Source organism: Magnetococcus sp. PR-3, assembly GCF_036689865.1.
Lineage (GTDB): Bacteria > Pseudomonadota > Magnetococcia > Magnetococcales > Magnetococcaceae > Magnetococcus.
Genome location: NZ_JBAHUQ010000039.1, coordinates 1 through 54,526, shown reverse-complemented (window position 1 = coordinate 54,526; position 54,526 = coordinate 1). Strand labels below are relative to the sequence as shown.

54 protein-coding genes are annotated in these 54,526 nt (G+C 51.0%); 15 read left to right on the top strand and 39 right to left on the bottom strand.

Annotated features, from left to right (window positions below; translation table 11 throughout):
• Positions 1–235: 235 nt before the first annotated feature.
• The 11 genes from V5T57_RS18220 to fliJ all read right to left on the bottom strand — a co-directional run bounded on the left by V5T57_RS18220 (position 236) and on the right by fliJ (position 11,312).
• Positions 236–1,054 carry a flagellin N-terminal helical domain-containing protein gene (locus V5T57_RS18220; protein ID WP_332892688.1) on the bottom strand — a complete coding sequence of 273 codons (819 nt, stop codon included), beginning with the start codon at positions 1,052–1,054 and terminating at the stop codon, positions 236–238.
• Positions 1,055–1,259: 205 nt separating this feature from the next.
• Positions 1,260–2,075, bottom strand: a complete 816-nt coding sequence (locus V5T57_RS18215; protein ID WP_332892687.1) for a flagellin N-terminal helical domain-containing protein — start codon at positions 2,073–2,075, stop codon at positions 1,260–1,262.
• Between the two features lie 202 nt (positions 2,076–2,277).
• The gene (locus V5T57_RS18210) at positions 2,278–3,096 is read right to left on the bottom strand and encodes a flagellin N-terminal helical domain-containing protein (protein ID WP_332892686.1); all 819 of its coding nucleotides are present in this window, start codon (positions 3,094–3,096) and stop codon (positions 2,278–2,280) included.
• Positions 3,097–3,301: 205 nt separating this feature from the next.
• Positions 3,302–4,117 carry a flagellin N-terminal helical domain-containing protein gene (locus V5T57_RS18205; protein WP_332892685.1) on the bottom strand — a complete coding sequence of 272 codons (816 nt, stop codon included), beginning with the start codon at positions 4,115–4,117 and terminating at the stop codon, positions 3,302–3,304.
• A gap of 1,641 nt (positions 4,118–5,758) precedes the next feature.
• Positions 5,759–6,574: a flagellin gene (locus tag V5T57_RS18200; RefSeq protein ID WP_332892684.1), complete on the bottom strand. Its 816-nt coding sequence runs from the start codon at positions 6,572–6,574 to the stop codon at positions 5,759–5,761.
• Between the two features lie 127 nt (positions 6,575–6,701).
• Positions 6,702–7,520: a flagellin N-terminal helical domain-containing protein gene (locus tag V5T57_RS18195; RefSeq protein WP_332892683.1), complete on the bottom strand. Its 819-nt coding sequence runs from the start codon at positions 7,518–7,520 to the stop codon at positions 6,702–6,704.
• 95 nt (positions 7,521–7,615) lie between these two features.
• Entirely contained in the window at positions 7,616–8,353 is a 738-nt protein-coding gene (locus tag V5T57_RS18190; protein ID WP_332892682.1) for a hypothetical protein, read from the bottom strand.
• Positions 8,340–8,945 carry a hypothetical protein gene (locus V5T57_RS18185; protein ID WP_332892681.1) on the bottom strand — a complete coding sequence of 202 codons (606 nt, stop codon included), beginning with the start codon at positions 8,943–8,945 and terminating at the stop codon, positions 8,340–8,342. The genes V5T57_RS18190 and V5T57_RS18185 overlap by 14 nt, the downstream gene beginning before the upstream one ends.
• Positions 8,946–9,088: 143 nt before the next feature.
• Positions 9,089–9,907, bottom strand: coding sequence for a flagellin N-terminal helical domain-containing protein (locus V5T57_RS18180; protein WP_332892680.1), 819 nt, complete (start codon positions 9,905–9,907; stop codon positions 9,089–9,091).
• A 437-nt stretch (positions 9,908–10,344) separates the two neighbouring features.
• Complete coding sequence (locus V5T57_RS18175) at positions 10,345–10,857, bottom strand: MotE family protein (protein ID WP_332892679.1); 513 nt, start codon at positions 10,855–10,857, stop codon at positions 10,345–10,347.
• Positions 10,857–11,312 carry a flagellar export protein FliJ gene (fliJ, locus tag V5T57_RS18170; RefSeq protein WP_332892678.1) on the bottom strand — a complete coding sequence of 152 codons (456 nt, stop codon included), beginning with the start codon at positions 11,310–11,312 and terminating at the stop codon, positions 10,857–10,859. The genes V5T57_RS18175 and fliJ overlap by 1 nt, the downstream gene beginning before the upstream one ends.
• 158 nt (positions 11,313–11,470) lie before the next feature.
• On the opposite strand from fliJ, the gene V5T57_RS18165 reads away from it, so the two are divergent.
• Positions 11,471–12,859: a M48 family metalloprotease gene (locus tag V5T57_RS18165; protein WP_332892677.1), complete on the top strand. Its 1,389-nt coding sequence runs from the start codon at positions 11,471–11,473 to the stop codon at positions 12,857–12,859.
• Positions 12,860–12,864: 5 nt separating this feature from the next.
• Here the strand turns inward: V5T57_RS18165 and ald are convergent, their stop codons facing one another.
• The 7 genes from ald to V5T57_RS18130 form a co-directional block, all read right to left on the bottom strand.
• On the bottom strand, positions 12,865–13,977 hold the full coding sequence (gene ald / locus V5T57_RS18160; protein WP_332892676.1) for an alanine dehydrogenase: 1,113 nt from the start codon (positions 13,975–13,977) through the stop codon (positions 12,865–12,867).
• A 260-nt stretch (positions 13,978–14,237) separates the two neighbouring features.
• Positions 14,238–15,866, bottom strand: coding sequence for a methyl-accepting chemotaxis protein (locus tag V5T57_RS18155; protein ID WP_332892675.1), 1,629 nt, complete (start codon positions 15,864–15,866; stop codon positions 14,238–14,240).
• 56 nt (positions 15,867–15,922) lie between these two features.
• The gene (gene hemW / locus V5T57_RS18150) at positions 15,923–17,092 is read right to left on the bottom strand and encodes a radical SAM family heme chaperone HemW (protein ID WP_332892674.1); all 1,170 of its coding nucleotides are present in this window, start codon (positions 17,090–17,092) and stop codon (positions 15,923–15,925) included.
• A gap of 131 nt (positions 17,093–17,223) precedes the next feature.
• Entirely contained in the window at positions 17,224–17,952 is a 729-nt protein-coding gene (gene rph / locus V5T57_RS18145; protein ID WP_332892673.1) for a ribonuclease PH, read from the bottom strand.
• Positions 17,953–19,455 carry a sulfate reduction electron transfer complex DsrMKJOP subunit DsrK gene (dsrK, locus tag V5T57_RS18140; protein WP_332892672.1) on the bottom strand — a complete coding sequence of 501 codons (1,503 nt, stop codon included), beginning with the start codon at positions 19,453–19,455 and terminating at the stop codon, positions 17,953–17,955.
• 108 nt (positions 19,456–19,563) lie between these two features.
• Positions 19,564–20,271, bottom strand: a complete 708-nt coding sequence (locus tag V5T57_RS18135; protein WP_332892671.1) for a respiratory nitrate reductase subunit gamma — start codon at positions 20,269–20,271, stop codon at positions 19,564–19,566.
• Between the two features lie 284 nt (positions 20,272–20,555).
• Positions 20,556–20,891 carry a TusE/DsrC/DsvC family sulfur relay protein gene (locus V5T57_RS18130; protein WP_332892670.1) on the bottom strand — a complete coding sequence of 112 codons (336 nt, stop codon included), beginning with the start codon at positions 20,889–20,891 and terminating at the stop codon, positions 20,556–20,558.
• 381 nt (positions 20,892–21,272) lie between these two features.
• On the opposite strand from V5T57_RS18130, the gene V5T57_RS18125 reads away from it, so the two are divergent.
• Positions 21,273–21,656, top strand: a complete 384-nt coding sequence (locus V5T57_RS18125; RefSeq protein WP_332892669.1) for a (2Fe-2S) ferredoxin domain-containing protein — start codon at positions 21,273–21,275, stop codon at positions 21,654–21,656.
• A 154-nt stretch (positions 21,657–21,810) separates the two neighbouring features.
• On the opposite strand, the gene dapE is transcribed toward V5T57_RS18125, so the two are convergent.
• The 4 genes from dapE to V5T57_RS18105 form a co-directional block, all read right to left on the bottom strand.
• Positions 21,811–22,974 (bottom strand): succinyl-diaminopimelate desuccinylase, encoded by a 1,164-nt coding sequence (gene dapE, locus V5T57_RS18120; protein WP_332892668.1) that lies wholly within the window; start codon positions 22,972–22,974, stop codon positions 21,811–21,813.
• Positions 22,974–23,825, bottom strand: a complete 852-nt coding sequence (gene dapD, locus V5T57_RS18115) for a 2,3,4,5-tetrahydropyridine-2,6-dicarboxylate N-succinyltransferase (protein ID WP_332892667.1) — start codon at positions 23,823–23,825, stop codon at positions 22,974–22,976. The genes dapE and dapD overlap by 1 nt, the downstream gene beginning before the upstream one ends.
• A gap of 240 nt (positions 23,826–24,065) precedes the next feature.
• The gene (gene dapC, locus V5T57_RS18110; protein ID WP_332892666.1) at positions 24,066–25,265 is read right to left on the bottom strand and encodes a succinyldiaminopimelate transaminase; all 1,200 of its coding nucleotides are present in this window, start codon (positions 25,263–25,265) and stop codon (positions 24,066–24,068) included.
• Entirely contained in the window at positions 25,262–26,215 is a 954-nt protein-coding gene (locus V5T57_RS18105) for a M14 family murein peptide amidase A (protein ID WP_332892665.1), read from the bottom strand. Before V5T57_RS18105 ends, dapC begins: the two co-directional genes overlap by 4 nt.
• Positions 26,216–26,535: 320 nt before the next feature.
• Between V5T57_RS18105 and V5T57_RS18100 the strand changes: the two genes are divergently transcribed.
• The 6 genes from V5T57_RS18100 to V5T57_RS18075 are packed head-to-tail and all read left to right on the top strand — an operon-like array spanning position 26,536 to position 31,554.
• Complete coding sequence (locus V5T57_RS18100; protein ID WP_332892664.1) at positions 26,536–27,411, top strand: M15 family metallopeptidase; 876 nt, start codon at positions 26,536–26,538, stop codon at positions 27,409–27,411.
• A 23-nt stretch (positions 27,412–27,434) separates the two neighbouring features.
• A complete protein-coding gene (gene folK / locus V5T57_RS18095) occupies positions 27,435–27,935 on the top strand; it encodes a 2-amino-4-hydroxy-6-hydroxymethyldihydropteridine diphosphokinase (protein ID WP_332892663.1) in 501 nt (166 codons plus the stop codon).
• Between the two features lie 44 nt (positions 27,936–27,979).
• Entirely contained in the window at positions 27,980–28,786 is an 807-nt protein-coding gene (gene panB, locus V5T57_RS18090; RefSeq protein ID WP_332892662.1) for a 3-methyl-2-oxobutanoate hydroxymethyltransferase, read from the top strand.
• A 14-nt stretch (positions 28,787–28,800) separates the two neighbouring features.
• A complete protein-coding gene (gene panC, locus V5T57_RS18085) occupies positions 28,801–29,670 on the top strand; it encodes a pantoate--beta-alanine ligase (RefSeq protein ID WP_332892661.1) in 870 nt (289 codons plus the stop codon).
• Positions 29,671–29,680: 10 nt separating this feature from the next.
• Positions 29,681–29,866, top strand: coding sequence for a hypothetical protein (locus V5T57_RS18080; RefSeq protein ID WP_332892660.1), 186 nt, complete (start codon positions 29,681–29,683; stop codon positions 29,864–29,866).
• Positions 29,867–29,919: 53 nt separating this feature from the next.
• Entirely contained in the window at positions 29,920–31,554 is a 1,635-nt protein-coding gene (locus V5T57_RS18075; protein ID WP_332892659.1) for a tetratricopeptide repeat protein, read from the top strand.
• A 95-nt stretch (positions 31,555–31,649) separates the two neighbouring features.
• On the opposite strand, the gene bioA is transcribed toward V5T57_RS18075, so the two are convergent.
• The 14 genes from bioA to V5T57_RS18005 form a co-directional block, all read right to left on the bottom strand.
• The gene (bioA, locus tag V5T57_RS18070) at positions 31,650–32,954 is read right to left on the bottom strand and encodes an adenosylmethionine--8-amino-7-oxononanoate transaminase (RefSeq protein WP_332892658.1); all 1,305 of its coding nucleotides are present in this window, start codon (positions 32,952–32,954) and stop codon (positions 31,650–31,652) included.
• 97 nt (positions 32,955–33,051) lie between these two features.
• The gene (gene bioD / locus V5T57_RS18065; protein ID WP_332892657.1) at positions 33,052–33,669 is read right to left on the bottom strand and encodes a dethiobiotin synthase; all 618 of its coding nucleotides are present in this window, start codon (positions 33,667–33,669) and stop codon (positions 33,052–33,054) included.
• Positions 33,666–34,310: a hypothetical protein gene (locus tag V5T57_RS18060; protein ID WP_332892656.1), complete on the bottom strand. Its 645-nt coding sequence runs from the start codon at positions 34,308–34,310 to the stop codon at positions 33,666–33,668. The genes bioD and V5T57_RS18060 overlap by 4 nt, the downstream gene beginning before the upstream one ends.
• Before the next feature lie 26 nt (positions 34,311–34,336).
• Positions 34,337–35,329, bottom strand: a complete 993-nt coding sequence (gene bioB / locus V5T57_RS18055; RefSeq protein WP_332892655.1) for a biotin synthase BioB — start codon at positions 35,327–35,329, stop codon at positions 34,337–34,339.
• A 28-nt stretch (positions 35,330–35,357) separates the two neighbouring features.
• Complete coding sequence (gene bioC / locus V5T57_RS18050) at positions 35,358–36,167, bottom strand: malonyl-ACP O-methyltransferase BioC (RefSeq protein ID WP_332892654.1); 810 nt, start codon at positions 36,165–36,167, stop codon at positions 35,358–35,360.
• A complete protein-coding gene (locus V5T57_RS18045; RefSeq protein ID WP_332892653.1) occupies positions 36,164–36,859 on the bottom strand; it encodes an alpha/beta fold hydrolase in 696 nt (231 codons plus the stop codon). Before V5T57_RS18045 ends, bioC begins: the two co-directional genes overlap by 4 nt.
• Positions 36,859–38,043, bottom strand: a complete 1,185-nt coding sequence (gene bioF, locus V5T57_RS18040; RefSeq protein ID WP_332892652.1) for an 8-amino-7-oxononanoate synthase — start codon at positions 38,041–38,043, stop codon at positions 36,859–36,861. Before bioF ends, V5T57_RS18045 begins: the two co-directional genes overlap by 1 nt.
• A gap of 83 nt (positions 38,044–38,126) precedes the next feature.
• A complete protein-coding gene (locus tag V5T57_RS18035; RefSeq protein WP_332892651.1) occupies positions 38,127–38,765 on the bottom strand; it encodes a type II secretion system protein in 639 nt (212 codons plus the stop codon).
• 99 nt (positions 38,766–38,864) lie between these two features.
• The gene (locus V5T57_RS18030) at positions 38,865–39,416 is read right to left on the bottom strand and encodes a c-type cytochrome (RefSeq protein WP_332892650.1); all 552 of its coding nucleotides are present in this window, start codon (positions 39,414–39,416) and stop codon (positions 38,865–38,867) included.
• Positions 39,417–39,459: 43 nt separating this feature from the next.
• Positions 39,460–40,176, bottom strand: a complete 717-nt coding sequence (gene dnaQ / locus V5T57_RS18025; protein ID WP_332892649.1) for a DNA polymerase III subunit epsilon — start codon at positions 40,174–40,176, stop codon at positions 39,460–39,462.
• Positions 40,176–41,558 (bottom strand): protoporphyrinogen oxidase, encoded by a 1,383-nt coding sequence (hemG, locus tag V5T57_RS18020; RefSeq protein WP_332892648.1) that lies wholly within the window; start codon positions 41,556–41,558, stop codon positions 40,176–40,178. The genes dnaQ and hemG overlap by 1 nt, the downstream gene beginning before the upstream one ends.
• A gap of 297 nt (positions 41,559–41,855) precedes the next feature.
• Positions 41,856–43,262, bottom strand: coding sequence for an oxygen-independent coproporphyrinogen III oxidase (hemN, locus tag V5T57_RS18015; protein ID WP_332892647.1), 1,407 nt, complete (start codon positions 43,260–43,262; stop codon positions 41,856–41,858).
• A complete protein-coding gene (gene hemE / locus V5T57_RS18010; protein WP_332892646.1) occupies positions 43,262–44,332 on the bottom strand; it encodes a uroporphyrinogen decarboxylase in 1,071 nt (356 codons plus the stop codon). Before hemE ends, hemN begins: the two co-directional genes overlap by 1 nt.
• 403 nt (positions 44,333–44,735) lie before the next feature.
• The gene (locus V5T57_RS18005) at positions 44,736–45,866 is read right to left on the bottom strand and encodes a hypothetical protein (RefSeq protein WP_332892645.1); all 1,131 of its coding nucleotides are present in this window, start codon (positions 45,864–45,866) and stop codon (positions 44,736–44,738) included.
• Between the two features lie 122 nt (positions 45,867–45,988).
• Between V5T57_RS18005 and V5T57_RS18000 the strand changes: the two genes are divergently transcribed.
• From V5T57_RS18000 to coaE, 4 genes are all read left to right on the top strand, one after another.
• Positions 45,989–46,747: a Nif3-like dinuclear metal center hexameric protein gene (locus V5T57_RS18000; protein ID WP_332892644.1), complete on the top strand. Its 759-nt coding sequence runs from the start codon at positions 45,989–45,991 to the stop codon at positions 46,745–46,747.
• Between the two features lie 15 nt (positions 46,748–46,762).
• Positions 46,763–47,623: a shikimate dehydrogenase gene (locus V5T57_RS17995; protein WP_332892643.1), complete on the top strand. Its 861-nt coding sequence runs from the start codon at positions 46,763–46,765 to the stop codon at positions 47,621–47,623.
• Positions 47,624–47,932: 309 nt separating this feature from the next.
• Entirely contained in the window at positions 47,933–48,730 is a 798-nt protein-coding gene (locus V5T57_RS17990) for a prepilin peptidase (protein ID WP_332892642.1), read from the top strand.
• A 1-nt stretch (position 48,731) separates the two neighbouring features.
• The gene (gene coaE, locus V5T57_RS17985; RefSeq protein ID WP_332892641.1) at positions 48,732–49,394 is read left to right on the top strand and encodes a dephospho-CoA kinase; all 663 of its coding nucleotides are present in this window, start codon (positions 48,732–48,734) and stop codon (positions 49,392–49,394) included.
• A gap of 59 nt (positions 49,395–49,453) precedes the next feature.
• Here the strand turns inward: coaE and V5T57_RS17980 are convergent, their stop codons facing one another.
• From V5T57_RS17980 to V5T57_RS17970, 3 genes are read right to left on the bottom strand one after another with little or no spacing between them, the layout of a single operon-like run.
• Entirely contained in the window at positions 49,454–50,329 is an 876-nt protein-coding gene (locus V5T57_RS17980; RefSeq protein ID WP_332892640.1) for an FkbM family methyltransferase, read from the bottom strand.
• A 48-nt stretch (positions 50,330–50,377) separates the two neighbouring features.
• Entirely contained in the window at positions 50,378–51,121 is a 744-nt protein-coding gene (locus tag V5T57_RS17975; protein WP_332892639.1) for an arginyltransferase, read from the bottom strand.
• 12 nt (positions 51,122–51,133) lie between these two features.
• A complete protein-coding gene (locus V5T57_RS17970) occupies positions 51,134–51,376 on the bottom strand; it encodes a hypothetical protein (protein WP_332892638.1) in 243 nt (80 codons plus the stop codon).
• Positions 51,377–51,527: 151 nt separating this feature from the next.
• On the opposite strand from V5T57_RS17970, the gene hslV reads away from it, so the two are divergent.
• The 3 genes from hslV to thiD form a co-directional block, all read left to right on the top strand.
• Positions 51,528–52,064, top strand: coding sequence for an ATP-dependent protease subunit HslV (hslV, locus tag V5T57_RS17965; RefSeq protein WP_332892637.1), 537 nt, complete (start codon positions 51,528–51,530; stop codon positions 52,062–52,064).
• Between the two features lie 2 nt (positions 52,065–52,066).
• The gene (hslU, locus tag V5T57_RS17960; protein ID WP_332892636.1) at positions 52,067–53,452 is read left to right on the top strand and encodes an ATP-dependent protease ATPase subunit HslU; all 1,386 of its coding nucleotides are present in this window, start codon (positions 52,067–52,069) and stop codon (positions 53,450–53,452) included.
• A 297-nt stretch (positions 53,453–53,749) separates the two neighbouring features.
• The coding region (gene thiD, locus V5T57_RS17955; RefSeq protein ID WP_332892635.1) for a bifunctional hydroxymethylpyrimidine kinase/phosphomethylpyrimidine kinase at positions 53,750–54,526 on the top strand (777 nt) is incomplete at its 3' end.

Sequence of the window (54,526 nt, the reverse complement as noted above, 5' to 3'; positions counted from 1 at the left end):
GGGTGTTAGACCGATTACATCTGGTTAGAGAGCTCGCGCTCTTGGTGTTGGTTACGACTTAGAGGTGTATCCATACACCGTGAACCCCTCCAACAGGCTCACTTAAGCCCCATGTTGTGCGGGTGGCAGTGATGGGGAGAAAACACCACCCATCACCACCCCTGCACCATCATGGCCCCTAAACATCAGGGGGTATCGGGGGCACCACCCCCCAATTCAAAGCATCTTGCGGTTCTTAACCAAGCAGGCTCAGCGCAAGCTGGGGCTGCTGGTTGGCCTGGGCCAAAATGGCGGTTCCGGCCTGTTGCAAGATGGCATTCTTAGTCAAGTTGGCGGTCTCAGAAGCGATATCCGCATCCATAATCCGCGAACGAGCCGCTTCGGTACGCTCCACCACATTGGCCAGATTGGTAATGGCCGCTTCCAAACGGTTCTGCTGAGCACCCAGTGTGGAGCGCATGTCAGAAACCGAAGCAATGGCATTGTCAATCAACGCAATGGCACCACTGGCACCGGCCATGGTCGAAACCGTAAAGGCCGCACTTAAACCAATGTTGGTTGTATTGGCATCGGTGGTGGTTACACTGATGGTCTGGTCTTGATCCATACCCACATGGATCTCAAACGTCTTACCGGTATCCATCACCGTAGTGCTGTTAAACTCGGTGGTGTTGGCAATACGGTCGATCTCAGAAACCAGCTGGGCCACTTCATCATGTAGATCGGCACGGTCAGTACTGGTATAGGTTCCGTTGACCGCTTGAACAGCCAGCTCACGCATACGCTGCAAAGCAGACTCAGTCTCAGCCAAAGCACCCTCAGTGACCTGCACCAGAGAGATACCATCGTTGGCGTTACGCATCGCCTGCCCAAGACCGCGAATCTGCGAGGTCATCCGGGTAGAGACAGATAAGCCTGCTGCATCATCAGAGGCACTGTTAATGCGCAGACCCGATGACAGACGCTCATAAGTCTTACCCAAAGCATTGGTGCTATTTTGCAGCTTGCGCTGGGCATTGATGGAAGAGACATTAGTGTTGACGTACAGAGCCATGATTCTTCTCCTTGGTGTCGATAATCCCAGAGGGGATTATCTGTCCTAAACCGCACCCTCCTTGGTACGAAGAGCCCTTCTTTTTAGGCGGCGGGCTCAACCTCCGGACCCCTAATTTAATAGGGAGCCCCTTCCCAAGGTCGCCTGAACGAACTTGGGGAGTGGCTCCCGCCCTCTGCCAAAACAGAGGGCGGGTCCCTTACCCTTAACCAAGCAAGCTCAGAGCAAGCTGGGGCTGCTGGTTGGCTTGGGCCAAAATGGCGGTTCCGGCCTGTTGCAAGATGGCATTCTTGGTCAGGTTGGCGGTCTCAGAAGCGATATCCGCATCCATAATCCGGGAGCGGGCCGCTTCGGTACGCTCGGTCACATTGGCCAAGTTGGTGATGGCCGCTTCCAAACGGTTCTGCTGAGCACCCAGTGTGGAGCGCATGTCAGAAACCGAAGCGATGGCCGCATCAATCTCAGCAATCGCAGCACTGGCCTGGGCCATGGTGGAGACCGTTGTTGCGTTCACACCCAACAAGGCTGTGTTGGCATCTGTAGTGGTCACACTAATGGTCTGGTCCTGATCCATACCCACATGAATTTCAAAGGTTTGGGTCGTGTTCAGAACATTCTGACTATTAAACTCCGTATTATCTGCAATCCGGTCGATCTCAGAAACCAGCTGAGAAACCTCATCATGCAAGTCAGCACGGTCAGTATTGGTGTAGGTTCCGTTGACCGCCTGAACAGCCAGCTCACGCATACGCTGTAGGGCAGATTCAGTCTCAGCCAAAGCACCCTCGGTGACCTGCACCAGAGAGATACCATCGTTGGCGTTACGCATGGCCTGACCTAGGCCACGAATCTGTGAGGTCATACGGGTGGAAACAGACAGACCAGCCGCATCATCCGAGGCACTGTTAATACGCAGGCCAGATGACAGACGTTCATAGGTCTTACCCAAAGCACCGGTACTATTCTGCAGCTTGCGTTGGGCATTGATGGAAGAGACATTGGTGTTGATGTACAGAGCCATGATTTTTCTCCTTGGTGTCGATACACCCAGTGGGGCATATCTGTCCTAAACCGCACCATCCTTGGTACGAAGAGCCCTTCTTTTTAGGCGGTGAGCTCAACCTCCGGACCCCCTTTATGGGGAGCCCCTTCCCAAATTCACCGGTGTGAACTTGGGGAGAGGCTCCCGCCCCCTGCCACAGCAGAGGGCGGGTCTCTTACATTTAACCAAGCAGGCTCAGCGCAAGCTGGGGCTGTTGGTTGGCCTGGGCCAAGATTGCTGTGCCAGCCTGTTGCAAGATGGCATTCTTGGTCAGGTTGGCCGTCTCGGCTGCGATATCTGCATCCATAATCCGGGAGCGCGCAGCTTCGGTACGCTCAACCACGTTGGTCAGGTTGGAGATGGCCGCTTCCAAACGGTTCTGCTGGGCACCCAGTGTGGAGCGCATGTCAGAAACCGAAGCGATGGCGTTATCAATCAACGCAATGGCACCGCTCGCACCGGCCATGGTTGAAACCGTAAAGCCGCCACTTAAACCAATGTTGGTGGTATTGGCATCAATCGTGGTCACACTGATGGTCTGGTCCTGATCCATACCCACCTGGATCTCAAACGTCTTGTCTGCATCCATCACCGTGGTGCTGTTAAATTCAGTGGTGTTAGCAATACGGTCGATCTCAGAAACCAACTGAGCCACTTCATCGTGTAGGTCGTTACGGTCGGTACTGGTGTAGGTTCCGTTGACCGCTTGAACCGCTAATTCACGCATACGCTGCAGAGCAGATTCGGTCTCAGCCAAAGCACCCTCGGTCACCTGCACCAGAGAGATACCATCGTTGGCGTTACGCACCGCCTGGTTCAAACCACGAACCTGGGAGGTCATACGGGTGGTCACCGACAGGCCAGCGGCATCATCAGACGCACTGTTAATGCGAAGACCAGAAGAGAGACGCTCATAGGTTTTACCCAGGGCATTGGTGCTGTTCATCAGCTTGCGTTGGGCGTTGAGCGAGGAAACGTTTGTGTTGATATACAGGGCCATGATCATTCTCCTTGGTATGGGGTAAACCCATTAGGGTTCACCTTCTCTAAACCGCACCATCCTTGGCACGAAGAGCCCTTCTTTTTAGGCGGTGGGCTCAACCACCGGACTCCCGAGAGAGCCCCTTCTCAAATCCACCAACCGTATGGACTTGAGGAGGGGCTCTCGCCCTCTGCCCATGCAGAGAGCGAGAGTTCCTTTACCGTTAACCAAGCAGGCTCAGCGCAAGCTGGGGCTGCTGGTTGGCCTGGGCCAAAATGGCGGTTCCGGCCTGTTGCATGATCGCATTTCTGGTCAGATTGGCCGTCTCGGCTGCGATATCTGCATCCAAAATCCGCGAACGGGCCGCTTCAGTGCGCTCAACCACGTTGGTCAGGTTGGAAATGGCGGCTTCCAAACGGTTCTGCTGAGCACCCAGTGTAGAGCGCATGTCAGAAACCGAAGCGATGGCGGCATCAATCTCAGCAATCGCAGCACTGGCCTGGGCCATGGTGGAGACCGTGGTTGCGTTCACACCCAACAAGGCTGTGTTGGCATCCGTGGTGGTCACACTAATGGTTTGGTCCTGATCCATACCCACTTGAATTTCAAAGGTTTGGGTCGTGTTCAGAACATTCTGACTATTAAACTCCGTGTTATCCGCAATCCGGTCGATTTCAGAAACCAGCTGAGCAACCTCATCATGCAGGTCCATACGATCGGTATTGGTATAAGTTCCGTTCACCGCTTGCACAGCCAGTTCACGCATACGCTGCAGAGCAGACTCGGTCTCAGCCAATGCACCCTCGGTCACCTGCACCAGAGAGATACCATCGTTGGCGTTACGCACCGCTTGGTTCAAACCACGAACCTGGGAGGTCATCCGTGTTGTCACAGAGAGACCAGCAGCGTCATCCGAAGCGCTATTAATACGCAAACCTGAAGAGAGACGTTCGTACGTCTTGCCTAAGGCATTTGTGCTGTTCATCAGCTTGCGCTGGGTGTTGAGCGAGGAAACATTGGTATTAATATACAGAGCCATGATTTTTCTCCTTGTTAGTGGGCGCCCCCCTCCTATGGGGTTTGCCTGCTCTAGACCTCTCCGTCCCTGGAGTGGTGGATCGTTCATTCGCCCGGGCCGATCCAACCCGGCTTTCCGTTGAACCCTCTGAAGTATTTCAGCTCACCCCGCCAACCTCCTATCCTTGGAAGTCCCGCCTTTATCAGGTCGGTTTTTGGGGTGCTCACGTGCTGAAACCCATCTTTGGGTGCGATCGCCTTCCTGGCGATTTCCTGCTACGGCTTTTATCCTAAAAACAATTACCCTTTCGCCATGAGCCTTATGTCTGTGACATACCGACTCCACCTACCGATTTTTCCAACCCTCCTGGCTGGTCCAATCCTCTAAACTCATGGCTCCCCTGCCACACCCTTCTAATCATCTGGGTGGTTTTCTTTCCTTAGAACGCCACCCTTGGCGTTCGAGCTATCCAAGCTCTGTTTGGTCCTTATGACGCTTCCAGCATCTCTACGGACCGACCGCTTCCTTGCGGTCTTGTGGCGCTAAAAGCCCCTCCGTGGGCCTAGGCCAAAGGTGGTTCCCCACCATCCCTCTTACTCCTTGAGGGCCTCCACATGTGGAGGATCAACTCCCTGCCTTGGGCTCTCCTGGCCAGAGCTGGGACTTCCTGTCCACTCCACTCTTACCTGGATCGGTTCTATGGTGACGTCCTGTCACCTCGGACCTCGGTTTGCCATCCTGCCAACCCCAGCCCTAACCTTCCCTGGCACCTACTGTAAAAACCTTAACCTACCTGTGGTTTCATCTTGTGAAAGCCACCTCCAGGCCCCTCCATCCATGAGGGTGATTTTTATAGCTTTTGTGCCTTGCCAACCGCCTTCCGTGGCATGGCTTGATCTACTCCCTGTAGACCTTTGGTGGTGCCTCCTGGCCTCACCGGCTGTCTGTCCGGCACCTTCCCTGCTGCCTCTACTCTGTGCTTCCCTGCTCCGGGTCTCCTACCACCCGAACCTTCTGCTCTACCCCATCCACCTTTTGCGGGCGGTCCGCCTTCCGTGGCGACGGTTTCCTTACCGTATAATTCCGAGCCTTCCTTGGCCCCGTGAGGTACAACATTCAACCTTTGTGTATGTCCATCCACCTTTTGCGGGCGGTCCGCCTTCCGTGGCGACGGTTTCCTTACCGTATAATTCCGAGCCTTCCTTGGCCCCGTGACATACAACCTTCTAAACCTCTGGTGTACCCATCCACCTTTTGCGGGCGGTCCGCCTTCCTGGCGACGGTTTCCTTACCGTATAATCCGAGCCTTCCTTGGCCCCGTTGGGTACAACATTCAAACCTCTGGTGTACCCATCCACCTTTTGCGGGCGGTCCGCCTTAACTGGCGACGGTTTCCTTACCGTATAATCCGAGCCTTCCTTGGCCCCGTTGGGTACAACATTCAAACCTTTGGTGACCCANTGTACCCATCCACCTTTTGCGGGCGGTCCGCCTTAACTGGCGACGGTTTCCTTACCGTATAATCCGAGCCTTCCTTGGCCCCGTTGGGTACAACATTCAAACCTTTGGTGACCCATCCACCTTTTGCGGGCGGTCCGCCTTCCTGGCGACGGTTTCCTTACCGTACATTCCGAGCCTTCCTTGGCCCCGTTGGGTCATCCTTCAACTGAGTAAATTGACTGCCAATACTGGCTGTTGGTTGGCCTGAGCCAAGATGGAGCGGTCGGAATAAGCCTGTATAGATCCCTTTGCCTGCCGTGTCGCCTCCTTGGCAACCTCAACATCTTGGATCTTTACCTTTCCGTCCTTTGCATCCACCTCCAACCGATCAATCTGTTCCATAACCTGCTTAAAACGCGTCTGCATATCCCCCAGTGAAGCCCGCATATCCGCCACACTGGTAATGGCATTGTCCATCTGCCGCAACACCCCCTCCACGTTCTGCCCTTGCAGATTTGTGAAGTTCATCTCATCTAACCCCAGTGCTTGTTGTGTGGCACTACCAACGGTTAGACGAATTTCCTGTTGTGGCGCTATTTGAATTAACCCAGTCCACCCACCTGTCGAGATCAATGTGTGCTGGTTGTACTGAGTTTGCGACGCGATCCGATCCACTTCTGCTAAAAGCTGTTCAACTTGTTGGTTATATGTGGCTTTTTCTTTACTTTCGGGGTTGTCCTCTCCCACTTCCTGGGTCAGATCTCGAATCTGCTCCAACGTGGATGAGGTTTGTGACAACGCCTCCTGAGCCACCTGTACCATGGAGATCCCATCATTGGTTTCATGAGACTCCTGGTTTCTTCCTCGCACCTGTGCCGTCATGGCTGCAGCTGCTGATACTTGCCGATCCTTTTGCCGTACACGTGCTTGCTTACTTTGTGTACGCCGTTCTTCGGTTTTCCCGATCCCTAAGGCCGAACCATTAACCGATTGCTGCGCATTCAACCAAAAGGCATTGGGATTGACATACATAGTCATCCTTTTACCCTCCCAGGCTTTCCAAAGCCTGTACCGGGCCGGTGGTGAAGTCTGCCATCCTATGGCGCGCCTCTAACACCACCGGGCAACCTCTACATGATCTCTCTCCGTACCATTACCCGTTCCATCAACCCAACAGTTGTAGTGCTAGCTGGGGCATCTGGTTGGCCTGGGCAAGCATGGCCGTTCCCGCCTGTTGAATAACCGAACCTCGGGTCAAACTGGCGGTTTCCGCAGCCACATCGGTATCGGTAATCTGTGCTTGCATGGCCGACGTGTTGTTGGACATGCTGGTCAGATTGGCAATGACCGACATAAAGCGGTTCTGGGTAGAACCCAGGTCCGAGCGGATCTGTGCAATGGTATCAATGGCCGTATCCAGCGTAGTCAGCGCAGCCTCTGCCTTGGCTTGGGTAGAGAGCGATAGATCCTCTACACCAACGGCACTGGCGGTTGCTGATGGAATGGTTACGGTGATCACCTCTGAGCTAAAAGCACCAACCTGGAAGTTCTGGTTGGCAAAGGTGCCATCCAACATCACCTGATCATTAAATTTACGTTCGGCACCAATGCGCTGAATTTCAGCCGTCAGTTCAGCAACAGCAAGCTGGATATCAGCCCGATCGGTACTGTTGTATGTGGCGTTGGCAGATTGCACTGCCATCTCACGCAACCGTTGCAACATATCTTCAGTCTGCTCCAGGGCTCCGTCAGAGACCTGTAGAAATGAGATACCATCGTTGGCATTACGTGCAGCCTGGTTCATTCCCCGAATTTGTGCGGTGGTCCGGTTGGTGATCGCCAAACCCGAGGCATCATCCTTCGCGGAGTTAAGCTTTTTACCCGAAGCCAGCCGCTCAAAACGGTCTTGTAGATAATTCGTGGAATTCGTCAGCATCTTTTGCGAATTCAACGAAGCAATATTTGTATTGATATAAAGCGCCATGGTCTTACGTCCATTGTGCATCCGACTCGCAGGCCGGTTAGCTTATTGCGCATGAGGTAACCCTATGGTTTCCCCATCTTTATTTTGATCAGCCGTTAGCTGGTCATACCCTGCCAGATCCCATTGACCGGTGACGATCCTGTAATCTGGGCTGTCTCTTCCTGCTCACCATCCCACAAACAGTAAGCCAGGTTTGTTTCTTGATCCTGTTCCATAAGCAGGGAGGTTCCATCGTTAAAGATCGACCACCCCATGGCACCATCACGCTGTTCAACAACCCCATTGGGAAGCTGACCACGACGGGGCATTGGCCCACGTCGGCGGCGCAGTGCACCGGAACGAATAACCCGACCATTACGTATACGCCACTGACCGATCGTACGGTTCCGGGGTACCTGTACCCTGACCCCTTCCGGCTCCGTCGTAATCACATGGAAAACAGAACCTAAATTCTCAATCTCCACCTGATGTTCTGACAGTTGCCGGTTATTTCTAGCCCGCATACGTGGTGTCTCTGGTCCGTGCAGCGTCATCAAACGCCCCACATGATTCAGTGGTTTTGATCGCCGCCCCGCTACCTGACTGACCAGGCGGGAACAACCACCGCGACTGGCAGGCATGGAACGAATGGCCATCCGAATCTCCCGCCAAACTTCTGCCAGTAAAAACCCCTGTTGAGGGCGATATACAGGCATTGGTTCGATACGGCGAACCCAAGACATTTCCAGCTTGGTTGCCCAATGGGGCATCGGCCCACTGGCTATTAATTTAGAAGCTGCTCCAGCACGAGCCTGCTTGGCCCGGCGCGCAGTTTGTGCATTACATGTCAACATCACTCTCTCCCAGCGCGGATTTTATCCGTTCATTTGAGCTTGTCTGCTCTTGACCGGAACCGGCTTGATCACACGAATGGGGACTTTCCTCACCCATTACCTCCTGAGTTGGTCCTTCAACCAGCCCCAAAGGCACCATTTGGCCATTGCGTAACCGTCCCACTGGATTAAGTGCACCCCCCTCGATCTCTTGCGGCTCATCATTAGCCGCTGCGTTGATCGCCTCCATCAGGCGCCGAACCGCAACCCGAAGAATCTCTCGGTCCTCTGATGTTACTCGACCCTGCACAGCCAACTCAGCCAGTGCATGAATCTGTTGCTGTGCCTCCCCACCGGGGCGGCCCAGATCAGCCAGCTCCGCCATGCGTGCTAGCCCCTCCACCCCCACACGGGCGGTGTCGGACATCTCCATAGGACCCATCATGTGTAGAAAGCGCCCTACCATGCCTAACCCAGGCACCTTACGAAGATGGTCAGGATGACACTCCTTAGCCGCCACACGGTCAAGACCATCGGGAATTGCTTCCCAACCGGACTCCCCGCTTCCATCACCCCGAAGGCCTGATGGATGTGAACGGACATGAAATGACATTACACCTCTCCCATCTTGCGCAACCGCGCTTAAACCACACAATAAAGACTTATATCTTCTCTTCGAGCCTTATGTTATCGGCTCAGGACACACGTGTCCCTTTGCGCCCAACCGGGCACAGCTCAATCCGTTATATCCGAGCCTTAACCCAGAAGCTGAAGAGCTAATTGAGGCTGCTGGTTAGCCTGCGCCAACACTGCGGTACCCGCCTGCTGCAAGATCGATGTCTTGGTCAGGTTGGCCGTCTCAGCCGCAATATCCGCATCCTGAATACGGGAGCGTGCAGCTGACATGTTTTCCACAATATTGGTCAGGTTACCGATGACCGCACCAAACCGGCTTTGAATGGCACCCAAGTCAGCACGTACATCTGAAATGCTGTTCAGGGCGTTATCCACCAAAGAGAGTGCCGCTTCGGCACCAGCCTGGGTACTAATGGTCAGGGCGGTAATACCAAGATGGGACATCTGAGCACCATTGATGCTCATTGTGATGGTTTGACTAGAAAAAGCACCCACCTGGAAGTTTTGCGCGGTATAGGTACCATCCAAAACATTCAGCTTGTTGAACTCCGTATCACCGGAGATGCGCTGAATTTCAGCCAACATCTGATCAACCTCTTTATCAAGGTTCAGACGGTCTGAAGTGTTATAAATGGCGTTGGCCGACTGTACGGCCAGCTCACGTATACGCTGCAAAGCGTTGGTGGTTTCGTCCAGGGCTCCTTCGGCAACCTGCGCAACGGATATACCGTCGTTGGCGTTGCGAACAGCCTGGTTGAGTCCGCGAATCTGGGCCGTCATACGATTGGTGATGGCCAGACCAGCTGCATCATCCTTAGCGGAGTTAATCCGCAACCCGGAAGAGAGCCGTGCGAAAGTGGTAGACAGATCGTTAGAAGACTGCGTTAATTTGCGCTGCGCATTCAGCGAAGCGACGTTTGTATTTACGTAAAGTGGCATGGTTCTACCTCCAACGTACGAAGAGCCAGTATGGTCTTCGTGTTTTCCGTCCTTGGCTGGAGGTGGGTTGTTCGTTTTACAGGGCCAACCCTAACCCTAATACAGCGTTTACTACTTTTTTATAAATGCGGGCCTCTTGCCCCCATCTTTTTCCCTTAGGTACTGCCCTTCAAGTCACGGCTCTTGTGGCCGTTAGTATGCTTATCGGCCCCTCCCTTGGAACCTTTAAGCGTTTTTTTATGCTGCTTCATTTTTTTGTTTTCACACAGTCATTTTGCTGTGCGTAAGAGAATTTATCGACGGGATATCCAAACCCCTTAACCTTTTTTTGCTCCTTTTCTTAATTTTATATGTATGTGCTTGTTTAATATAAACAAAAAAAGCACGCCATTGGCGTGCTTTTTAGAAAACCCCGACACCTATGCAAGCTAAACCCGCTATTGAATGCGTCGCATGCGGCGTTCCTGCAGTGTCATACCAATGGCATCTGCCAGAGGAACAGCCTCCATCGGATCCATTTTATCAAAGATCTTAGCCGCCACCTTCTCTTTAAGCACCTTAAGTATCTTTACCGCCGTGGTACGTTCAAGGTCCTTCAACTGTTTGGCTGCAACCTTGGGCTTCATGGCACTATAGATACGAGCTAGGCGGGCTATATTCTCGGTATTGATGTTTTTCTCTTCCAAGATATCCTGACGGACCTCTTCACGCAGGGCGGTCAATGCCTTGAGACGCTTATCCACCATCTCCCCCATACGTTTGATCTCCTGCTCTTTCAGATCCAGCGCCTTGGCTCTGGCTTCCAGAGACACTTGCCGCTTTTCGAGCGTTTTTAGTAAATCGACAGGATCACGGGGGGCACCATTCTGATCTTGTGCCGCCATAACGGGTGATACCATCAATCCAAAAGCCATTACCGCCATGGCCATAACTCGCTTAATCCCATTCATCACAGCATGGTCTCCTTATCTTGCTGCCGAATGTGACGCACCACCCCGGCCATGTCCAACATTCGGTTCTCGACCCTCAGTGCCTCTTTTTGCAACTTAAGGTCGGTTTTTTCTTCCAGTTTTTCTGCCTGACGTAACCCCTTACGTGCCTCAAGCCATCGTTGCTTGGCGGCCTCAACAAGGGGCTCACTCTTCTCTACAGCTTCTAATAGTCGTGTACGCCGAACCTTTTGCCCTTCAAAAAAGCCCGCGATCATATCACCAGAGAGAATGGTGGTATGGTCGCCCACCAGATCCAAAGCATCCGCACGGGCCTGCTCTGTCTCCTGATCCAACAGGGTGACCTGCTGTTTCAAGTCATTCAGGTCTGCCAAAACTTTGGCATACTCGCCCCCTTGCGCCTCTTCGCGCAAACGACGTAGCTCAACAAGCCGGCTGAAACGGTTAACCGCCACACACACACCTTTATTGCTTTTGGGTTCCAACACCGGTTGGGACCGAAGCCAAAGCGGAGTACACTCTGCTTTACGAGAGAGCTGCCCCTAGCTAACGTTCAGCATACGGCACCTCTCAGGATAGAGACTAAGCAAAAAGCTCGCCGGATTGGACCAGGATGTTCAAACAACGACCATATCGCCCCTTATTGAGCCTGTGGATACTCTTATTACTTGTTCTCCCTGCCAAGGTATCCCAAGCGGCATCGGTTCGGTTAATTACAGATCCGGAGGTCATGGCTTTGATCCAGGCCATGGGCAAACCCCTGGTCAAATCCGCCGGGTTGAACCCCGAACGGGTTAAGTTCTTTGTGATCCTGGATAACAGCATTAACGCCTTTGCTTTGGCCAACCAATATGTCGTATTCAACAGCGGCCTTATTTTAAAAGCCAAACACTATGATGAAATTGCAGGGGTCATTGCCCACGAGCTGGGCCACCTTAAGGCAGGCCACCATATTAAATTAAAAGCCGACGCCCGTACCGCGCTGGCCAAACAGGTGGTCGGTGCGGCACTGGGTATTGCTGCAGGTGTTGCGGGAAGCGGAGAGGGTGCCAGTGCCTTTTTAATCGGTAGTAACGCCATCGCCCGGCAGGGTCTTTTAGACTCCTCCCGCGTGAAAGAACAACAGGCTGACCGGTTGGCTGTCGATTATATGATCCGTGCAGCCATGGATCCCGAAGGGGTCTCCCGCTTCTTTAAGACCCTCTATCAACTCCAACGCATGAACCCTGTACCGCCGGCTTACCTAAGTACCCACCCGCTGGGGTTGGAGCGCCTGCACGCCGGACAGGATCTTATTGACCGCTTAAGAGAAAACATGGGGGCTTTTCCCACCCATGAACGGGTGCAGTGGCAACACCAGCTCAAACGTATTCAAGCCAAGTTGGAAGCCTCCGCCAGTAAGGATCTTTTAACCTTTCTCCGTCAACAGCGGCTTAAACTCAGACGTATGCTACCAGGTACCCCTGAACACTTTGCGGTACGTTACGGCATTGCCCTAGGGATGCGCTATGCAGGCCAACTGGAAAAAGCAGAAGAGGGGATGCGCCTTCTATTAAAAGAGAACCCCAATGATCCCTATCTCATGCGGGAGTTGGGGCTGGTGGTGCTGGACCATGGCCGCCCGGAAGAGGCTATCATACTCTTTCGTCAGGCTGTGGCCCGTGCAGGTCAACATCCGGATATGCACTATCGTCTCGCCTTTGCCCTGCATGAGGCGGGTCAGTTTGACGAAGCCGCCAATATACTCTACCGCCTAACCAGCCAGTATATTGAACAGAATGCCCCCCTCTATCTCTTAGGGGTTGTGGAAGGGAAGCGGGGTAACCTGGGTATGAGCCACACCGCCCTGGCCCGTTACGAACGTCGGCGGCTAAAGACCAAACGTGCCCTGTGGCATTACCGTCAGGCCTTAAAACATCTGCCCGTTAAAGATGCGTTGCGCAACCGTATTAAGGTCGAGATCAAAGCCGCAAAAGAAGAGGCTAAAAAGTATAAAAAATAGCCGGTTTAGAGAAGCTGTTTTCTGGGGGTATGGTGCAGGTCAAAACATTGTGCCACCGCACGGCACACCACTTTACCTGCCACAATATTCAGCCCTTTGGCCAAGGCACGATCGTCACCACAGGCGGTCTTCCAGCCTAAATTAGCCAGCTTTAAGGCATAGGGTAGTGTGGCATTGGTTAGGGCTCGGGTTGCGGTCATGGGTACAGCACCGGGCATATTGGCCACACAGTAGTGGATAACCCCTTCTTCAAGATAGACCGGATCTTCATGGGTTGTGGGACGGGAGGTCTCAAAAATCCCCCCTTGATCAATGGCGGTATCCACAATCACCGCACCAGGTTGCATCTGCCTGAGCTGTGCCCGGCTTATGAGCTTTGGCGCCCGAGCTCCTTTTAGTAAGACAGCCCCCACCACCACATCAGCCTGTTGGATAGCCTCTCTCAACACCCCCGGATTAGAAGCCAGGGTCGTCACATTGGCCGGCAGTATATCCGCCATACGGCGCAGACGTTCCAGGTTTACATCCAGCAACTTGACATCGGCACCCAAGCCAGCAGCCATACGGGCAGCCTCTGTCCCCACCACCCCAGCCCCAATGATCACCACTTGAGCAGGGGCCACACCAGGAACCCCACCTAATAGAATACCCCGCCCCCCTTGGGCACGCTCCAGATATTTGGCACTCTCCTGGATCGCCATACGCCCGGCAACCTCACTCATTGGGGTGAGCAAAGGCAGGTTACCCTGCTGGTCCTCAACCGTTTCATAGGCAATGGCCACAGCGCCGGAGTTGATCACCGCTTCGGTAAGCTGTTCTGATGCGGCAAAGTGGAAATAGGTAAAGAGCATTTGCCCTGGTTGCAGCAGAGGATATTCCTGAGGTTGGGGCTCTTTGACTTTGAGCATCAACTCTACATCACGCCAAACTGTGGCAGCATCGGCATGAATAGTCGCCCCCACCGCCTGGTAGTGATGATCCTCAAAACCACTGCCCAAGCCTGCGCTCTGCTCCACCAAGACGGTATGACCATTTTGGATCAGGGTTTCGGCCCCATCAGGGGTCAGTGCAACACGGTTTTCTTGGGTGCGGATCTCTTTAACGACACCGATGATCATGGTGAGACTCCGTTGGGGGTTAGAAACCCTTTAATATAACCATCTGAAAACGTTTGAGGGGTAGATTGGGTAAGAAGTTCTCTGCGGGGGGTCGGTTTTCTGTGGTTGCCCAGATACCAAAACGTGACGGTACGCCCTTTAACAAGCCCTCTAGAGAGAGCCAGAACAACCCATTAAGGATATGGCCACCCAACGCAGGGCTACCCGGGTGGAGGTCACACCCTCATCAAGGCAGAAAACTCTTGGTAGGATCTGAAGCTTTATCTCTTTTTAGGGCTGGGTAGGGCCAACTGAGGCTGAGAATTTGCCACGGTTTTAACCGGCTCACGACTACGTTTAGAGACGGGGGGCAGAGCTTTGGTATCCACCTTACCTACCCGGAAGAAGCTTAAATCCTGACCCATACGCTCCGACTGTGCCGATAAAGTCTCTGCAGCACTGGCTACCTCTTGGGCTGCTTGTAGGTTCTGCTGCACCCCCCCCTCCATCTGCTGAACGGCATGGTTGATCTGTGCAACCCCAAGGCTCTGTTCCTGGCTGGTACGGGCGATCTCTGCAACAAGCTTGGCGGTATCCTGAATTTGTGGAACCATTGCGGTGATCATCTCACCAGCCCGCTCGGCAACACTAACCGTCTCACCAGATAACTCACCAATCTCTGCGGCGGCCTCCTGGCTACGCTCGGCCAGTTTACGAACCTCTGCAGCCACAACGGCAAACCCCTTACCCTGCTCACCCGCACGGGCTGCCTCAATCGCTGCATTCAAAGCCAGAAGGTTGGTTTGACGGGCAATCTCTTCAATAATCCCAATTTTATTGGCAATGTTGTGCATCACCTGTACCGCTTCATCCACCGCCTCACCACCGGATTTAGCCCCTTCATAGGCACGCTGAGAGATCCCCTCAGCCCCTTGGGCATGCTTACTGTTCTGAGCAATGTTATGGGTAATATTCTCCATAGCAGAGGCCGTTTGCCGGAGTGTACTGGCTTGCTCATCGGCACTTTCTGATAAGGCGCTGGAGGTCTGTGCCAGGTGATCACTGCTTTCATTCACCCCGTGGGCACCTGCTTGTACGGTCCGAGCCACCCCAACCAGAGTTTGATTCATCCGCATTAAGTCTGCCCAAGCACCTGTTGGTGCTTTAACCGCAGGGTGTCTTCCAAAAAAGTCCAGATCACCATCTGCAATAGCCCGGCACACCACCTGTAACTGATCGGGCTCGCCTCCCAGTTGGTGACGGACCATACGGCTAATAAACCAGGCCAGAGCCAGCAACAAGGTCAGCAGAACCACCAAACCACCAGCCAACTCTTTGGCCCCCTGGTTCACGGCGGCATCCACATCCTTTAAATAGATACCCGCACCGATCATCCAACCCCACGGTTCAAACCCTTGAACATAGGAGAGCTTGGGCTCTGGCTGGTCTGATCCGGGTCGACTCCACTGATACGCCACAAAGCCTGCGCCGTGCTCACGCACCACAGAGACCATATCCACAAAAAAAGCCTTACCTTCATGGTCTTTGAAGCCTGCCAACGCTTGCCCATTCAGAGAGGCGTTGACCGGATGCATAACCATGCGTGGCGATAGATCATTGATCCAAAAGTAGTTACCCCCACTAAAGCGCATGGATCCCACCACGGTCTTGGCCAGATCTTGCGCCTCCTCGGTCGAGTAAGCGCCGATCCGCTCCATCTCATAAATACGCTGGACTTGGCTACTTGCGCCCTCAACCAACGCCTGAACCATCAACTGACGATCCATCATCATTTGGCTACGAAGCATGTGCAATGAGAGCACACCAGAGATCAAAATACCGACCAGCGCCAAAAAGACGATGAAGAGTAATTTCACCCGTAACGAGGTAGCATAAAGCAGGCGCAACATGTAAACCTCACCCCATCCAATCCATGGATACTGTAATCAAACCCAGATAAAGCTGCTCAAAGCTCCATCTCCATCAGCTCTGACATCACCCCATCACCCAGCCTTAACCCTTTGCTGGTTAACCAGATATGTGTGTCATTATGTGCAACAAGGCCCTGCTTTAAAAACCAGGAAAGATCACCACCTACCGTCTGTTCAACAGGCTTTCCCCGAGCCTGTTGGTAAGTTGCTTTGTTCAACCCTTCCATGGTGCGCAGACCCATAACCAACGCCTCATTGCCTGCCTCCTGTGGGCTTAAGAGCATATCCCGTACCAAGGGTGGTACCCCCTCCTCCTGCAAACGGCTAAAATAACGTGCGGCATCCGCCAAGTTAGCACTTCGCACCACCCGACCCGCTGCATCGGTCACTTTGCCATGGGCCGCCACACCGACCCCCAAATAATCCCCAAACTGCCAGTAATTTTGATTATGCCGACAGGGGTGGTGTACTCGGGCAAAGTTACTGATCTCATACGGGGGCAACCCGGCCTTAGACAGCCGTTCATAGGTGGCATCCATCAAAACCAACTGCTGCTCATCTTCAGGTATGTGCAACCCCCCCTCGCGCTGTTGCTGAAAAAAAGGGGTTCCTGGCTCCACGGTCAGGGCATAACAGGAGAGGTGGGGCGGAGAATAAGCCAAGATCTCATCCAACTCTTTCAACCACCCCTCTAGGGTATGATCGGGTGTGGCATAGATCAGATCGGCACTCCAACTCCTGAACCCAGCTTCCCCCAACCAAGCCAATGCCTGCTGTGCCTGGCTGCGGTTATGGGGACGATCCAACCTCTGTAAACGTGCATCATCCAGCGCCTGGACCCCCATACTAATACGGGTTACACCCGCTTGACGATACCCCGCTAAACGGTCCTTGGTCAGGGATTCAGGGTTGGACTCCAAGGTGATTTCACAGGTGGGTGAGAGAGGCCATATCTGCGCAATCCCCTGTAGCAACCGGGCAATCTGCTCAGGATCAAACAGGGATGGGGTACCCCCACCCAAAAACAGCGTATGTAAGTTCCGTTTATCCCCCTGCAAACGCGCCCGCCAATAGCGCATCTCTATCAGCAGTGCATCCACATAGTCTGCTTGGGGCACAACAGCATCGACCCTGGAGTGAAAATCACAATAGGGGCATTTGTGAACGCAGTAGGGTATGTGGATGTATAGAGACAGTGGTGGCATCTTAAACCGTCCATTCAAACGAAGACCCCAACATAAAAAGGGGTGCCACCTACTCTGAAGCAGCACCCCCAAACAAAACAAGGGGCCATGAAAGGCCCCTTGTGTATTTATCTTTGTTAGACACCAAACCGTTAAGCTTTAAGTGCCTTTTTCTGCTCTTCAATCAACGCCATAATCCCCTGCTCGGCCAAGCCAGCCATGGCATCAAACTCAGCACGGGAAAAGGGTGCCCCCTCTGCCGTACCTTGAATTTCCACAAAACCGCCAGAGCCGGTCATCACAAAATTCATGTCGGTATCACAGCTGGAGTCTTCACGATAGTCAAGATCCAGAGCAGGCAGACCATCAACAATGCCACAACTCACGGCGGCCACATGATCCCGTAAAGGGTTATCACGGATCAACCCGGCATCCAACAGACGAGAAACCGCATCATGCATGGCGACAAAAGCACCGGTAATGGCTGCGGTTCGGGTACCGCCATCGGCCTGGATAACATCACAATCCAACCAGATGGTGCGCTTACCCAAAGCTTTAAGATCCACCACCGAACGCATGGCCCGCCCAATGAGACGTTGAATCTCCTGGGTACGCCCACTCTGCTTACCACGGCTGGCTTCACGGCCCATACGGGTATTGGTCGAGCGGGGCAACATGCCATATTCAGCGGTTACCCAACCACGATCTTCATTACGCATCCAACGGGGTTGAGACTCCTCCACCGTGGCGGTACATAAGACGTGGGTATCTCCAAAGGTGATCAGGCAGGAACCTTCAGCATGCTTGGCAAAATGACGGGTCATGGTCACCGCCCGCAGTTCATCGGGGCGGCGACCACTAAAACGGGGAGAGTTATTCAATTAAACCACACCCTTCTTGGAACCCAACTGAATCGCGTTACTGACCAACTGGTGAACACCACCCACCATATCCATGGGGATGTCGTAGTAGGGCAGCACCTTGGTAAACTGCGCCTTACAGATGGCACAGATCAGGGCCAGGAAGTTAACATTGTCTTCGTCCATCACCTTTTTCAAGGCGGTGACACGGGGCATGACACCCTTGATGCGCAGATCCATCAACTCATCCGTCAACAAACCACCGCCACCACCGCAGCAGAAGGTCTTTTCATGAATGGTATCTGGGTCCATATCCACAAAACGGTTGGCTGAGGCCTTGATCAATGCCCGTGGAATTTCAAACTGTCCACCGGGATTGGGTCCCATACGGGAGGCCCGTGCCACGTTACAGGAGTCATGGAAGGTGATGATCTTGTCATCATTCGCCGTACGATCCATGGTCAACGCACCACGGTTGTACAGGTCGTTGGTAAACTCACAAATATGCTGAGGTACCGGATACCTGGGGTCCAGATAGTCAAAGGGACCATTCAGGGTATTCCAGAAGGCATAAGCAACACGCCATGCGTGACCGCACTCACCCACCACAATACGTTTGACACCCAGCTCACGGGCCTGATCACTGATGCGCTTGGCGATCTTCTGCATCTGATCAAAGTTACCAATGAACATACCAAAGTTAGCTGCCTCAGAAGCAACCGAACTGATGGTATAGCTGATACCAGCCTGGTGGAATACCTTGGCATACCCCATTAAAGAGTCCACATGGGGTGCTGAGAAGAAGTCAGCCGAAGGGGCGATTAACAGAACATCGGCACCCTTTTGGTCCAAAGGCAGACGTACTTCATGGCCTGAGGTTTCCAGAATGTCATCTTCCAGGAAGTCCAAGGTACCCTTCAGGGCAGGTTTGGGAATACCTAGATTGTTACCCAGATCATGGACCTTAGCCACAATCTCTGTGGTGTATTTATGACCCACACCAATGCTGTCCATAAGCTCACGGGCTGCCATGGAAACCTCAGCGGTATCAATACCGTAAGGGCAGAAGACCGAGCAGCGACGGCACTGGGAGCACTGGTGGAAGTAGGTAAACCACTTATCCAGCATCTCTTCGTCAAAATCCGAAGCCTTCACCAGATCGGGGAACATCTTACCCCCAGGTGTGAAGTAGCGACGGTAGACTTCACGCATCAGTTCAGCACGCTGAACCGGCATGTTGTTAGGATCTTGAGTACCCAGGAAGTAGTGGCACTTATCGGTGCAGGATCCGCATTTTACGCAGATATCCATAAACACCTGTAAAGAGCGATACTTGGAGAGTAGATCCCCAAACTTCTCAATACCGGCTTCCTGCCAATTCTCCACCCGCCCACTGGGGAAATCCAGTGGCTCCATATGCTTGGCCTGGGCCGGAATCGGGTTGAGATGGTTCATCGTCCCAGCTTCAGGGGCCGGAGTTACAATGTCATCACCAATTACCGGTACTTGGATGTCATCAGCCACGTGAAGACTCCTTAGCTTAGCAAACCCGTGCAAACCACAAGGGTGCTTTCGTTCGTGTTACACCACCTCATAACAAGGTGGGCTCCATGTTCCCAAATCAACCCAAAATCAGTATTTGGACCAGGGGTTGACGTGCTTGGCTTCCCGCGGGTTATCGGCCTGGTTGCGGGTGGGACTAAAGAAGATACCCACCATATGCATCAGCTTGCTGAAGGGGAAGATAATCATCAGCCCCAACACCATCACAAAATGCAGTAAGAACACTACATCCGTGGGGGGGACAAAATTGTCTACATCAAACCACAACCAGCTCATCATGGCCGCTTTGATCTCTACCACATCTGGGTGCACCACAAAGGTCATCAGCAAACCGCTGACGCCAATGGCGAGAAGCAGCAGCAGGATGAGGAAATCGGCAGGTGAGGAGATGTGACGAAAACGGTCAACCATCAGACGGCGCAGGAACAGGAAGCCGAGACCGCCAACCATGGCGATGCCAGCAATGATACCTACAATCTGGAAGTGTGCAGCAACTTCAGGAATATCTTCCACGAAGTAGCGCAAATGACGCAGGGTCACAATGGCCAAAGCCACGTGGAACACATAACCACCCAACCAGGTCCACTTATCCCCTTTGAACAAGCTGTTGAAAAAGGCCACCTCTGTGAAGAGACGCCATACAACACCTTTTTTGGTCACTGGGGCTGGGGTGGTAGGGATATTAAGGGGGGCAGGTGTACGGGCATACTTGACGATACGCAAGAAAATACCGAGCACAAAAATCGTCAGGGCGGCATAGGCGAGGATCTGCAACATCCAGGTTTCCCCTCTGGCTGTTTACGGGTTTAAACCTTACCGGGGTTCTAACATACCCGGCGAAGTAACTCGCTGCAGGTGTCCGGATCGGTACCAAAGAACACCTTCAGACAGATCCCTGCACCGGGTAACCAGATAAGGTCCATTCTCATGAAGTACACAAAGAAAACCGGCTTTGGCCAAAGGTATACAGGGGCGAAAGCCGGTCTCTTTTTGCAACCACACCGAAGTGCGGTTTTTCGGCCCGGGGATACCCCCATTGGGGTATCCCCGGTAGATGCGTATTATACGCAGCCGGTAGGCTTGGGCAGGCCAGCGATCTTACAGGCTTGCTTAGCAGGACCACCGGGGTACAGATCGTACAAGTACTTGGTGTTGCCCTTGTCCTTACCCAGCTTCTTACCGATAGCTTTGGTCAGGATGCGGATCATGGGGGCAATCTTGTACTCTTCATAGTACTCACGCAGGAAGTGGACGACTTCCCAGTGGGACTCCGTCATGTCGATGCCTTCTTCCTTGGCCAGGTAGTTGGCAACGTCTTCGTTCCACTGCCCGAGGTCGACGAGGTATCCGTCTTCGTCAGTTTCGTAGGTGGTACCGTTGAGTTCAAAGCTGGACATATCTCGTTCTCCGTTATGGTGACACTCTATGTGTCATCGTTCAGGCAAACAACCACTACCGTGGCCGTACGCTTATCGCTCCGCGATGCAGCGTTTTCAATCAAACATTAGCATATCATGAATTCCTAACGCACGGAAGTCAACCCCCCGAATGGTCTAACAACCGGAGGAAAAACCCCTTCCTCATCAAGAGTTCACAAAAATCCGTGGGTTGCGGCGTTTTTTCATCATCAATTTTGACGAATGACGGGGATTGATTTTATCCATTTGTTGACAGAAATGCCAAGGATGACCAGAATTCACCCCAACTTTGGCAATGTGTTATCATTGCCAGCCGCCATATTTTTTATCCCTAAGGATAAAGAATATGGTTGCAACATCATGAAAATGTGGCTGTTCACCCTTAATGACGTAACAGCTACTGGGGTTTATTTTGCTCAGGAGGCTTTTTTTATGAAACCCAAGCATCACGTTTTTGTCTGCATGAACCGTCGTCCCGAAGGCCACCCCCGTGGCTCCTGTCAGGCCAGTGGCTCCCAGGGAACCTTCGAAGCTTTCAATGCTGAGTTGGAAAAGCGCGGCATGTTTGAGCAGGTATTTGTTACCGGCACCTTCTGCATGGGTCCCTGTGACCGTGGTCCCGTTGCTGTTGTTTACCCTGAAGGGGTTTGGTACGGCAATGTTAAGCCCGAAGATGTTGGTGAGATCTTTGACAAGCACTTTGTCGATGGCGGTGAGCCTGTTGAGCGTCTGCGCATTATGTAAGTGACGCAAAAATAGGTATGAAAAAAGGCGGTATCTGCATATGCAGGTACCGCCTTTTTTTTACAGCCCAAATGGTAAAGGCAGGGAACAATCTAACCTTTTTACAGCACCTCTCCCCTTCCCAAAAAACAATCTGGGGCTTTAACGCTAACGCTTATCCTGGCGGATAGAGGTTCTCCAACAGACGGCGGTAAACCTCCGTCAATGTCTCCAGATCGGCAACCGGTACCTTTTCATCCACCTTATGCATAGAATTCCCCACCAGACCAAACTCAATGGTTTGATCACAGTGGTGGGAAATAAACCGTGCATCCGAGGTCCCACCACCGGTTGAAAGCTCCGGGGTCATACCTGTGGTCTGGGCTACGGTCTGTTTAACCGCATCCACCAACGGGCCCCCCTCTGTGATAAAAGGCAGGCCAGAGGTTACCATCTCCAGATCATAGGAGACACCACAGCGGTCCAGCTCCTGACGAATACGGGCCTCCAGGCTTTCTGGGGTATGCTGGGCACTAAAACGGATGTTAAAACCTGCCGTTAGCTCTCCTGGTACCACATTGGTGGCCGTGCCACCTGACTGTAGTGCGGTAAACTGCAAACTGGTGGGCTGGAAGAAGTCATCCCCTTCATCAAACACAAGGGTGCTGATAGCCGCCAGAGCTGGCGCCCCACGATGAATGGGGTTATCCACCAGATGGGGATAGGCCACATGGCCCTGTACCCCATGGATGCTTAAACATCCATTGACCGAACCACGTCGGCCATTTTTGATGCAATCCCCCAGTTTACCCGCGCTGGTGGGCTCCCCCACCAGACAGTAGTCCATCTTCTCCTGCTGCTCATCCATCCACTGCAGAACTTTGATGGTCCCATCAACCGCATCCCCTTCCTCATCACCCGTGATCAGAAAGCTCAGGCTGTCATGCTGGGCAAAATCAGGGCGGGCTGTCAGAAAACGGGCTGTGGCGGCAATCATACAGGCCAGACCCCCTTTCATATCCACCGCACCACGGCCGGTGATAAAGCCCTCATCATCCACCGCAGCCTCAAAAGGACCACTGGTCCAGCGGCTCTCATCCCCTGGTCCCACCACATCGGTATGACCAGCAAAGGCAAAGTTACGGCCCTTGGTACCCAGACGGGCATAGAAGTTCTCGACATGGCCAAAACGTAGGCGATGTACCGTAAACCCCAGATCTTCCAGATGACGGATGAGTAGATCCTGGCAACCATGATCCATCGGTGTCACCGACGGGGCCTGAATCAAGGCCCGCGCCAGTGTCACTGGATCCACCATTTCGGGGGAATGAAGCGTCATTAGAACTCCCGCAGCAGCTCGTTGATACCGGTCTTGGAACGGGTTTGAGCATCCACAGTTTTCACAATAACCGCACAGTACAGGTTAGGGCCGGGCTCACCATTGGGCAGAGGCTTACCGGGCATGGTGCCGGAAACAACCACAGAGTAAGGGGGGACATAGCCCATGTGGATCTCACCCGTTGCACGATTGACAACCTTGGTGGATTTACCCAAATAGACACCCATGGAGAGTACTGAACCCTCACCAACGATCACACCCTCTGCCACTTCAGCACGGGCACCGATGAAGCAGTTATCTTCAATAATAACTGGGTTGGCCTGAAGAGGCTCCAACACACCACCAATACCAGCACCACCGGAGATATGAACGTTTTTACCAATCTGAGCACAAGAGCCAACGGTGGCCCAGGTATCAACCATGGTGCCGGAGTCCACATAGGCGCCGATGTTACAGTAGGAGGGCATCAGCACCACACCCGGTGCAATGTAGACCCCTTTACGGGCTGTTGCAGGGGGAACAGCACGGAAACCTGCTTCTTTAAATTTGGCTTCATCCCAACCCGCAAACTTCAGAGGCACCTTGTCAAAATAGGTGGCGCCATCATCACCCATGATCTGGTTATCATGCAGTTTGAAGTAAAGCAGAACCGCTTTTTTGGCCCACTGGTTGACCACCCAGCCATGCTCAGCTTCAGGATGGTCAGGATTTTTTTCCGCCACACGCAGTTTACCGCTGTCAATGGCTTCGATGGTCTCCAACACCGCATTGCGGACTTCGCCAGCTGTGCTGCTGTTGATGCCGTCGCGCTCGTCCCAGGCCTTTTCGATGATGGCTTGCAGATCGGACATAAGGGGATTCTCCGTAGGTTGTGCTTATGTTTCATCGTGAAAGGCGGCTAGGCCGCATCTTTCAACTCTTGAAAAAGTTTATGAAAAGAGTCTGGAGTCACACATGTTCTAAATGGCTCCAGGGTTTTACGTTTTATCTCACCCTACGCAAACGTAACGTGAACCTTTTGGGCTCCACCAACGCGGGATGCTTTGAATGACGGTTTAGGCTCTTCCACCACCCTCACACATCGGTGCCTATTACTTCAGCTCCTGGGCACACTGGGCGATACGTTGCATGGCCATACGGTTCTGCTCAGGTGTGGCCACCAGGGCAATACGAATATAGGGGTCAGCCGGGTTACCTTGTGCACCATGCCGACCCAAATAACCACCGGGCAGTACCACCACATTAAATTTTTCATAAAGAACACGGGCAAAGTTTTCGCCACCTGTCGGCACCTTGAGCCAGAGATAAAAGCTGGCTTCAGGGCGGGTAACATCCAGGACCGGGGAGAGGATCTCAATGGATGTTTCTAACTTGGCCCGGTACTGTTTGCGGTTCTCCTCAACATGGCTCTCATCATCCCAGGCTGCCACAGCCGCCTTTTGAATGAATGGGGGCATGGCGTTACCGGTATAGGTCCGTAGTTTGAAATAACGGTCCAGCAACTGTGCATCACCCGCCACAAAACCACTTCGCGCCCCTGGCATGTTCGATCGCTTGGAGAGGGAGTGGAAAACCAGACAGCGCTTATAGTCATCCCGACCCATCTCGGCACAAGCCTGTAGTAAGCCAGGAGGTGGTGCGTCATACCAAATTTCTGAATAGCACTCATCAGAACAGATAACAAAATCATGCTTGTCCGCCAGACGAATCAGCTCTTGCAGCTCTTCTAGCGGATGAACCGCCCCGGTGGGGTTGGATGGCGAACAGAGATAGACCATCTGGGTTCGATCCAGCAGATCTGTATCCAATGCGGTAAAAGGAGGACGCAAACCGGTCTGTTCGGTGGCATCGATATGGATGGGGTCAACCCCCGCCATAAAGCTGGCCCCTTCATAAATCTGATAGAAAGGATTAGGGGTTAGAACCACCCCACCCTTCTGCCGATCCACCATAGCCAGAGCGACAGAGAAGATCGCCTCACGGGTACCACTGGCACTAAGCACATGTCGATCTGGGTCCACACTACCTGGCTTGAGCTCAAAACGACGGGTCAACCACCCTGCGATGCTCTCCCGCAGCGCCTTCTCCCCACGGGTGGTGGGATATTTGGCCATATCCCCATCCTCTAGCGCCTCAATCATGCGCTGGGTCACAAAGGCTGGGGTTGGATGCTTGGGCTCACCAATGGAAATATTCAGAGGAGCCAGATCTGGATTAGGGGTTACCCCCTCAAACAGCTGCGCCAATTTTTCGAAAGGATAGGGGTTGAGACGGTCCATTTCAGGATTCATGAGAGCGACTCCTCCCAGCTGGCGGGATTGATGGGATCCAAAATAGGATCATACTGCCCCCCCACTTTTTGGGTCGAGGGCTGGACATTACGGTTAAGCCAGCGGACCAGATCCATCCAGATATTACGGATCTCACGCTTACTGGGCATAATACCGGCATATTTGAGTTCGATGGTAATGATGGGAATTTTTTTATACATCCCAGCATACCGCCCCAGAGAGCCCGGATAGGTACCCAAAGGAGAAAGATACAGCGACCCTAACTTTTTTGGGGGGTCCTGAGGGGGGCCATCAAAATCCAACAACCCATAAGGGGCATGGATGGAGACAATGACATCGGGTTGAAAAGCCTCAATCTCCTGGGCTATCCAGCGGGACTCTGGCTCACTAAGTGGATTGGGACCTGGATACCGGCGGGGATCTTTAAAAGTACGATTTTCCCAGTAGTCGGTGGCTTCTGCTTCCCAACCTGGTGTACCAAAGTTGCGGTTCAGGTCCACCCCTCGGGCATTCATACGAACCGATTTTTTCTGTAAAAGACCATCCGGGTTGGTTAAAGGCACCACATGCCAATGGAACAGGCCAGAGTGATGCTTATTCAGTTTTTCCAACCAACGGAAGGAGATACTGACAGAAGAGTACTCATCCCCATGGATACCACCCAGGACCAGAATACGCCCCTTAGGCTTGCGCCGTTTAAGCGGGGGATACTCCTTCATCAAAATAGGAATACCATTAACCGAGTAAGCCCCTGTCAGGCGCAAATTTTGCTTAATACAATCTTGTATAGAGACACTGCCCAACTTGGTACCAATGCGCTGGCAAGTCTCTTGCGCCGTCAGTTTCTGACCCGCTTCGATGGCATAAGACCCATCATCAGCACGCAGAGGCTGGGGGAGTAATAGAAGGACGAAGGCCCATATGGCCCACGATGGTTTTACATGGATCATCACTGTTTATCCGATAGCATGAGCACCACCTTAGGGAACGGAAAACGGTATCCGCAATCAGAGTAATGGCGGCATCATGTTTCAAAGGTGCATCGGGGAGTTTTACCAACCCCAGCTCCTAGCGTCAAACTGGAAAGACCTTTTTTTATCATCAGAGCCCTTTTCCTGGTTAAAAGGGAACGAACTGGTGCTTGTTTCCTTACCGGGTTATAGGGTATAAATTCAGGCTGAATCGTTTCTACTGATTAAGTGGGGTCTCTATTCCGAACTATAAATAGAGATGATTGATTCGCTTTAAATGGAATGTAGGTAATTGGGGCATGATGCAACGACGTCACTTTTTACAAGCTTTGGCTGTAGGCATGATGGGTGGAGCCAATTTGGTCTCCAGTGAAGCCCATGCGGCGCGTAAAGCCGTACCCATGCCCCGTAAGACCCATGCCTATCTACGCGATTCTATGGATGAAGCTGAAATTAAGGAAGCGGTACGCCGTATCCGAAATTTCAACCGATCCCACCAAGACGATATCTATCTCTCCCCCCAACAGTTTGCTCTGCTCAAGCGTGTTAACTACCGTTTTTCCCGTCTGGAACATCTGGTAGGTCATGCCAACTTCCATCTGCTAGGGTTTGATGAGGCGATCAATACCGCCAAAAACTACAGCAAGGTTGGACGCTTCAGCAAAAAAGAGTTGGATTTTCTTGAAGACCTTTTTTTCCGGGATGCAGGCGCCTACGGTTTTAATGGCTACAAGCCCTTTACCCGCTTAACCGAAGAGATTCCCAAGCGGGAAGTGAGCAAATTACCCTACACCGGTAACTATCTTTACCGTGGCACCCCCGTACGTACCTACGAGAAAATTCGTCGGGATGTGGGGGATAAAGTCATTTTGACCTCCGGCGTACGCAGTGTAATCAAGCAATTCCGCTTGTTCCTTAATAAAGCGGAAGAGAGCCAGGGTAACCTCTCCATGGCCTCTCGCTCTTTGGCCCCCCCTGGATACTCCTTCCATGGTATTGGTGATTTTGATGTCGGCCAGGTTGGTTATGGCTACCACAACTTTACCGAACGCTTTGCCACGACCGAGGTCTTTAAAAAACTTCGGGACCTGGGTTATAGCAACCTACGCTATCCCCGCGATAACCTACTGGGGGTACGTTTTGAACCCTGGCACATCAAGGTTCTCTCCGTCTGAATACGCACACTGATGCTCAAAGTGTGGATGCCCAAATTGGTCTTGGAGCCAACTTGGGCGCTGCCCTAAACAGTTGTCAGCAGGCGCTCTCTGTGTTGGACCATCACGCCAAAATCTCTGTAACAGCGGTCTCCCGTTGGTATCAAACCGAACCGTTGGGGCCAGACCAGCCCTGGTATGTTAACGGTGCGGCTACCTTGCAGACCACCTTATCCCCGCTGGACCTACTGGATCAATTAATGGTCGTGGAGCAGCAATTTGGCCGGGACCGTAGTCAGGAAATCCGTTGGGGGGCCCGCCCCTTGGATCTGGATCTGCTCTTCTATGGTCACCACTGTATGACACACCCCAAATTAACGCTGCCCCACCCTCATTTGCATCAACGCCGCTTTGTCCTACAGCCTTTATGGGATATCGTACCTAAAAAGCCTCACCCTCTTCTGGGCAAAACCGTTGACACCCTCCTGAGTGGAGTTGAAGATAGAGGTACCGTGGTATTGCTTGAGGGAGAGCATCTTCGGTGATACAACTTCTGACCTCTTTTTAATTTTTCCCCGGACGGATTGTTATGAAAAGCCGCGTGCGGGTACCCGATCTGGTACGCATGAAACAGCAAGGGCAGCCCATTGTTGCTCTAACCGCCTACGACTACACCTTCGCCCGTCTTGTGGATGGGGCTGATGTAGATCTGATTTTAGTAGGGGACTCCTTAGGTATGGTGGTGCAGGGTCATGAAACCACCCTGCCGGTTACCCTAGAAGAGATGATCTACCACACCCGTGCCGTGGTACGGGGGAGTGACCGAGCTCTGGTGGTCCTGGATATGCCTTTTGGTTCTACCCAAAATGGTCCAGAGCGCACCTTTGAACACGCAGCCCGAGCGATGAAGGAGAGCGGGGCTGCAGCCATTAAGCTGGAGGGGGGTCAGGCTATGGCAGAGACCATTGCCTACCTGACTGAACGGGCCATTCCTGTTATTGGCCATCTGGGTCTGACCCCACAGTCGGTACACGCTTTTGGCGGCTTTAAAATACAAGGCCGTAATGAAGAAGCGGCTGACCGAATTGTGAATGATGCCCTGGCCCTGCAACAGGCCGGTGCAGGGGCCATTATTCTGGAAGGTATTCCCACACCTTTGGCCAACCGTGTCAGTGAACAGCTTGCCATCCCCACCATTGGTATTGGTGCCGGTAATGGGTGTGATGGGCAGGTGCTTGTGCTCTATGACATGCTGGGCCTTTATGGCGATGTCTCCCCTAAATTTGTTAAACGCTATGTCGATGGGGTTCAGCTCCTGGGTGATGCCATTGAGAGCTATGCCCAAGAGGTACGTACACGCCAGTTTCCCTCTGCGGAACACAGCTTTAAGAAGTAGGGTTTTGATCGCGCATGGAAATTCTAGAAGATCGCCCAGCCTTGGCCACATGGCGTCGCCAGCAGGGTCATAAAAAAATCGGTTTTGTGCCCACCATGGGTTGCCTGCATGAAGGTCACTTAACCCTGGTTCGGGAAGCACGTAAAAGCTGTGACTCCGTGGTGGTTTCCATCTTTGTAAACCCCACCCAGTTTGGTCCTAATGAGGACTTTGAACGCTACCCTCGTACTTTTGATGCCGATGTCGCACAGCTAAAAGCTGAAGGGTGTGATGCCCTCTTCTACCCCTCCGTCGAGGCTATGTACCCTGCGGACAACCCAGATCTGACCCGTGTGAGCCTACCCGCTCTGGCTGAAATGTTGTGTGGTGCTATCCGTCCTGGCCATTTTGATGGGGTGGCCACCGTGGTGACCATTCTGTTGAATCTGGTACGCCCAACCCAAGCTTTTTTTGGGCTTAAAGATTATCAGCAGTTTACGGTCTTGCGCTGCATGGTTCAGGATCTGGCTATGCCCTGGGAGGTTGTAGGTGTTCCCACCGTACGGGAGCAAGATGGCTTGGCCATGTCCAGCCGTAACCGCTACCTAGACACCACAGCAAGAACCCAGTCCACCGCCCTAAGCCAAGGCCTAAACTGTGCCTACGATGCCTACCATCAAGGTGAGCGCAAGGGGGACAAGTTAGAAGATATGGTACGCCAAACCTTGCAGCAGGCAGGAATTACGCGTATCGACTATGTAGCCGTACGGGATGCCCAAACCTTGCAACCATGGCAAGGTCATGGGGCCCCTGTGGTACTGATTGCCGCCCATGTTGGGGCTGCACGTTTAATTGATAATCTGGTTTTGGATGCCAATCGCATCCCATGTGACACTAAAGGATGAGGTTCACATCATGAATCGCAGAGTACGCTATGACAGCCTGGGTGGTGGACGCAGCAGCAAACGACGTTGGCCAAAGATGCTTCTTCTGCTGATTCTACTCTTAGGTGTTATCACCGTGGGCTTGCAAAGCTGCAATAGTGAGCGGGTAGAGCCAACGGAACACTATGAGCCATTGGTCATTCCGGGGAAAAAGTGATGAAACAGCGACACAGGGTTGGCGATAGATGTTCAAAATCAACAGCCCTTGTCATGCTGCTTACTACATCCCTGTTTTGGGGTCAGGCCCAAGCCCAAGAGGCTATTCCCCAGGGTAGTGCGATTGCACCACCCGATACCATTGAATCCTCTTCCCTAACCGGTTTTGATTCCTTTGGCCGCCCTTTTCCCCTCACGCCTAACGGGGTCCGTCGTGTGTTGGACCAAGGGCACCACAAACTGGCATTGATCCTGGCTGAACAAGCCCTGAATCGTGGCAGTGGAGCCCCGGTCACAGCCCTGAGCTGGCGGGAGCTCATCGCCCGAGCCCAGATGGCACTTAACCGCCCCAGTGAAGCCCTGGAGATGCTGGAAAGCCTGCCGGTTGGCATGATTGATCAATCTTCTGATTTGGTCTTAATGATGGCCCAAGCCCAACTTGCTGAGGGTCAATTTCAACAAGCCAGAGGCCGTTTTTCCCACTTTTTGGTCGAAAACCCCAAACATCCCAAAGCCTATATTGCCCAACGGGGTATCGGTATTTGTGAGTTAAAGTTGGGCTCGCTTGATCGAGCCCGTCTACAGCTGGGGCTATACAAAGAACGCAAAGATCGCCCATCACCAGATGCTGAGTGGCTGGTGGCCATGGCGGAACTCTCCTTGGCGCAGGGGGAGCTTACCCAAGGGCGCAACTGGCTTAAACAGCTGCCCAAAGCTGCGCGTAAAACCCGTGAAGCCCGGCATATTTTCTACCGTATGGTACGTATGCAGGTTGAACAGGCTGCCAAAAAAGCGGTTACCCCCAAGCTACTGATTGATCTAGAAACAGCCCTGGCCCATAACCCAGGTGTGGCCGAAGGGCAAGAGATCCGCATCCTCCACGCCAAGCTGTTCCATCAGTGGGCAACAACCCCACTTACACCCACCAAAAAAGTAACCGCAGCGGTTAAAAATTTGATGGAGCGCCGCTGTTTACTGCGTGAAACCGTCATGTCCAACCATGGTTTGGAACAGGCTTTTTACCTGCAACAACTGCTTAAAAAAGAGCTTGAAAATCCTATTGGATTAACCGCACCTGGTGGCCTATTAACCCCGGATGGTTTGGCGTTAGATGGTTTGACCGAACCGGTCCGTGCGGCTTTTGCAGAGGCCTGGATGCGGCAAGAGCAGGTGGACAAAGCGGTGGCACTGCTGGGTAAGGAGCGTGGCCCTGATAGTGATCTGGTACGGTTACGACTGATGGCACTGGGTGCCGCTGTGGAAGATCTTCCTCTAGAGCGGGTATTGGAGCGGCTCACCCCATCAGCAGCCAACGGTGAACCCAACCTACTGCCCAGAGATCTGATCGAACCTTTGGCCGAAGCTTTTCTCTATTTTACCCGTGGTGGCCGGGAACATGAGGCAGGGCTTCTCCAGGCTCAACTGGAAACCCGTGCAGATCACGCAACCGTGGTACGGCTTCTGGATTATCAAAAGGGGTTGATGTTTGAATCCCTAGGCGATCTGGAAGAGGCGTTGCTCCACTATGTTAAACTGGCCTTTTCCAAAAGCCAAACATCCGCCAGCGATGACCGACTGCTACCAGAATCCCCCAAAGAGGCTGCTGCCCGTCTATTGGATCAGCTCGGTCAGGTCAAAGAGTCCGCCCTACTGCTGGGAAACCAAAAAGGTGAGACAAACAATCCCTAAAGGATGGGTCACTTTCCCCCCCTCTAAAAAAACCAATGGGGATTAAACGAATGTTTAATCCCCATGGCAGATACCACACAACTCCTGTTACCAGCTTACAGCAAGGTCTTAACGGCCTCTTCAATGGCATCCCACCCCTTATGCAATTGATCATCACTAATGCAGTAGGGGGGGAGTATGTAAACGGTATTACCCAATGGCCTAAGCAGAAGACCTTTCTTGGCAAAAAAGGCCTTTAACTGAGGACCAATCGCCGCTTCATAGCCACTATCCTCAACCACCAGATCAATGGCACCAATAGAGCCACAAAGTCGAGGACGAACCACCTTTTTATGCTTGTTAAAAACCGCTAAGCGCTGTTCATGAATGGCGGAAATTTTTTCAATTCGATCCAAGGTCTGCTCTTGCTCAAAAACTTGAAAAGAGGCCAAAGCCGCCGCACAACCCAATGGATTGGCCGTAAAAGAGTGGCCATGAGCCAAAGCTTTATCAAACCCCTCCCCCATAAAAGCCTGATAGATAGGCTCCCGTGCAACCGTTACAGACATGGCCATAAAACCGGATGTTAACCCTTTGGAAAGGCATATAATATCCGGCTGATCACCACATTGTTGAAAGGCAAACAGAGATCCTGTTCGACCAAAACCTGTCATCACTTCATCAAAGATCACCAACACCCCAGCAGCTCGACAGCGGGCCATCAATTGCTGAATAAAAGTAGGCCGGGCCATCCGCATACCTGCAGCACCCTGTACCAAAGGCTCCATAAGTAATGCAGCACACTGGTCACCATGCTGGTTGAGATAATCATCCAACTGACTCAGTACAATGGCCTCTCGGGCTTCTGGGCTGGGATCACCGATCCAGGTGCTGGGATAATCCAACAGATCCACCTGAAACATCATGTTAGAAAAGGCATCAAAAAAACCAGATCCCTGCCCCATGGACATGGCGCCAACCGTATCCCCGTGGTAGCCACCCCTAAAAGCTATGAATCGATGACGGGGTGTTCCTTGATTGATGTGGTACTGGGTGGCCATTTTTAAAGCCACTTCCACAGCCGTGGAGCCATCATCCGAGAAAAAAACCCGATCCAGATCACCCCCCAATTTGTCCGATAACGCCTTGGCCAAATTAACAGCCGGTGCATGGGTAAAACCGGCAAAGATCACTTGTTCCAGTGTTTTAGCCTGATCCGCAATGGCCTGAGCCACCACTGGATGACTATGACCATGGGTCGTCACCCACCAGGAGGAAATCAGATCAATCCATTGCTGCCCCTCTGTCGTTGTCAGGGTCGCCCCGGAAGCAGAAGCAATAGGGATCGGATCAGGAGCCGTTTGAGCCTGGGTAAAAGGGTGCCAACAGTGGCGTTTGTCCAGGTCGATAAGATCTGTCATGGCTTAAACTATTCACAAAGGTGGGATGAAATATCTGATGGAAAGCCGCCGTTAATGCCACTTCTAGGCTTTTATGCTGTTAAGCACCGTTTGGAGATTACAGCCACGCCACAGATGCCAATGTTTCAGGTGTTAAGGGTTGCAAAACGGGAATATGGGCCAGAATAGGCACTTCACCGTAGTGCTTTAGGGCCTTAAAATTGGAGGGATGCTCTGCGCCACAGGCAATCAACCCCATAACACGCAACCCCCGAGCTTTGAGTGCCTGTAATGTCAGTAATGTATGGTTGATGGTACCCAACCCTGTACGGGTTACCACCACCACAGGTAACGCCAGTTTGACCATAAGATCCAATACAGTGTACTGATCATTGATCGGTACCAAGACACCACCTGCCCCTTCCACCACCAAAGGGGCTGTGGTTTGGGGCCGTTGAAAATCCTCTAGCTGGATAGAAACCCCCTCTAGGGCTGCCGAAGCGTGGGGAGACATCGGTGCTTGCAAACGAAAGCGTTCAGGGTGTACACGGCTTGCAGACAGGCCAGCCAGGTGGGAGACCACATCGGTATCGGTAGCCCCTTCTAAACCTGATTGAATGGGCTTCCAATAATCAGCCTGCCACTGTTGTAATAACCAAGCACTGGCAACACTTTTACCCACATCGGTATCGGTACCAGTTACAAACACCCCAGGCATAGGAACACGATCAATCACTGTAATTTATCCCGGTACTGTTCAGCCTGATTTTCCAAACTCTGCATCCGCTTTTCAGAAACACCAAACTGTTTTCCAACACTTTGCAGAGCCTTACGTTCCATATCCGAAGGTTGGTAACTGCCATCAACCCCAGCCGATTCAGCCAACCCCATCAGCTCTCTTTTTTTATCTTCCAAATAGGCCCGGTCCATGCCTTTAAGTGCATCACGTACGCCACCATCCCGTAGGGCATCCAACAGTTCCGGGTTTTCATCCATCGCTTCACCAACGATACCCAAGGCCTCTTTACCAGCCTGAATTTTCTGCTTTAAACTACCCAGCAGACCACCCTCTTCATGGGATTCATCCCCTAAGACAATCTCAGGTCCCATAGAAAAATTCTCATCCCGAAAGACCAGTTCACGCTCAACCCCTTCCTGGTCCATATCTAGCTCCCACCCCAGATATTCCAGTAGAGGGTCCCAGCGCTCAGGCCTAAGAAAGTAGTCACTGGGAAGATCCTGAAGCGTCTGCTTTTTTTGTAGATAGGACTCTACAAAAGGCTCCCAATTCTTCTGTTTGGGTCGGGAATCGGAACAACCTGCCAATAGCACCAGGCAAAGACAAGCTGCTCCCATACGGAAAGTGGTGGATAACATGGTCTGGCTCCTGCCTAGAAGAGGTCTTAATCCTCTTCAATCTTCTCCACAAAAAAACCGGCATCTTCGACCAGTTTAACGGTCTTATCCGCCACATGACCAGATGTATTCAGATAACCTTCCGCAAATAGGGAGTTGGCTGGGTAGAGAGCCATCGACTCCAACCCCCGCAAATTGCTCTCCCGTCCACCAGCAGCACGTACCTCAGCATCAGGGTTGAAAAAACGGAACAGCGCCAATGCACGCAAACCATACTCTGGGGTTAACTGGTTGACTTCACCCAGTTGGGACCCCTCCACATGCACATAAAAATTGACCGGAATAGAGCGGGCATTCAACCCCCTTAGAGTGGAGGCAACCTCAATAATTTCCTCAGGCTTTTCACCCATACCGATAATAATACCACTGCACACCTCCAACCCAGCACTACGGGCCTGCTTCAGGGTATCTAGTCGATCCCCATAGCTGTGGGTTGTGCAGATAGAGCCGTAGTGACCATCGGCTGTATTGAGGTTGTGGTTGTAGCGGTCCAGGCCTGCCTCTTTCAGTTCACGGGCTTTATCTGCATCCAAGAACCCTGCGGAGAGACACACCTCCACTGGCCAACGAGATTTGATCTCCTTGATCAGCTTGGACATATGATCAATACGATCCGCATGGGGGTTACGCCCAGAGGAGACCATGCAGTAACGGTAGGCACCTGACTCATACGCCTTACGGGCGCCATCAAGAATCTCTTCATCACTCTTGATGGCGTATTTCTGAATAGGGGCTTTACTGTTTTTCGCTTGAACGCAGTAATTACAATCCTCAGAGCAGTAACCATTTTGCACATTATTGAGGATATGGATGCGTACCCCGCGCCCAAAATGATGAAAACGCACCCTAAAAGCAGCCTGCATCAGAGGCAACAGTTCCACACTGGGATCAGTTAAAATACGCCGTGCACTCTGTTGATCAGGTACCTGACCTGCCAAAGCAGCTGTGGCGATGGTATCGAGCCATTCACTACCGCTCATACCCGGCTCTACGCCCCGATTTTCCAAATTAGTGGATGGGTCGGTCGTCGAGACTGCGTGTGTAGAATCCGTAGAGTACATGATAGGTCACCGTAAATCCGTGTTGTCCACCCTGGGTTGCCTGCAGCATACGGCGCATCAGTGCCGCCGATACCGGACGATGATGCCCAGAGGGTTGATGCGCACCAACTTCTCGTAAAGCGCGTAAAAAGCCATGACCGGAGGCGTGGGCCACCGGAATATGATCCTCTTCTACATCCCCTTCCCCGCCTGTGGGCCACATGGCCTGTAACTGATCGGCATCGGGATAGTCAGGACGTCCAAAGGGGGCCCCATACTGGGCACATACCCCCTGCCACTCTCTGAAGGTTTCATCCCCCAGGGTAGCAAAAGCCAGCAGACCATTGGTCTTAAGCAGTGAAGTTAAGCTCTGTAAAGATCCAGGTAGATCCTGAAACCACTGCATGGCCAGACTTGAAACAACCAAGTCAAAAGGGCCACTAATCGAGCAGTGTTCTCCATCCATCACCATAAAACGGCGTTTACCTGGTAGATCTGATAGATGGGACTGACAGCGCTGAACCATCTGTGGTGCAATATCGGTAAAGATAAACTCTGCCTCTGGCCATTGACGGGCCAAGTGCCGACTTAAAAAACCGGTACCACAACCAATTTCCAGAATACGTGGATTATCAGGTAGGGGAAAATCCCCCAAACGGTCGGCCAACTCATCGGCTACATGTTGCTGTACCAACGCTTTACGATGGTAGTTTAGCGCTCGACCAAAATTTTTACCCACACGTCCATTGCGGTTGCCTTCCCCTCTGGGCAGGTTCATAACCACGACTCCAAACTGGTATTAATTGCTGCGGCCATCTGTTGGCCATGGGTCAAAGGTAGAAGATGGCTGGCCCCTTCTACCCACTGTAGCTGCTGGGGTGTAAACATCGCTTCACTCATCATAGGAGTCACAATGGCATCTTCCCGGCTGGCAATCGCCTTAAACGGTCGATCCCATTGAGCCAGTAGATCACGTCCATCCCAACGACTGATCGCCTCCAACCCCCAATCCAATTGAGGGGGGTGGGGAATGGCCATAGAGGGTAGATCCATAGGTGGCATACCGCTACGGCTACCAAAATCCTTTAAGACCTGAGCCGCATCCACCGGCAACTGTTTGCGCATACGCCCAATCACCCGTATACCAACCCCATGAGGAAAATCACGCCCCTGATGAAAACGACTAAAACCATTAATAAAAATCAAACCCTTACACTGGTTTCCTACTTTGGCAATGGCTTCCATTTCCGGGGTTTCTGCTTCCCCCATTAAACTCTTCAACAACCACAAAGAGCCCATGGAGTGACCAACACCAATCCACGCCCCTTCAGGCTGGGTTATACTGGCTTGACCTTGGGGATGAAAAAATCCCATATCTGCCTTAAGCGTGGGGTAACCCCCAAAATGGTGCAGCATAGGCCGCCATACACCACGACCCAAACCCCAACCATGCATCATCCATAAGGTCATCAATCCATATCCTGTAAACAGGCTGGTACCAACTGGGCCAACTGTTGCCAATCGGCATCCGTATGGGCCGCACTCAACGACAACCGTAAGCGACTGGTCCCTTCCGGAACCGTCGGTGGTCGGATGGCAATACCCAACATGCCAGCTTGGCGTAAACGCTCACTTAAGGCCAATGTCTTGCGTTCATCCCCCACAATAACCGGAATAATTGGGGTTGAACTGTTCCCGGTATCTAAACCCGCTTGATGAAAAGCGGCCCGCACCTGCTCGGCCCCGGATAAAACCCGCTGACGGACAGATTCCATCTGCGGTAATAACTCCAATGCGGCATCCATGGCACCCAGTACAGCCGGAGGCAGAGCGGTACTATAGATGAAACCACTCACCCGGTTAACCAAATAATCCCGCAATTCACGGCGACAGGTCACATAAGCCCCAAATCCCCCCAGCGCTTTACTAAAGGTACCCATGACCAGATCAACTTCACCTGGATAGGCCGCTGACAAACCAAAGCCATCGGGACCCAAAACACCCGTCGCATGGGCCTCGTCCAGATAAAGAAAAGCACCATAGCGATGCTTCAGCGCCACAAGTTTACCCACATCAATACGATCACCATCCATACTAAAAACGGTTTCGGATAGGATGAAGCGGGGCCCTTTGTGCTCAGCATTTTTTTTAAGTAGGGATTCCAGATGATCCAAATCCCCATGTCGATAACGTATCTGCTTAACCCCGGCTGACTGCATGCCGTGGTGCATGGAAGCGTGGTTTAGTCGGTCTGAAAAGACCAAAGGTTCGGCACCCAGTACCTTTTTATCCAACAGTGCAGGAATCAGCGAACTGTTGGTCTGATAACCTGCATTCAGGACCAAAGCAGCTTCAGACCCCTTACCTGCAACCAAACGAGCTTCAATCCGCTCAAAAGGCTCCAGATCACCACACACCAGACGGGAAGCCTGGGCACCTGTCCCCCACTTCTCTGTCCATGCCATGGCCCGCTGCTTAAGTAGGGGATGATCCGCCAAACCTGCATAGTTATTGGCTGAAAAATTAACCAACTCCACCCCATGACGCAGAATACGACCATGGGCCAACGGCTGCACCGTATGCAGCTGGCGTAGTTGACCAACCTCTGTTCTGGATTGACAGAAGTGACGGTATGCAAGGTGAGGATCAGACATGGCCCACAGCTTAGTAAACTTAAAAGCCAAAGGAAAGGTTTACTTAATCCATACTACCCATCAATGAACCCCCATAAAATGATTTAAAAACGCATTTTATACCAGCAAACAAAGCTATGATGGGCCTTATTCTTATTGCGCAGCCGCATGGGGTTATCTTCAGCCATATTCAGGGTAGATAGACAACGGAGCTCTCCGCCACTTGGTGAGGGTTGATCATCCACCTGAGCTTCAAGAGTAGCAAACAGTCGGGGGGATACCTGTTCCAGGCGCATAACATTGCCCAACAAACCCACACCCACCTCAGGTGAAGGAACGGTAATCGCCTCAAAAGCGATATGCAATTGGTGGGGGTTACCTTGATCATCAAAATAGTGGTAACGGTTAACTGGTTGCCCCTGCTGGGTAACAGGTATGGGCACACCTGCCTGGGAAAACAGTTCGGCAAAAGAGGCACTCAACGGCAGGTTCGTTAGCCCACTGCGTTGGTTTTTTTGATCTCCCGGTACGATCCCCATACGTTCGTAGTAGTGGTTATAAGCTTTGGCCCATCCCCCAATATAAAGCTGAGCGATGCGCTTATTCTCGGCATTCCGTTGCAGATCTATCCCCACCATGACGATGCCCAACAAACCACCAATAATGACCAGACCAATGAGCATCTCAACCAAAGAGATACCCTGACTCTCTGCTTTTTGGTGACTGGATTGGTGCTGTGCCATGGTTGCACCCCTTAATCCTTGTGTTACTTAGCCTCAGTATATCACGTTTATCAAGACCCCAAGCATGTGTGGAAAACCCTACGGTTCATACCTGTTTATTTATCGATTTCTTGCATAAAAGTGAATGACATCTTCTATTTGTTCATCACTTAACTCTTTCATAAAGCTACGCATTTTTTTAGGCTGTGGAGGAGTACGGCCTTCCTTACGGAACTGTGCCATGCGTAGACGTAGATAGTCCATACGCTGACCCGCCAGACGGGGGTTGTCATCATACTGCACTTTCCCCCCCTCACGATGACACCGTTCACAGCCACCAATGAGCTCTTTACCCCGATCAGCGCGTTTATTATCCACCGCTTGCCAGGGACTGACCCAAGGTTGCTGAGAGTAGTGGGCGCCATACATCATGTGAAGTTGTTGAGGAATCTCTTTATGTACAGCCACTTCTGTGGGCCGTTTACCCATGGCGTAATCTTGTAATACCCCCATGATATACATCACATTCTGACTACCAATCAGGGGGGTGGTATCTACATTAACAGGCTGGCCATTATCCTTATGGCAAGCCCGGCAGGGATCCAACAACTGCATGGCCATGGCCTGTGAGCTCAAGGTCAGGGAGAATAAAACAATAAACAGACGTAACATAAACTGGTTTACTCCATCAGACTTAACAGGGAGATCAAATCCCTTAGTTTTTATTCCACACAGACCCACCAGACTCTTTGTCCAGCAGTGTCAAAAAGGCTTCATGAGCTTGCATACTTTCATCACTGACCTTCCAGTCACGTGCTGCCATGAGTAACCCTTCCTTTGAACTGGCCTCTTCCGCAACCTGTTGTGCGGCAGCCTCCTCCTCAGAACGCTCTTCCCCAGCCATTTCCAGACTGAACTGGTTTCCCCCCATCAACTCGATATACACCTCTGCCAGGAGATGAGCATCCAGTAATGCACCGTGGAAGGTACGGCCAGAGTTATCCACCCCCAAACGTTTACACAAGGCATCCAAATTGACAGTAGAACCAGGAAACTTGCGTCGGGCCAGCGGAATGGTATCAATGGAGCGATCCATCGGCATAACCAGCCGCTTATTAAGACGGGTTAACTCCGCATTCAAAAAGCGCATATCAAACTCGGCATTATGGATCACCATTTGATCCTCACCGATAAACTCTAAAAACTCATGATACATCTCTTTGAATTTTTTACAGTCAGCAACATCTTCATCGGTAATACCATGAACTTTGGTAGCTTCCGCAGGGATCTCCCGTTCTGGATTGATGTACCACTGCCGCTCTTCCCCTTTACGCATATTGATCAGTTCCACACAACCAATTTCAACAATGCGGTGGCCCTCCCTGGGATCAAAACCGGTGGTCTCAGTATCCAGAACAATCAATCTTTCCATCAGGACATACCCTCTAGAACACGCTGAGCGCTCTTCTCACCGTTTAAGACGCAATCCGATACACTGACCCCATCTCGCCAGTTTGCACGCAAATGTAGCCCTTTGAGAGGCTTTAAAGCCTCATCTATCTCCCCTACCCGCTGCAAATGGCCCAACTCATATTGGGCAATGGCGGTTTTATAGCGGGTCATATGCACATACTCTGCCCCCTGTTTAATCCCCAGGGCAGCCATCATATCCTGATCCACCTGCTTGGCCACATCCTCTTCCGACCACTCAGCAATACCGGGATTGGTCATACCACCAATAAAGCAGGTCATCAAAGCCTTACCTTCCGGCCCCCGACCAGGAAACAGGGTGGTGGAAAAGAGTCCACCCAGGGTTGTGACCTTCTCATTACGGGGAATTAAAAATCCAAATCCATCCAGCGGGTGGGCCACATCTTTTGTCTCATAGCCCAACGCCACAGAATCAACCGGGGCATAACGGATCCCTTCCAGAAGATCTGCAGCTTCTGTACTCATGGGACGTAACAGTTTGGCGGTCACTTGAGCTGGGGTGGCCAAAACCACCTGACTGGCGGTGAGAGTTTGGCTTTTTCCATCCCGCGTCCATTGTACCTGCCACTGATCCCCTACTGAGGTTAGAGCGGTCACTTCCGCACTGGTTTCCACACAGCCATCCGGTAATTTTTCAGCAATGGCTGCAGGTAGAACCTCCATCCCCTTGTCAAAAGAGATCATACGACCACGGGGCATACCGGCTGCTTTACGGATTTTACCCATAGCAAAGGCCCCTTTGATTAGGGATCCATATTTCTCTTCAAGGGCATAAATTTTGGCGACTGCAGCCCGAACGGACAGCTGTTTAGGGTCACCGGCATAGACGCCAGAGACAAAGGGCTCAATGGCATAATCTAAAAAAGCCTTACCCAAACGTCGGGTGACAAATTCGGCAATAGTCTCCTCTTTGGTTCCCTTTCCAATAAAGGGCTCCAAGCCCAAACGGAGTTTGGCCATAAAAGGAAAGAGGGGTGTTTTCAAAAAACCAGGGGGAGATGTAGGCAGTACATGCAGCTGCCCCCCTTTCATCACAAAACGACGAGCAGCCAGAGGATTGGCCTCCAGTAACCGGGATTCCAATCCCATATCCTCAATAATCCGCCCTAAGGCATCCTCAGCATCCCCAGGTTTTTGCAAAGTGGAGTTGGGACCATGTTCAATCAGGTATCCCTCAGGCGTATGGCTGGTGAGAATATTCCCCCCTACCCTGTCTCGAGACTCCAAAATCACAACCTTATGCCCAGCTTTATGGAGAAACCATGCCGTCGAGAGACCAGAGATACCGCCACCAATAATGAGGATGGGAGATGCTTGTGTCATAGAAGTCGTGTCCAAGATGGGTGAAAGATCTACCTAAATCGTTAGATCTTTTTACTTTTCTATAGTTTTACTATTGAAAAGGTTTGAGGGGGATGGGGAAGAAACATGTACTCTTCTCCCGTTTTTTGCTCTTACACCTAAGGCTATTTTTAGCGTGATCAATAGGTTAGTAGATACCTGTTGATCACGCTAAAATGATCCTTAACTACCCGGTAAACAATCTTCGAAAATCAGATTGTTTACCGGGCGATCTGTCACAGACTGTGCTGTGCAGCGATCGATCCTTCAACCCTATACCTAGATGGTACGGGAGAAGGTCTTCTTCTGCTCAGCATTGCGCAGGTACCAATCAAAGGTCATGCAGATGTTACGAATGAGCAGACGGCCACCTGGTGTACAACGGATCAGGTTACCATCATCCTCAATTAACCCCTCCTCCACCATACGCTTAATATCTTCCTGCTCCACATCAAAGTACTGATCAAAATCAATACCATGCTTTTTGGAGATCAACCCACGATCCAACTGGAAATCACAAATCATGCGCATAATGACATCTTGGCGCAGCATGTCATCATCACTGAGTTCCAACCCTTTGAAAATGGCCAAATCACCATCTTCAATACGCTGATAATAAGGCTCCAGCTCCTTCTCATTCTGCGCAAAGGTATTGCCAATTTGGCTGATGGATGTTGACCCCATGGAGACCAGATCACACTCCGCATGGGTGGTATACCCCTGGAAGTTACGGTGCAGTACCCCATTACGCTGGGCCACAGCCAACTCATCATCCGGTTTGGCAAAGTGGTCCATACCAATATAAACATACCCGGCATCCACCAACATCTGGGCTGCCATTTCCAAAATTTTCAGTTTGGTATCCGGCGAAGGCAGATCGGCATCATCAATACGCCGTTGAGGCATAAAGTATTGAGGCAAGTGGGCATAGTTGAAGACAGCCAGACGATCAGGATCCAGATCATTGATGGTCGCTTTTAACGTCTCTTCAAAGCCTTTTTCACTTTGAAAAGGCAGACCATAAATCAAATCCACATTGATGGAGGCATAACCGGAATCCCGAGCTTCATCCACCACCCGCTTGGTCAGATCCAGCGGCTGAATACGGTTAACCGCCTTCTGTACAATAGGATCCAGATCCTGTACCCCAACAGAGATACGGTTCATACCCATTTTACGCAGACCCGCAACCGAGCCGGCGGGGAGTTCACGGGGATCAGCCTCAAAGCTGTACTCGCCCCGGGCATCATCTACCAGGTTAAAGTTTTCGTTTACGGCATCCCACAAGCGCTGCAACTGGTCATTGTTCAAATAGGTGGGTGTTCCACCACCCAAATGCAGTTGAACCACCTCACGCTTGCGATCAAACAGCTTACCCATGCGTTCTACTTCCTGAAGCAGATACTCCAGGTAGCGGGCGGCACGGGAACGGTCTGGCGTAACCACCTTATTACACGCGCAGTAATAACAGACGGTGTCACAAAAGGGGATATGAAAATAGAGCGATAAGGGCTTATTGGGATCCTTCTCCTGAGAACGAATCACCGCCTGCTTATACTCTTTTGCACCAAACTTGTCATGAAAGTGGGGTGCTGTGGGATAAGAGGTGTAACGGGGGCCCGATTTGTTGTAGCGATTGATCAACTCCAGATCAAATTGCCACACTTGACTAATGGGCGAACTCATTATGACTCTCCCTGATGGATCTTCAAACCCTCTTCCTTTACCGCTTTAACCAGTGCATCCACATGATCTGGGCTCATATCTGGGGCCATACCGTGACCCAAGTTGAAGATGTGACCAGGGTTGGGGCCAAAAGCTTTTAAAATATCCCGTGCCCCTTGAGCAATGCGCTCAGGCGACGCGTACAGTAAGGAAGGATCCATATTCCCCTGTAGAGCGACTTTATGGCCAATTTTCTCCCGCATAGGACCAATTTCTGATGTCCAATCCAGACCCACAACATCACAACCAGTATTGGCAATATCTTCGACCATGGCATTACAGCCCTTGGCAAACAGAATAACCGGAATGGTCTCGCCAGCTGCATTGGTACGGTCCAGACGATCCACCACCGCTTTCATACTGCGTAAAGAGAACTCACGGAAGACCGGCTGGCTTAGCACCCCACCCCAGGTATCAAAAATTTGTACCGCCTGGGCACCATTTTTAATTTGAGCGTTCAGATAATCGGCCACCATATCCGCCAATTTGTCTAACAGCAGATGCATCGAGTCTGGTGCATCATAGAGCATACCTTTGACCAAACCGAACGTTTTGCTGGATCCACCTTCCACCATGTAAGTGGCGAGAGTCCAAGGTGAACCGGAAAAACCGATCAATGGAATATCATCATTCAGTGCTGTACGGATTGAACGTACGGCATTCATCACATAATCCAGTGTATCTTCTGGATCTGTCATTTTAAGATTTTCAATATCCTCATGGCGACGCACAGGTGGTTCTAAAATGGGACCTTCACCTGTAGCAAAGCGTACATCCATACCCATCGCTTCGGGAATGACCAGAATATCGGAAAAGAGAATGGCGGCATCCAACCCATAACGACGGATGGGTTGCATGGTGACCTCTGTGGCCAGTTCCGTGTTTTTACACAGAGACATAAAGTCTCCAGCTTGAGCACGGGTTTTACGGTATTCAGGTAGATAACGACCTGCTTGGCGCATCAACCAAATAGGGGTGCTATCTACAGGTTGGCGTAAGCAGGCTTTGATAAAGCGATGTTTGGATTCCATTGGAAGCTTTCACAAAAAATGTCACGGCAAACTTGGATTATCATTATCAAATAATCCTAAGTGGCCTAAACCGAGCCGAAAGAGATTAAAGTCAGACTATGGACTATACGGATTTGGCGGGCTGAGTGTCAATTCTAGGGACGTCAGATTGTGAACTATTATTTCTAATTAAATTAAAAAGAAATTGAATTAGAAAAAGGTGCTGTGGATAAGTGGAAAAACCTTGAAAAGATTTTTTGGATCAGAATCTTGCCAAACACCCTGCCTGTGAAAAAATAACCCTATGGCACAGGTACAAAAAGGGGATCAAATCTGTTTTTTAAAAAAAGTGAGGGTTATACACAGATAGACCAACTGGTGAAAAAGGCTTTATTCACAGGGGGCTGTGGATAAAATATTTACCTTACTTGCTTGGTAGAGGACAGGATTTTCCATCCACTTCAGAGCCATCTTTCCGATAAGCCACAGGATAGCCAATACAGGCCTGGGCATCAGGATGCATCGGGATAATGACCTCTTCGGTCAGGCGGATCCAACGTTCCCGAACATTAAGTTCTCGCAGTTTGCCATCCTTACTCGGTTGGGCTGCTTCAGTGTGTTGGTAGGTTAGGCGCATCACTGCAATGGGATGGGCACTCTGAGGATTGACCAAATAGTGGTTACGAATATCCAAACCTGCATCTTTTCCCCAAACTTTAAGGGCTTTAACCTCATCAGGTTCCAAAGATATCAGCACATACTGTTCAATTTTTAGATCACAACTGTCGTTATAGGTGGTTAGAAGGGTCAGTCGCCGATCCTGTTGTGAGGTACTAAAAATAGTGGCTTCCTGCTGATCCATGGCCAAAATTTGCGCGGCTAATGCACTGGCCCCACGACGCCCAGCAGCATTGTGGTAATAGTTAAAATATTCAAAAAATTTGCGCTCAAACTGATCAATAAAGGTCTCTCCTTGCTCATAGAGACCCCGTTCCAGATAGTTCAAATGATGACCCATCGTACGTAAGGCCATATCCAGAAGTCGTTCAATTTTTACGTGGAAGTTTGTAAACTGGTAGCGGTCATCTTCATCGTTAAGCTGTACCAGCAAAGCAAAGTCCAACGGCAGCAGCATACGCATGAGTTTAGAAAAACCATCATGGTGTACATCCCGCCAGGCATTATCATAATCCTCTAGGCCCGGTAGATCTGGTGCCACAGCCGCAATGTTCTTTTTGACAACCCGGTTACCTAAACGACAGCGAAAATGTTTACGAAGCTTGGCTGGCATGGTGTCCGCCAACAGCACCACCAAGGCACTGTTGTGTAGCTTATACTCTTTGGATGTGATCACAGAACCGGGGCGCAAAGAAGAACGCACAACAAAAGGGTAGGGCTCCCTTGCTTTTCGAAACTTGTGATAGGTATCGATAAGGGTATGCTGAATAAGATCTTTAATAATTTGCTGTCGGGCCAACCAATAGGAGTCCGCTTCCAGTACCCGTTTGATATCTGGGTTAGGGTCAATACGGAACATTTCCCGTTGTATGGTCATGGGCAAGACAACTCCCTAGCAGGTAAATGGGGGAGGCGGTCCAGAAGGTCTTTTAATAGGGACCTGCAGAGCTATACTATTGAAACAGAGAAAATCGTTTTGAACAAGGATTGATGAAATTTATGGCTAACTTAAGTGAAATTGAAAACTATCTACGTGAAACTCTGGAGAGTGATCGTATAACAGACTACTGTCCGAATGGTGTACAGGTACGTGGTTCCGATACCATCACACGGGTTGTTACCGGTGTATCAGCCTGCCAAGCTCTGTTTGAAGCCGCCGTGGCTGTTGGGGCACAGCTGATTGTGACCCATCATGGTCTGTTCTGGAATAAGGATTCCAGAGTTGTGGAGGGGATGCTCAAAGCACGTCTAAAACTGCTTTTGGAACATGACATTACCTTAATGGGTTTTCATCTGCCCCTGGACATGCATCCAGAGCTAGGCAATAATGCCCAAATTCTCAAACGCTTGCAGCTTGATCCAGGTGAACCTTTTGGGCAATACAAAGGTAGTGCCCTCTCCCGAATAGGGCGTTGGAACGATACATTAAGTGTCGAGCAGGTCAAACGTCGTTTGGAACAGGTTTTTGGTGGAGAAGCGCTGTTTTTAGAGAGTGGACCAAAGCGAATCCATAAAGTGGCTGTTTGCAGTGGTGGTGCACCTGAGTTAATTCATGAAGCGGTGGCTGCTGGAGCAGATCTCTTTTTAACCGGTGAAGCCTCTGAACCGGTTTACCATGTTGCCCGTGAGATGGGTATCCACTTTGTCGCGGCTGGCCACCACCGTACTGAGATGTTTGGTGTACAGGCCCTAGGGGAAACTTTGGCTGATAAGTTTGACCTAGAACACTCCTTTATTGATATCCCCAACCCTATCTAAAGGTTGATAAATACGATGCTTCGTAGTCCCTGGAATATTGATGGTGAGACCCGGCTTTTAGCGGTTATTGGAGACCCTGTTACTCACTCTCTCTCACCAAAAATGCACAATCTGGCACTACGCCATCGCAAACTCAACTACCGCTATATGGCTCTACCGGTCAAACCGGATAATCTAGAGGCTGCGGTACGGGGGTTTGCGGTTATGGGTATGCGTGGCTTTAATGCCACCATTCCCCATAAAGAGATGCTACTTCCTCTTATGGATGAATTAACGGAAGAGGCAGAACGTATTGGTGCGGTTAATACCGTTGTGATTGAGGATTCAGGTCGATTAATTGGCCATAATACCGATAGTTATGGTTTTGTGACGGGACTAAAAGAGGCTTGGCGCAGTGACTTAGCGGGGTTAACGGCCATTATTTTAGGTGCAGGTGGCGCTGCTCGAGCCATTCTTTATGGTCTTTTAAAAGCCAAAGCAGCCCGTATTATTATCGTGAACCGTACCATTGAGCGGGCACAAGCACTGATTGAGTCTATGCAGCCCTATGCACAAGATACTGAACTCTTAGCAGCCCCCACTCAGGCAGATCAATTACCCTTGGAGTCCTGCGATTTACTGGTCAACACCACCAGTATGGGGCTTAAAGGGGAAACCATTCCCTTTATCAATACCGCTAGGCTCAACCACCACGCTTTTATCAGTGATATTGTTTATGGCGCCAAACCAACACCTTTGTTGAGGTCTGCGGTCTTGCATAAACTGGGCGGTCAGGATGGGCTACCCATGTTGATTCACCAAGGGGCAGCAGCATTTGAACTCTGGACTGGCCAAAGCATGCCTATTGACCTTGTTGAAAATGCTTTACGCCAATAAATCATACCTTTAAATCATGTTTTAAGAGAAATAAAAGTTATCCACAGCCCCCTGTGAAAAACCCCTTTTTACAGACCTCTGCTCTTTGTGGATAACCCTCCTTTTTATAGGTAGGTTCTCTCTTATTCACAATTTCAGAACATGCTTCTAACCCATTTATTCCCATCCAATGACCTTGAAAAAAATCTTCCCTTAAAATGAGTTAACATCGTTATTCCACTTATCCACAGCACCTTTTTATTCTACAATCTTCTTTATTTAATATTGAATAGTTAGTAATAAACCTCTTTTTCACCAGGGAGCTTACCATTGACCTCTATTCTTTGGTTTGATTTGACCACCGCTTTGATCATTGGCTTGGTCATTGGTAGTTTCCTCAATGTCTGTGTTCACCGTATTCCCCGTAAAGAGAATATCTCTACACCACCATCCCACTGTCCTGTCTGTAAACAGAGCCTTCACTGGTATTACAACATTCCCATTCTAAGTTGGCTTTGGTTACGTGGCCGTTGTGCTTACTGCCAAACCTCCATTCATTGGCGCTACCCCCTGATGGAGCTACTTGGCGGTTTGCTTGGTGTTATGGCGATTTATCGTTTTGGGCTAACAGCAGAGGGTTGGCTTATTCTGTTGTTTGGGTTGGCTTTATTAACCCTCTCTGCAATAGATATGGAAAATCAGATATTACCTGATATGATTACCTACCCACTGTTGATTATTGGGCTTATTTGTAGTGGGTTACCCATTTTAGGCACACCTTTTCCTACATTTATGGATGCTGTCTTGGGTGTTATTGGCGGCGCAGGTGGCCTGTTGTTGCTCATTGAGGTGTGGTATCGCTTCACCGGTCGTGTGGCGATGGGTTTGGGTGATGTCAAACTGGTGGCTGTCTTTGGGGCCTGGATGGGTTGGCAATCGCTCTATTTTATCCTATTTGGTTCTGCCTTGATGGGTGCGTTGATGGGTGGATCCTGGTTAATCATTGCTGGACGAGATCGGCAAACACGTATACCGTTTGGGCCTTTCTTGGCTTTAATGGCTTGGATCTATCTGTTTTTGAATGAAGCGTTTCGGCAGGCTTATCTGTCGTGGATGGTTGGGAGTTAATATGTATCTGTTGGGATTAACGGGATCCATTGGTAGTGGTAAGAGTACGGTTTCGGCCATGTTGGTGGAGCATGGCGCACATTTGTTGGACTCTGACCATTTTGCTCGGGAGGCATTAGAACCAGGAACCACACAGTGGCAAGCTGTGATTGACCGTTTTGGGGTGGATGTTTTAACGGAAGGGTCTGAAGCTTTACGTCCCTTGGATCGACGTAAATTGGGACAGATTGTTTTTGCCGACGATCAAGCACGTAAAGATCTGGAAGGTATTGTTCATCCTTATGTCTGGCGTATGCAGGGTAAATTTTTAAGTAAAATGGCTGAGGAACGGCCCGAAACCGTCGTGGTGATGGATGTTCCCCTTTTATTTGAAACCCATGGGGAAGGGCGGTGTGATATGGCTGTGGTGGTGGCCTGTGGCGATCAACAGTGGTCTCGACTGCAGAGCCGCCATGGTATGAGTGATGAGATAAAAAAGCGGATTATTGCCCAGCAGATGCCGGAAGAGGACAAAATTAAACGGGGGGATTGGATCATCTGGAATACAGGGGATATTGAAGAGACCCAAAAGCAGGTGGATAAGTTGTGGCGTATGGCCTTAGTAGGTGCCAAAAGTGGGGCAGGGGAGGCCTGGCCTGACGGTTGGCATAAATACGGATACTAAGGGATTGGTTGGTTTTTAAGTCTATTATGGAAGCGTTGTCGGTCAAACAAAGGCTATGTTTAGACTGTGCGGCGTGCGTAAAACTGAATGGCGGCATCGGGATGATCCCGTGTGATTTCGACATCAACCTGATATCCATGACTTTTTATAAGATCTATCAGTTGATCCCCATGACTTTTTAGATAAGTATGAATTTCGCCAATAATGTATTTTGGATAAATTTTATGTTGAAAAAACTCTGGTAAAACAGAATATTCTGCACCTTCTATATCCAGTTTCAACACGGTTTTATCAAGATCAAATGAAGCGGGTATGATGTCAGACAGGGTCTCTGTTTTAACCGTAAAGGACTCACTGCTAGAAACTGGCATGTCAATATCGGATAAATGACCCATATTGGCGTGGGATTTAGAAAAGACAGCCTCCCCTTTTTTATTATCCAGGGCGGCCTGAATACATGCGCTATGTTCTATGAAAGCGGTGTTGTGGCACATAATGGTATAATTATCTGGATCAGGCTCAACCAGAACAACTTCTTTGAATGAATGATCAGACTCTAAAAAAGAGCGTGTAAAAGCACCAATATTACCCCCTGCATCTATCAAGTACTCCATATCACTGATATCGATTGTACTCATGCTATACATGCTACCAAAACATTCAGAAATGGATTGGTAATCATAAAAATTGTGTGCTCTAAATTGAAAGGGCGCACTTATTAAGCGACCATTTTGGAAGGATTTTACTTTTATGGTTAAAAGAGGCCCACTTTTAACAAAGTCAATATATGAGCGAATGAATTTTTCAGTATATTTCCACTTGTTGTGGTTGATGCTGCCGTGTAGATAGATTAAAAACAGAATCGTTTGACTTCTTAGATCAAATCCACTTTTCGAAACACCATAAGCATTTAACAAACCTTGGCGAATAGACATTAAATCGATTCCTTACACCACATTTTCTGAGGAGGTTTTAAAAAAATGTTAAGCCAACTCCTCAGAGGTCAGATCCCGCCAACGACGGTCTCTATATCCCTCCAATGGCTGGAACCGAGCCTTATAGCGCATTTTGGGTGACTGTTTAATCCAGTAACCCAGATAAACCCAAGGCTGTTTTTCTTTTTTGGCTTCTTCAATCTGCCATAAAATGGCGTAAGTACCAGGACTGCGGGCACTCTCATCTGGATCAAAAAAGGTATAAACCGCGGATAAACTCTTGGGTTGATCATCCACCACAGCCACCATGATTAAGCGGCCCTTCAACCGGAACTCGACAAACCGGGTACGGGACCAGGAGGCGTTGAGAAACTCCATAAACTGGCTGGGTTGTGGATCATCCATAGGCCCACCTGCATGGCGGGAGGCCAAATAACGGCGGTAGAGCTGAAACCACTCTTCCCGGTGGGTTGGCGCTGCTGACTCTATGGTTAGGTCGGCATTGCGTTTCCAGATACGCCGCATACTGCGTGTCATCCGAAAACGATCAACAGGTATACGTACGGATACACAGGAGTCGCATTGGGCACAGTAGGGGCGATAGACATGTTCGCTACTGCGACGAAAACCACGTTCCATCAAATGCTCATAGAGGGGAGCATTCATGGGTAGGCTGGGCTCAACAAAGAGGATTGCTGCTTCATGATCATCCAGATAACTGCATGCATGAGGGGGCGTGAGCAGTAGATCCAAACGTTGAGCTGATGCGTCAATACGTGACATGCCAGTCATAAGTAAACCACTTTAACTTACGTTAGCGAGTACATAGGGTGGTTCGGCCACACCAATGTCTGGATAACGGGTGATCCTACCTTCAGCTTCCAGCTCATCAAGCATACGTTGTACACGTTGCTCGTTTTCTGAGTTGGGCTTACGGCCAAACAGCTTCCGATAGAACATAGTATAGGCCATGACGTGCGTTCCATCCTCTACATTTTTTGGGGTCAGCAGCGCCAGGATTCGATCTTTCATCTCTTGATCGGTCACCAGTTCCTTCTCCTATACCATTTTTGCAAGTTTATTGTTTTAAGTTAAAGCTGCTGTCGACAGTGGTGTGCTTGCATTCCCACGCGTCACGGGGCACCATGCAGCCCTATACCGTTTTTGTTTTCGTATTAAGATACAGGGAGTATCCGCTTTGTTCAAAGGCACCACCATTCTAAGTGTGCGTCGGGGTCGTCATGTGGTGATGGGCGGGGACGGTCAAGTCTCCATCGGCAACACCGTGGCCAAATCCAACGCTCGTAAGGTTAGATCCATGTCAGATGGTAAGGTTCTGGCTGGTTTTGCCGGATCGACAGCTGATGCATTCACATTGTTTGAACGGTTTGAAGGAAAACTGGCCAAACATGGGGGTAATCTTACCCGAGCTGCTGTGGAGATGGCCAAAGATTGGCGTACTGATCGTGTTTTACGCCGCTTGGAGGCGATGTTGGCTGTGGCAGATGAGCACAGCAGCCTGTTAATCTCCGGTACCGGTGATGTCTTGGAACCTGAAGAAGGGGTTATCTCCATTGGTTCAGGTGGACCTTATGCTTTGGCATCGGCCCGTGCTCTGCTACGGCATACAGAGCTTAATCCCCGTGAGATTGTGCAGAGCAGTCTGTTAGTGGCGGCGGAGATCTGTGTCTTTACCAACGATAATCTGACCATAGAAGAGCTGGGTAGCGAATAATCATGTCTGAATTTACCCCCCGTGAGATTGTTTCGGAGTTGGATCGTTACATCATTGGCCAAAACATGGCTAAACGGGCCGTGGCCATCGCCCTGCGTAACCGCTGGCGTCGACAACGGTTATCGGAAGAGATGCGTGAAGAGGTTTACCCTAAAAATATTCTAATGATCGGTCCCACAGGTGTGGGTAAAACCGAAATTGCCCGTCGACTGGCCAAGCTGGCCCGTGCACCTTTTATCAAGGTTGAGGCCACCAAATTTACCGAGGTAGGCTATGTCGGGCGGGATGTGGAGTCGATCATTCGGGACCTGGTGGAAATGGCCCTGAAAATGGTCACCGAAGAGGCTAAAACTAAGGTCCAACACCAAGCTGAAGATCTGGCTGAAGAGCGTTTGTTGGATATTCTTTTGCCACTACCCAGTACGCAATCGACCAATGCTGCTGGGGGGTTTGGTCTGTTTGGACAGATGGAGAGTGAACCCGACAAGCCCGAGCCCACCACGCAGCAGAAGGAGAGCCGCCAGAAGATGCGAAAGATGCTTCGCGAGGGCAAACTGGATGATCGTGAAGTGGAAATTGATCTCAAAGAGCAGCACAGCACACCCATGATGGAGGTTATTACACCTCAGGGGATGGAGGGGATAAACCTTCAGGATATGTTGGGTGGCTTGATGGGTGGCCGTACCAAAACCCGCCGGGTTCGGGTGGGAGATGCCATGAAACTGCTGACGGAAGAGGAAGCAGGTAAATTGGTGGATCAGGAATCGGTACAGCAGACAGCCATTGAGCGTGTGGAGCAGTCGGGTATTGTCTTTTTGGATGAGCTGGACAAGGTGTGTGCCCGTGGTTCAGAGATGCGTGGTGGTGATGTCTCCCGTGAGGGGGTACAACGTGATCTACTGCCTTTGGTAGAGGGTACAACGGTATCCACCAAGTATGGCATGGTCAAAAGTGACCATATTCTGTTTATTGCTTCGGGGGCTTTTCAGTTAGCTAAACCTTCGGATCTATTACCAGAACTCCAAGGTCGTCTGCCGATCCGTGTGGAGCTTAATAGCCTGGGTCAAGGTGAGTTTGTCCGTATTTTGACCGAACCAGAGAACGCTTTAACCCGTCAGTATGCTGCATTAATGGGTGTGGAAAAGATTGATCTGGACTTTACTGAGGATGGTATTGAGGCGTTGGCAGAAATCGCAACCCGTGTGAATGAGACAGCCGAGAACATTGGTGCACGTCGCTTACATACGGTGATGGAGAAGCTGTTGGATGAGCTATCCTTCAGTGCGCCAGACCGCGGTGGTGAAAAAGTGGTGATCAATGCAGCCTACGTAAATGATCAACTCAGTGATCTGGCGGCTGATGAGGATCTTTCCCGCTTTATTCTGTAGCCCAGGATGGTTTGACATTAAAAAGCTGCTGAGAGGCCATACAGAGCCTTTTAGCAGCTTTTTTTGTTTTTCACCGAGAGTGCGCGTAAGCAATCTCCTTTTTATAACCATTAAACCTCGGTGGTTAGGGCTTGTTTATGGTGGGGTATGGCATCATAACGATCGAATGATGCATGATTAATTTCAAAGTATAAGCTTGTTGAGATACAAGCCCTTAGACAGATCACCGCTTTATTCTACCGTCACTATTTGGGATGAGAGATGGAGCGTCCATAGCACCAACAAGAGGTTATTTTTATGCTTCCTACCGTGATGACCATTGCTGGGTCTGACCCTTGTGCCGGAGCTGGTCTACAGGCCGATCTTAAGACCATTGCAGCATTGGGGGGCTATGGTGCCAGTGTGGTAACTGCCATTACGGTACAGAACAGTGTTCAGGTTTCACAGGTGCATCCCGTTTCAGGTGCTTTGGTGGCGGCCCAGATGCAGGCTGTCCTTTCGGATATGCCGATTAAAGCCATTAAGCTGGGTATGTTGGGTAACCGTGAGGTGGTTGAGGCCGTATGTCATGTGCTGATGGACTATCCTGATATCCCTGTGGTGGCAGATACCGTACTCAGGGGCTCCGCCGGGGGGGCTTTGCTGGCGGATGAAGATGTGGCGCACTTTGTGGAAAACCTATTACCCCGCTGTCAGCTGATAACCCCTAATTTGGATGAAGCGGTGCGCCTAAGTGGAAACATGCCGGTCAGTGGAGTTGCAGACCTTGAACCTTTGGCTCGGCATCTTATGGGGCTGGGGTGTGAAGGTGTGGTACTAACGGGTGGTCATTTGGCGGGAGACCAAGTGGTGGATACCTTGGTGTATGGATCTACTCTCAAACGTTGGGTGAATGAAAGAATTGAAGATCAGCAGGGCTTTCATGGCACCGGCTGTACGTTGGCTTCAGCCGTGGCGGTTGGGGTGGCCAAAGGGTTGGATAAGGTTATGGCTGTGGAGGCGGGTATTGCCTATGTACGACAGGCCATACACCGCCGTATAAAGTTGGGGCATGGGCAATATTTTTTGGGTCAT

Coding starts and splice junctions, on each gene's coding strand:
- V5T57_RS18220 (WP_332892688.1), bottom strand. CDS start 1,054: ATGGCTCTGTACGTCAACACTAATGTCTCTTCCATCAATGCCCAGCGC.
- V5T57_RS18215 (WP_332892687.1), bottom strand. CDS start 2,075: ATGGCTCTGTACATCAACACCAATGTCTCTTCCATCAATGCCCAACGC.
- V5T57_RS18210 (WP_332892686.1), bottom strand. CDS start 3,096: ATGGCCCTGTATATCAACACAAACGTTTCCTCGCTCAACGCCCAACGC.
- V5T57_RS18205 (WP_332892685.1), bottom strand. CDS start 4,117: ATGGCTCTGTATATTAATACCAATGTTTCCTCGCTCAACACCCAGCGC.
- V5T57_RS18200 (WP_332892684.1), bottom strand. CDS start 6,574: ATGACTATGTATGTCAATCCCAATGCCTTTTGGTTGAATGCGCAGCAA.
- V5T57_RS18195 (WP_332892683.1), bottom strand. CDS start 7,520: ATGGCGCTTTATATCAATACAAATATTGCTTCGTTGAATTCGCAAAAG.
- V5T57_RS18190 (WP_332892682.1), bottom strand. CDS start 8,353: ATGTTGACATGTAATGCACAAACTGCGCGCCGGGCCAAGCAGGCTCGT.
- V5T57_RS18185 (WP_332892681.1), bottom strand. CDS start 8,945: ATGTCATTTCATGTCCGTTCACATCCATCAGGCCTTCGGGGTGATGGA.
- V5T57_RS18180 (WP_332892680.1), bottom strand. CDS start 9,907: ATGCCACTTTACGTAAATACAAACGTCGCTTCGCTGAATGCGCAGCGC.
- V5T57_RS18175 (WP_332892679.1), bottom strand. CDS start 10,857: ATGAATGGGATTAAGCGAGTTATGGCCATGGCGGTAATGGCTTTTGGA.
- V5T57_RS18165 (WP_332892677.1), top strand. CDS start 11,471: ATGTTCAAACAACGACCATATCGCCCCTTATTGAGCCTGTGGATACTC.
- ald (WP_332892676.1), bottom strand. CDS start 13,977: ATGATCATCGGTGTCGTTAAAGAGATCCGCACCCAAGAAAACCGTGTT.
- V5T57_RS18155 (WP_332892675.1), bottom strand. CDS start 15,866: ATGTTGCGCCTGCTTTATGCTACCTCGTTACGGGTGAAATTACTCTTC.
- hemW (WP_332892674.1), bottom strand. CDS start 17,092: ATGCCACCACTGTCTCTATACATCCACATACCCTACTGCGTTCACAAA.
- V5T57_RS18135 (WP_332892671.1), bottom strand. CDS start 20,271: ATGTTGCAGATCCTCGCCTATGCCGCCCTGACGATTTTTGTGCTCGGT.
- V5T57_RS18130 (WP_332892670.1), bottom strand. CDS start 20,891: ATGTCCAGCTTTGAACTCAACGGTACCACCTACGAAACTGACGAAGAC.
- V5T57_RS18125 (WP_332892669.1), top strand. CDS start 21,273: ATGAAAATGTGGCTGTTCACCCTTAATGACGTAACAGCTACTGGGGTT.
- dapE (WP_332892668.1), bottom strand. CDS start 22,974: ATGACGCTTCATTCCCCCGAAATGGTGGATCCAGTGACACTGGCGCGG.
- dapD (WP_332892667.1), bottom strand. CDS start 23,825: ATGTCCGATCTGCAAGCCATCATCGAAAAGGCCTGGGACGAGCGCGAC.
- dapC (WP_332892666.1), bottom strand. CDS start 25,265: ATGAATCCTGAAATGGACCGTCTCAACCCCTATCCTTTCGAAAAATTG.
- V5T57_RS18105 (WP_332892665.1), bottom strand. CDS start 26,215: ATGATCCATGTAAAACCATCGTGGGCCATATGGGCCTTCGTCCTTCTA.
- V5T57_RS18100 (WP_332892664.1), top strand. CDS start 26,536: ATGATGCAACGACGTCACTTTTTACAAGCTTTGGCTGTAGGCATGATG.
- panB (WP_332892662.1), top strand. CDS start 27,980: ATGAAAAGCCGCGTGCGGGTACCCGATCTGGTACGCATGAAACAGCAA.
- panC (WP_332892661.1), top strand. CDS start 28,801: ATGGAAATTCTAGAAGATCGCCCAGCCTTGGCCACATGGCGTCGCCAG.
- V5T57_RS18080 (WP_332892660.1), top strand. CDS start 29,681: ATGAATCGCAGAGTACGCTATGACAGCCTGGGTGGTGGACGCAGCAGC.
- V5T57_RS18075 (WP_332892659.1), top strand. CDS start 29,920: ATGCTGCTTACTACATCCCTGTTTTGGGGTCAGGCCCAAGCCCAAGAG.
- bioA (WP_332892658.1), bottom strand. CDS start 32,954: ATGACAGATCTTATCGACCTGGACAAACGCCACTGTTGGCACCCTTTT.
- V5T57_RS18060 (WP_332892656.1), bottom strand. CDS start 34,310: ATGTTATCCACCACTTTCCGTATGGGAGCAGCTTGTCTTTGCCTGGTG.
- bioB (WP_332892655.1), bottom strand. CDS start 35,329: ATGAGCGGTAGTGAATGGCTCGATACCATCGCCACAGCTGCTTTGGCA.
- bioC (WP_332892654.1), bottom strand. CDS start 36,167: ATGAACCTGCCCAGAGGGGAAGGCAACCGCAATGGACGTGTGGGTAAA.
- V5T57_RS18045 (WP_332892653.1), bottom strand. CDS start 36,859: ATGACCTTATGGATGATGCATGGTTGGGGTTTGGGTCGTGGTGTATGG.
- bioF (WP_332892652.1), bottom strand. CDS start 38,043: ATGTCTGATCCTCACCTTGCATACCGTCACTTCTGTCAATCCAGAACA.
- V5T57_RS18035 (WP_332892651.1), bottom strand. CDS start 38,765: ATGGCACAGCACCAATCCAGTCACCAAAAAGCAGAGAGTCAGGGTATC.
- V5T57_RS18030 (WP_332892650.1), bottom strand. CDS start 39,416: ATGTTACGTCTGTTTATTGTTTTATTCTCCCTGACCTTGAGCTCACAG.
- dnaQ (WP_332892649.1), bottom strand. CDS start 40,176: ATGGAAAGATTGATTGTTCTGGATACTGAGACCACCGGTTTTGATCCC.
- hemG (WP_332892648.1), bottom strand. CDS start 41,558: ATGACACAAGCATCTCCCATCCTCATTATTGGTGGCGGTATCTCTGGT.
- hemN (WP_332892647.1), bottom strand. CDS start 43,262: ATGAGTTCGCCCATTAGTCAAGTGTGGCAATTTGATCTGGAGTTGATC.
- hemE (WP_332892646.1), bottom strand. CDS start 44,332: ATGGAATCCAAACATCGCTTTATCAAAGCCTGCTTACGCCAACCTGTA.
- V5T57_RS18005 (WP_332892645.1), bottom strand. CDS start 45,866: ATGACCATACAACGGGAAATGTTCCGTATTGACCCTAACCCAGATATC.
- V5T57_RS18000 (WP_332892644.1), top strand. CDS start 45,989: ATGGCTAACTTAAGTGAAATTGAAAACTATCTACGTGAAACTCTGGAG.
- V5T57_RS17995 (WP_332892643.1), top strand. CDS start 46,763: ATGCTTCGTAGTCCCTGGAATATTGATGGTGAGACCCGGCTTTTAGCG.
- coaE (WP_332892641.1), top strand. CDS start 48,732: ATGTATCTGTTGGGATTAACGGGATCCATTGGTAGTGGTAAGAGTACG.
- V5T57_RS17980 (WP_332892640.1), bottom strand. CDS start 50,329: ATGTCTATTCGCCAAGGTTTGTTAAATGCTTATGGTGTTTCGAAAAGT.
- V5T57_RS17975 (WP_332892639.1), bottom strand. CDS start 51,121: ATGACTGGCATGTCACGTATTGACGCATCAGCTCAACGTTTGGATCTA.
- hslU (WP_332892636.1), top strand. CDS start 52,067: ATGTCTGAATTTACCCCCCGTGAGATTGTTTCGGAGTTGGATCGTTAC.